The 57513-nt window shown below is 63.6% G+C and carries 51 protein-coding genes, 1 pseudogene and 1 riboswitch (1 of these 53 only partly in view); of the genes and pseudogenes, 19 read left to right on the top strand and 33 right to left on the bottom strand.

From position 1 onward, the window contains the following. Positions 1–478, top strand: the 3' portion of a protein-coding gene (locus tag L981_RS12085; protein WP_043615845.1) for a DMT family transporter. 461 nt of this gene lie to the left of the window's left edge; only the last 478 of its 939 coding nucleotides appear in the window; its start codon lies beyond the left edge, outside the window; its stop codon occupies positions 476–478. 737 nt (positions 479–1215) lie between these two features. Here the strand turns inward: L981_RS12085 and metF are convergent. From metF to L981_RS12060, 4 genes are all read right to left on the bottom strand, one after another. Further along, a complete protein-coding gene (gene metF / locus L981_RS12075; protein WP_043615839.1) occupies positions 1216–2163 on the bottom strand; it encodes a methylenetetrahydrofolate reductase [NAD(P)H] in 948 nt (315 codons plus the stop codon). Positions 2164–2165: 2 nt separating this feature from the next. After that, positions 2166–3185: a metalloregulator ArsR/SmtB family transcription factor gene (locus L981_RS12070; protein ID WP_043615837.1), complete on the bottom strand. Its 1020-nt coding sequence runs from the start codon at positions 3183–3185 to the stop codon at positions 2166–2168. A gap of 592 nt (positions 3186–3777) precedes the next feature. Continuing rightward, positions 3778–5427 (bottom strand): energy-dependent translational throttle protein EttA, encoded by a 1650-nt coding sequence (ettA, locus tag L981_RS12065; protein WP_043615834.1) that lies wholly within the window; start codon positions 5425–5427, stop codon positions 3778–3780. A gap of 207 nt (positions 5428–5634) precedes the next feature. Further along, positions 5635–6414: a ribonuclease T2 gene (locus L981_RS12060; protein WP_245281622.1), complete on the bottom strand. Its 780-nt coding sequence runs from the start codon at positions 6412–6414 to the stop codon at positions 5635–5637. A gap of 188 nt (positions 6415–6602) precedes the next feature. Between L981_RS12060 and L981_RS12055 the strand changes: the two genes are divergently transcribed. The 3 genes from L981_RS12055 to L981_RS12045 all read left to right on the top strand — a co-directional run bounded on the left by L981_RS12055 (position 6603) and on the right by L981_RS12045 (position 10215). Then, positions 6603–7538 (top strand): alpha/beta fold hydrolase, encoded by a 936-nt coding sequence (locus L981_RS12055; RefSeq protein ID WP_043615831.1) that lies wholly within the window; start codon positions 6603–6605, stop codon positions 7536–7538. A 20-nt stretch (positions 7539–7558) separates the two neighbouring features. Further along, positions 7559–8503 (top strand): EamA family transporter, encoded by a 945-nt coding sequence (locus tag L981_RS12050; RefSeq protein ID WP_043615974.1) that lies wholly within the window; start codon positions 7559–7561, stop codon positions 8501–8503. A 65-nt stretch (positions 8504–8568) separates the two neighbouring features. Continuing rightward, the gene (locus tag L981_RS12045; protein ID WP_043615828.1) at positions 8569–10215 is read left to right on the top strand and encodes a thiamine pyrophosphate-binding protein; all 1647 of its coding nucleotides are present in this window, start codon (positions 8569–8571) and stop codon (positions 10213–10215) included. A 126-nt stretch (positions 10216–10341) separates the two neighbouring features. Here L981_RS12045 and L981_RS12040 read toward each other — a convergent pair whose 3' ends face one another. The 3 genes from L981_RS12040 to L981_RS12030 all read right to left on the bottom strand — a co-directional run bounded on the left by L981_RS12040 (position 10342) and on the right by L981_RS12030 (position 12032). Further along, positions 10342–10692: a cupin domain-containing protein gene (locus L981_RS12040; RefSeq protein ID WP_043615823.1), complete on the bottom strand. Its 351-nt coding sequence runs from the start codon at positions 10690–10692 to the stop codon at positions 10342–10344. Between the two features lie 63 nt (positions 10693–10755). Further along, positions 10756–11094 carry a TIGR01244 family sulfur transferase gene (locus L981_RS12035; protein WP_043615821.1) on the bottom strand — a complete coding sequence of 113 codons (339 nt, stop codon included), beginning with the start codon at positions 11092–11094 and terminating at the stop codon, positions 10756–10758. Positions 11095–11186: 92 nt separating this feature from the next. Then, a complete protein-coding gene (locus L981_RS12030) occupies positions 11187–12032 on the bottom strand; it encodes a DUF4432 family protein (RefSeq protein WP_052201756.1) in 846 nt (281 codons plus the stop codon). Between the two features lie 164 nt (positions 12033–12196). On the opposite strand from L981_RS12030, the gene L981_RS12025 reads away from it, so the two are divergent. The 5 genes and pseudogenes from L981_RS12025 to L981_RS12005 all read left to right on the top strand — a co-directional run. Continuing rightward, a complete protein-coding gene (locus L981_RS12025; RefSeq protein ID WP_043615818.1) occupies positions 12197–13654 on the top strand; it encodes a L,D-transpeptidase in 1458 nt (485 codons plus the stop codon). 383 nt (positions 13655–14037) lie between these two features. Continuing rightward, on the top strand, positions 14038–15327 hold the full coding sequence (locus L981_RS12020; protein WP_043615815.1) for an FAD-binding oxidoreductase: 1290 nt from the start codon (positions 14038–14040) through the stop codon (positions 15325–15327). Positions 15328–15521: 194 nt separating this feature from the next. Continuing rightward, positions 15522–15887, top strand: coding sequence for a hypothetical protein (locus L981_RS12015; RefSeq protein ID WP_043615813.1), 366 nt, complete (start codon positions 15522–15524; stop codon positions 15885–15887). A gap of 150 nt (positions 15888–16037) precedes the next feature. Beyond that, the gene (locus L981_RS12010; RefSeq protein ID WP_043615810.1) at positions 16038–16568 is read left to right on the top strand and encodes a dihydrofolate reductase family protein; all 531 of its coding nucleotides are present in this window, start codon (positions 16038–16040) and stop codon (positions 16566–16568) included. Between the two features lie 27 nt (positions 16569–16595). Further along, positions 16596–16838: pseudogene (locus L981_RS12005) on the top strand (N-acetyltransferase family protein); the annotation flags it as partial. Between the two features lie 123 nt (positions 16839–16961). On the opposite strand, the gene L981_RS12000 reads toward L981_RS12005, so the two are convergent. Together L981_RS12000 and L981_RS11995 are read right to left on the bottom strand one after the other, a co-directional pair. Further along, on the bottom strand, positions 16962–18482 hold the full coding sequence (locus L981_RS12000) for a globin-coupled sensor protein (protein WP_052201755.1): 1521 nt from the start codon (positions 18480–18482) through the stop codon (positions 16962–16964). Between the two features lie 269 nt (positions 18483–18751). After that, complete coding sequence (locus L981_RS11995) at positions 18752–19471, bottom strand: ParA family protein (protein WP_043615969.1); 720 nt, start codon at positions 19469–19471, stop codon at positions 18752–18754. 315 nt (positions 19472–19786) lie between these two features. On the opposite strand from L981_RS11995, the gene L981_RS11990 reads away from it, so the two are divergent. Further along, positions 19787–20365 carry an SIS domain-containing protein gene (locus L981_RS11990; protein ID WP_082005990.1) on the top strand — a complete coding sequence of 193 codons (579 nt, stop codon included), beginning with the start codon at positions 19787–19789 and terminating at the stop codon, positions 20363–20365. A 40-nt stretch (positions 20366–20405) separates the two neighbouring features. On the opposite strand, the gene L981_RS11985 is transcribed toward L981_RS11990, so the two are convergent. The 6 genes from L981_RS11985 to L981_RS11960 all read right to left on the bottom strand — a co-directional run bounded on the left by L981_RS11985 (position 20406) and on the right by L981_RS11960 (position 28081). Further along, entirely contained in the window at positions 20406–21152 is a 747-nt protein-coding gene (locus L981_RS11985; protein ID WP_052201754.1) for a ParA family protein, read from the bottom strand. A gap of 238 nt (positions 21153–21390) precedes the next feature. Further along, positions 21391–22536, bottom strand: a complete 1146-nt coding sequence (locus tag L981_RS11980; RefSeq protein ID WP_043615804.1) for an iron-containing alcohol dehydrogenase — start codon at positions 22534–22536, stop codon at positions 21391–21393. Further along, complete coding sequence (locus L981_RS11975; RefSeq protein WP_043615800.1) at positions 22533–23918, bottom strand: aldehyde dehydrogenase family protein; 1386 nt, start codon at positions 23916–23918, stop codon at positions 22533–22535. Before L981_RS11975 ends, L981_RS11980 begins: the two co-directional genes overlap by 4 nt. A gap of 213 nt (positions 23919–24131) precedes the next feature. After that, positions 24132–25496, bottom strand: coding sequence for a glutamine synthetase family protein (locus tag L981_RS11970; RefSeq protein WP_043615797.1), 1365 nt, complete (start codon positions 25494–25496; stop codon positions 24132–24134). 149 nt (positions 25497–25645) lie between these two features. Beyond that, entirely contained in the window at positions 25646–27193 is a 1548-nt protein-coding gene (locus L981_RS11965; RefSeq protein ID WP_043615794.1) for an amino acid permease, read from the bottom strand. Between the two features lie 114 nt (positions 27194–27307). Further along, the gene (locus L981_RS11960) at positions 27308–28081 is read right to left on the bottom strand and encodes an N-formylglutamate amidohydrolase (protein WP_082005994.1); all 774 of its coding nucleotides are present in this window, start codon (positions 28079–28081) and stop codon (positions 27308–27310) included. Positions 28082–28256: 175 nt separating this feature from the next. Between L981_RS11960 and L981_RS11955 the strand changes: the two genes are divergently transcribed. The 7 genes from L981_RS11955 (at position 28257) to L981_RS11925 (ending at position 34674) form a co-directional block, all read left to right on the top strand. Beyond that, positions 28257–29135 (top strand): MurR/RpiR family transcriptional regulator, encoded by an 879-nt coding sequence (locus tag L981_RS11955; RefSeq protein ID WP_043615788.1) that lies wholly within the window; start codon positions 28257–28259, stop codon positions 29133–29135. Between the two features lie 204 nt (positions 29136–29339). Next, positions 29340–30446 carry an ABC transporter substrate-binding protein gene (locus tag L981_RS11950; RefSeq protein WP_043615786.1) on the top strand — a complete coding sequence of 369 codons (1107 nt, stop codon included), beginning with the start codon at positions 29340–29342 and terminating at the stop codon, positions 30444–30446. A 184-nt stretch (positions 30447–30630) separates the two neighbouring features. After that, on the top strand, positions 30631–31512 hold the full coding sequence (locus L981_RS11945; protein ID WP_043615783.1) for an ABC transporter permease subunit: 882 nt from the start codon (positions 30631–30633) through the stop codon (positions 31510–31512). Beyond that, positions 31509–32291 carry an iron ABC transporter permease gene (locus L981_RS11940; protein ID WP_043615781.1) on the top strand — a complete coding sequence of 261 codons (783 nt, stop codon included), beginning with the start codon at positions 31509–31511 and terminating at the stop codon, positions 32289–32291. The genes L981_RS11945 and L981_RS11940 overlap by 4 nt, the downstream gene beginning before the upstream one ends. A 10-nt stretch (positions 32292–32301) precedes the next feature. Beyond that, positions 32302–33363: an ABC transporter ATP-binding protein gene (locus L981_RS11935; protein WP_043615778.1), complete on the top strand. Its 1062-nt coding sequence runs from the start codon at positions 32302–32304 to the stop codon at positions 33361–33363. 96 nt (positions 33364–33459) lie between these two features. Further along, entirely contained in the window at positions 33460–33801 is a 342-nt protein-coding gene (locus L981_RS11930; protein WP_043615774.1) for a TfoX/Sxy family protein, read from the top strand. Between the two features lie 154 nt (positions 33802–33955). Next, positions 33956–34106, top strand: a riboswitch (FMN riboswitch). Between the two features lie 94 nt (positions 34107–34200). Continuing rightward, the gene (locus L981_RS11925; protein ID WP_043615772.1) at positions 34201–34674 is read left to right on the top strand and encodes a 6,7-dimethyl-8-ribityllumazine synthase; all 474 of its coding nucleotides are present in this window, start codon (positions 34201–34203) and stop codon (positions 34672–34674) included. 364 nt (positions 34675–35038) lie between these two features. Here the strand turns inward: L981_RS11925 and L981_RS11920 are convergent, their stop codons facing one another. The 18 genes from L981_RS11920 to L981_RS11835 form a co-directional block, all read right to left on the bottom strand. Then, the gene (locus L981_RS11920; RefSeq protein ID WP_043615769.1) at positions 35039–36322 is read right to left on the bottom strand and encodes a low temperature requirement protein A; all 1284 of its coding nucleotides are present in this window, start codon (positions 36320–36322) and stop codon (positions 35039–35041) included. A gap of 211 nt (positions 36323–36533) precedes the next feature. Further along, entirely contained in the window at positions 36534–36977 is a 444-nt protein-coding gene (locus L981_RS11915; protein ID WP_043615766.1) for an RpiB/LacA/LacB family sugar-phosphate isomerase, read from the bottom strand. 42 nt (positions 36978–37019) lie between these two features. After that, positions 37020–37787 (bottom strand): triose-phosphate isomerase, encoded by a 768-nt coding sequence (locus L981_RS11910; protein WP_043615764.1) that lies wholly within the window; start codon positions 37785–37787, stop codon positions 37020–37022. After that, complete coding sequence (locus L981_RS11905) at positions 37784–38563, bottom strand: DeoR/GlpR family DNA-binding transcription regulator (protein ID WP_043615761.1); 780 nt, start codon at positions 38561–38563, stop codon at positions 37784–37786. The genes L981_RS11910 and L981_RS11905 overlap by 4 nt, the downstream gene beginning before the upstream one ends. Positions 38564–38663: 100 nt before the next feature. Beyond that, on the bottom strand, positions 38664–39602 hold the full coding sequence (locus tag L981_RS11900; protein WP_043615759.1) for a sugar phosphate isomerase/epimerase: 939 nt from the start codon (positions 39600–39602) through the stop codon (positions 38664–38666). Between the two features lie 12 nt (positions 39603–39614). Further along, positions 39615–40466: a TIGR01459 family HAD-type hydrolase gene (locus L981_RS11895; protein ID WP_245281621.1), complete on the bottom strand. Its 852-nt coding sequence runs from the start codon at positions 40464–40466 to the stop codon at positions 39615–39617. Beyond that, complete coding sequence (locus tag L981_RS11890) at positions 40463–41749, bottom strand: FGGY-family carbohydrate kinase (protein ID WP_043615756.1); 1287 nt, start codon at positions 41747–41749, stop codon at positions 40463–40465. Before L981_RS11890 ends, L981_RS11895 begins: the two co-directional genes overlap by 4 nt. Further along, positions 41746–42798: a class II aldolase/adducin family protein gene (locus L981_RS11885; RefSeq protein WP_043615754.1), complete on the bottom strand. Its 1053-nt coding sequence runs from the start codon at positions 42796–42798 to the stop codon at positions 41746–41748. The genes L981_RS11890 and L981_RS11885 overlap by 4 nt, the downstream gene beginning before the upstream one ends. A gap of 10 nt (positions 42799–42808) precedes the next feature. Continuing rightward, complete coding sequence (locus tag L981_RS11880; protein WP_156134062.1) at positions 42809–44341, bottom strand: glycerol-3-phosphate dehydrogenase; 1533 nt, start codon at positions 44339–44341, stop codon at positions 42809–42811. Next, a complete protein-coding gene (locus tag L981_RS11875; RefSeq protein WP_043615749.1) occupies positions 44341–45378 on the bottom strand; it encodes a 2-hydroxyacid dehydrogenase in 1038 nt (345 codons plus the stop codon). The genes L981_RS11880 and L981_RS11875 overlap by 1 nt, the downstream gene beginning before the upstream one ends. After that, positions 45375–46952, bottom strand: coding sequence for an FGGY-family carbohydrate kinase (locus tag L981_RS11870; RefSeq protein WP_043615746.1), 1578 nt, complete (start codon positions 46950–46952; stop codon positions 45375–45377). Before L981_RS11870 ends, L981_RS11875 begins: the two co-directional genes overlap by 4 nt. After that, a complete protein-coding gene (locus tag L981_RS11865; protein ID WP_043615743.1) occupies positions 46952–48076 on the bottom strand; it encodes an ABC transporter ATP-binding protein in 1125 nt (374 codons plus the stop codon). The genes L981_RS11870 and L981_RS11865 overlap by 1 nt, the downstream gene beginning before the upstream one ends. Continuing rightward, positions 48073–49191, bottom strand: a complete 1119-nt coding sequence (locus L981_RS11860) for an ABC transporter ATP-binding protein (RefSeq protein ID WP_043615741.1) — start codon at positions 49189–49191, stop codon at positions 48073–48075. The genes L981_RS11865 and L981_RS11860 overlap by 4 nt, the downstream gene beginning before the upstream one ends. Positions 49192–49194: 3 nt before the next feature. Continuing rightward, on the bottom strand, positions 49195–50052 hold the full coding sequence (locus tag L981_RS11855) for a carbohydrate ABC transporter permease (RefSeq protein WP_034792198.1): 858 nt from the start codon (positions 50050–50052) through the stop codon (positions 49195–49197). Positions 50053–50063: 11 nt separating this feature from the next. After that, entirely contained in the window at positions 50064–50987 is a 924-nt protein-coding gene (locus L981_RS11850) for a carbohydrate ABC transporter permease (RefSeq protein ID WP_043615736.1), read from the bottom strand. Between the two features lie 186 nt (positions 50988–51173). Further along, the gene (locus L981_RS11845) at positions 51174–52616 is read right to left on the bottom strand and encodes an extracellular solute-binding protein (protein WP_043615733.1); all 1443 of its coding nucleotides are present in this window, start codon (positions 52614–52616) and stop codon (positions 51174–51176) included. A gap of 117 nt (positions 52617–52733) precedes the next feature. Then, positions 52734–53699, bottom strand: coding sequence for a sugar-binding transcriptional regulator (locus tag L981_RS11840; RefSeq protein ID WP_043615966.1), 966 nt, complete (start codon positions 53697–53699; stop codon positions 52734–52736). 273 nt (positions 53700–53972) lie between these two features. Continuing rightward, positions 53973–54716 carry a LuxR C-terminal-related transcriptional regulator gene (locus L981_RS11835; RefSeq protein ID WP_371258861.1) on the bottom strand — a complete coding sequence of 248 codons (744 nt, stop codon included), beginning with the start codon at positions 54714–54716 and terminating at the stop codon, positions 53973–53975. A 245-nt stretch (positions 54717–54961) separates the two neighbouring features. Between L981_RS11835 and L981_RS11830 the strand changes: the two genes are divergently transcribed. After that, on the top strand, positions 54962–56044 hold the full coding sequence (locus tag L981_RS11830) for an ABC transporter ATP-binding protein (RefSeq protein WP_043615727.1): 1083 nt from the start codon (positions 54962–54964) through the stop codon (positions 56042–56044). Positions 56045–56113: 69 nt separating this feature from the next. Continuing rightward, the gene (locus L981_RS11825; RefSeq protein WP_043615725.1) at positions 56114–57274 is read left to right on the top strand and encodes a spermidine/putrescine ABC transporter substrate-binding protein; all 1161 of its coding nucleotides are present in this window, start codon (positions 56114–56116) and stop codon (positions 57272–57274) included. The last annotated feature ends 239 nt before the right edge of the window (positions 57275–57513 follow it).

The following is a 57513-nucleotide window of genomic DNA, read 5'->3' as shown; positions in this document are numbered from 1 at the left end:
TGCCGGCCTGTTCGGCACCACCAGCAGCGTGCCGCTCTGGGCGCTGCTGCTGCCGGTGCTTGCCGCCATCAGCTACGGTTTTGCGGCGACCTACGGCAAACGCTTCCGCGATCTCGCCCCTCCCGTGACGGCCGCAGGCCAGTTGACCGCCTCGACGCTGATCGCGCTGCCCGTCGCCGCCTTTACCGACACGCCTTGGCTGCTGCCGATGCCACCCGTCGAGGTGATCCTGTCGATCCTCGGCCTGGCGCTGGTCTCGACCGCCTATGCCTACATCCTCTATTTCCGCATCATGCGTGCGGCCGGCGCCACCAATGCCTCGCTGGTCACGCTGCTGGTGCCGCCAAGCGCGATCCTGCTCGGCTACCTCTTCCTCGGCGAGACGCTGCAGGCGGCCGATTTTGCCGGCATGGTGCTGATCGCCCTTGGCCTCGCCGTGCTCGACGGTCGGATCCTGCGGTTCAGGCGGGTCGCCTGACATCTGATCGCGGCCGAATCCGAGAAAAGACCACACGCCTGGAGTGCTTCGCACCGCGTGAAAAGGATGTGGTTTGCGGGGAATCGACGGCCGAATTTCGTCCCGCTCCGAGCCACTCACGCACGGTTACAAACGTTTATATTAACCTTGCCGAAGCGATTGTGAAAAAAATGTGGCGGCCTGGAAACTTAAATAAAATCAGAACTATAGGCCTGTGAATAAGGCGGCGCCGGCTCACGCATTTCGCACTGCAGCACAAGTTTCCCTTTAACGTGTCGTGATTTCGCCCTATGTTTTAACGCGTTAACGCAGGGAGGGTCTTCCATGGGCCTTACACATTCGCTGAATGTCCTCATGATCAGTGCAGCGTTCGTATTCGTGGCCACGATGCTCTTCATCTGAGGAGCGGCCGCTGAGAGTCCAAACCGAATAGGGACTTAAATTTCCGGGAAACCATTTTGCAGCACCAAGCCAGTTAGACCGCCAGAGAGCTTAAGGTCTAGACGCTGCGACAAACGAGAAAGCGCCTGAAGATCGATCTTCGGGCGCTTTCCTTTTGGTGGATGCTGTAGCGAGCGGCGCGTTGCTGCGACCCGCAGCCAATCAAGCCCCTACGGGCATGGCCCCATATAAAGCGCCACGGCGATCTTTGAGGCCTGCCAGGACGCGAGGGCGCTTTCGCAGCCACCCGCAAGTTCACGGAGCGGCCTCGCCCGTCGCCAAAGTGCGGGCGACGGTCAGGCGGCCGCGCCGGCCGCCACCATCAGCGGTGCATCGATCGCGCCGGTTGCTTCCACGGCGACCCGTTCGAAACCGACGAGATCCAGCACGGCTGTCACCAGCGGCGTGCGGTTCATCGTATAGATATGGAAGTCGCGTACGCCGCGCCGGGCGAGATCGACGATCTGCTCGGCGGCGATGTGCGTCGCCTCCTTGAAGCGCTCGACCGGCTGGTCCTCGAGATGCACGAGCCGCGTGACGATCGCCTCCGGCACGGTGGCGCCACAGAGGCCGGCAAACTTCTGCACCTGCGCCAGATTGTTGATCGGCAGGATGCCCGGCACGATCGGAATGTTGACGCCGGCGCGCCGCACCCGTTCGAGGTAGCGCTCGAAATCGTTGTTGTCGAAGAAGAACTGGGTCAGCGCGCGGGTTGCGCCCGCATCGACCTTGCGTTTCAGCATGTCGATGTCAGCGGCCACGTCAGGGCTCTCCGGGTGCTTCTCCGGATAGGAGGAGACGGAAATCTCGATGTCGTCGCCACGCGCACGGATCGCCCGCACGAGGTCAGTGCTGCTGGCGTAACCCTCGGGATGCGGCTGGTAAGTGCTGCCGATGCCACCCTGCGGATCGCCACGCAGCGCCACGAAGTGGCGGACGCCGAAGCTGAGATATTCGTCGATCACCGCATCGACTTCCGCCTTCGGCGCGCCGACGCAGGTCAGGTGCGCCGCCGTATTGGCAAAGCCGCTTTCCGCGATCAACCGCCTGACCGTCGTCAGCGAACGCGCCTTGGTCGAGCCGCCGGCGCCGTAGGTGACGGTGATGAAGGCCGGGCCGAAGACCAAAAGGTCGTCTGCCGTCTGGAAGAGCTGCGCTTCCATTTCGTCGGTCTTGGGCGGGAAATATTCGAAGGAGAGCCGGAGATTGCCGCGTTCGGCCGGGTAAAGCGTCTGTGCCGTCATATTCATACTCCCCCCGCCTGGACACGCGGCCGCGGCGTTTCATTCTCGTTCACGGCCCGCCGATCACGCGCGAGCCAGATCGTCACCGTCAGTTTTCCATCGTTCGCCCCCTCAGGCGAAAGATCCGTGGTCTTTTCGAGCACAAGGCCGGCCTTCGCCAGCCAATCGGCCATCGCCTGGTGCGAGAAGCCGAGGCGCGCATGGGCGTGCTCGTCACGCAGATGCTCAAGCCCATGCGGCGCGAAGTCGATGATGACCAGCCGTCCGCCCGGCATCAGCATGCGCGCGGCTTCCGCGATCGCCGCTTCCGGCTCCTCAAGGAAATGCAGCACCTGGTGAATGGTGACGAGGTCGAAGGTCTGGCCGTCGAGCGGCAGGTTGAAGATGTCGCCATGGCGGATCGACGCCTTGGTGATGCCGGCGCGGTCGAGATTGGAGCGCGCCACCGCCAGCATGTCGCGGCTGGCATCGACGCCGATGCCGCGGCGATAGAGGCCCTCGAAGAGCTGCAGGATGCGACCCGTGCCGGTGCCGAGATCGAGCAGGCTTTCGACCGGCTCGTCGCCCACCATCTCGCGCAGCTTCGCCTCGACGTCGCGCTCGCTGACATGCAGGCGGCGAAGCTCGTCCCAACCGGCGGCGTTGCGGCTGAAATAGGCCTGCGCCTTTTCCGACCGCGCCTTCTTCAAGGTGGTGAGCCGGGCCGCGTCACGCGCAAGCACCGCGTCGTCGGCCGAAGCGGAAGCCAGCATCGCCCGCACGAGCCCGACCCGGGCACCGTCCTGACGGAGGCGGAAATAAGCCCACGCGCCCTCCTGGTAGCGGTCGATCAGCTCGACCTCCGCCAAGAGCTTCAGATGCCTGGAAATACGTGGCTGCGACTGGCCGAGAATTTCGGTAAGGTCGGTGACGGTCAGATCGCCGGCGGCGAGAAGCGCGACGAGACGCATGCGGGTCGGCTCACCCGCCGCCTTCAGCACGTCCACCAACGCATCCAGACCCAGTTCTCTCTGCAGAGCCATAGCGATCCCCATCAACACATAAAGATATGTTTATGTGATTTGCGGTGGTGACGCAAGCGGATTTGCGCGGAGAGGCCAAACAATGGCGCTGGCGGAACAGATGCTTGTGTATGGACGCCATGCGCCACAAGCGATGCTTCAGGCGGCACGTCAGGAGGCCTGCACGGGCCGTCTCAACAGTCTGCTTCACCATCCGAAGTAGCGCAACACCACGCACTCGTGACAGACTTGAGGCCCTTCCCAGTGGGAAGCCACGCTATCCGGGCCTCTGCCTGCCCCAGGCACGCCTCGCCCTGTTTGGTCACCCGCCTCGCCGCACCGCCACAAAAGTCCGCAAACGCCCTGCTCGCGTCCGACATAGGTCGGCAACTGGAGAGCGGTTCGCCAGGCCCCCGGAGCGTCCTGCAGGCGCGGCCGCGGTGACAACGAACCTTGTACGCAAACAGTCCTTGGCCGGCCTCGCCTCGCGATCGATGGTAAAGGAAAACGGGCGAAGCCTGCGCCTCGCCCGTTCCTTGAACAGTTGGTGCGGCGGCCGCTTTAACGGACGCCGCATGCCCCAGCGCCGCAACGTGGCGGCACCAATCGCGTGTTAGCGCGTCAGGCGCTTGTAGGTGACGCGCTTCGGGTTGACCGAATCCGGGCCGAGGCGACGGATCTTGTCCTTTTCGTAGTCTTCGAAGTTGCCTTCGAACCATTCGACCTGGCTGTCGCCTTCAAAGGCGAGGATGTGCGTTGCCAGGCGGTCGAGGAACATGCGGTCGTGGCTGATGATAACGGCGCAACCGGCGAAGTTTTCGAGCGCGATTTCGAGCGCTGCCAGCGTCTCGGTATCGAGGTCGTTGGTCGGTTCGTCGAGCAGCAGCACGTTGCCGCCGGCCTTCAGCATCTTGGCGAGGTGAACGCGGTTGCGCTGACCACCCGAGAGGTTGCCGACCTTCTGCTGCTGGTCGCCGCCCTTGAAGTTGAAGGTCGAGCAATAGGCGCGCGAGTTCATCTCGTGCTTGCCGAGCTTGATGACTTCGGCACCGCCGGAGATTTCTTCCCAGACGGTCTTGTTGCCGTCGAGCGCGTCGCGGCTCTGGTCGACGTAACCAAGGTGCACGGTGTCGCCGATGCGGATCGAGCCGCTGTCGGGCTGTTCCTGGCCGGTGATCATGCGGAAGAGCGTCGTCTTACCGGCGCCGTTCGGGCCGATGATGCCGACGATGCCGCCCGGCGGCAGCTTCAGCGACAGGCCGTCGATCAGCAGGCGATCGCCATAACCCTTGGTGACGCCTTCCATCTCGATGACCACCTGGCCGAGACGTTCGCCGACCGGGATGATGATCTGGGCATCGCCCGGACGCTGGTTTTCAGCCGCGTTGACCAGTTCGTCGTAGGAGCGGATACGCGCCTTGGACTTGGCCTGGCGAGCCTTGGGGCTGGACGCGATCCACTCCTGTTCGCGGGCGATCGCCTTCTGGCGGGAAGCCTCTTCGCGGCCTTCCTGCTGCATGCGCTTGGCCTTGGCGACGAGGTAGGCCGAGTAGTTGCCTTCGTAAGGAATGCTGCGGCCGCGGTCGAGTTCGAGGATCCAGCCGGTGACGTTGTCGAGGAAGTAGCGGTCGTGGGTGATCATCAGCACGGCGCCCGGATATTCGCGCAGGTGCTTTTCGAGCCAGGCGATCGTCTCGGCGTCGAGGTGGTTGGTCGGTTCGTCGAGGAGCAGCAGGTCCGGCTGCGAGAGCAAGAGCTTGCAGAGCGCGACGCGGCGCTTTTCACCGCCCGACAGGTTGGTGACTTCCGCGTCGCCCGGCGGGCATCGCAGCGCTTCCATGGCCATTTCGACCTGGCTTTCCAGATCCCAGAGGTTCTGGCTGTCGATGATATCCTGGAGCTTGGCGCCCTCTTCCGCCGTCTCGTCGGAATAGTTCATCATCAGTTCGTTGTAGCGGTCGACGATCGCCTTCTTCTTGGCAACGCCTTCCATGGCGTTTTCAAGCACCGTCTTCGTCGGGTCGAGCTGCGGCTCCTGCGGCAGGTAGCCGACGGTCGCACCTTCGGCCACCCAGGCCTCGCCGGTGAATTCCTTGTCGAGGCCGGCCATGATGCGCAGAACCGTCGACTTACCGGCGCCGTTCGGGCCGAGGATACCGATCTTGGCGTCCGGGTAGAACGACAGATGAACGTTCTCGAGAACCTTCTTCGCGCCGTAGGACTTATTAAGCCCGGCCATATGATAGATGAACTGACGTGCCATGAGGGAATGCTCCGCAGGGATAAGGAAATTTGCCCGCTATGTAGGCGAATTAGTGGAAGGGGGCAATGATCAAAGGCATCCGCCCCCGCCTATCCCAAAACGAACATCCCAATCGGCAAGCCCGGCATGCCGCACCGGGAGGCGCCACAGGCCGGCTCCGTGAAGGCCGCACCTTAAGCGCTGACATGCCCAGCCGGGCCAAACGCCCTACCCGCGACCGGCGGTATCGGCGATGCCCTTGGCGCACTTGAACTCGGTCGTGCCCGCCGCCTGGATCAGCGGCCCGAGGCTCGCCGCCTTCATGACGTCACCGGTGAGCCCGATCGTCAGCCCGGTGATGATGCTGCGGCCCTGAACCGTCTGGCAGCGCATGCGCACCCGGTCGCCGGCGCCAGCGCCAAAGCTCTGGTCGAAGGCCTGCTTGATCGTCGCCTCATCGAGCTCCGCGCCGACACGCTGGCGGAAAAGTGCGCCGACCGCCGAGCGGTTGAGCTCTTCCAGCATGCGCAGTTGCACCGAGAAGTAATCGTCGACCGAGCCGCTCTGGCAGGTGCCGCTTCGCAGCCATTGGTGCCGGTCGAGACCGGACTGCACGCCCGGCATGGCGATGAGCAGCCGCGCTGCCGTGTCGTCGGCCATGGCAAGCTTCGGCAACTCCAGCCAGCTGCCCTTGCGGTCGGTCGCCCGAACCTCGGCCGCCACCCCGCAATAGCTCTTGCGCAGCGGCCACAGGCCGTGCAGCGAGAGGTTGGTGGCATCGAAGCGTTCCGCCGTCTGGCTCTCGCACTCCTTGCGCTGGGGCCGCGTCTCGCAGAAACCGGGCTGCCAGCTGACCGCCAATACATATTGGGTTCGGCTCGCAGTCCCTTCGCCAGCCCCTTGATCCGCGCCTTCCTCACCGGCAGCAAAGCCGGCGGGCGCAAGCAGCAGCACCAATGCGGACACGATGCCCGCCACAGAACCCGACATCGCTTTAAAGAAACTCATCATGGCATCCTCCTGCGAAAACAAAACAGGAACAAATATCGCTCAGAACGGGAAAATTGCAACTCCTAATGCGCTTGCCGTCAAATCGCTTGTGACCTCATGCGCAACGATCAACAAGCGGCGATTGCCTTTGCCGTGCAAATCGATTTGAAATCGCTGAGGTCTGTCGATTGTTTCCGGGAGTAGAGATGTTCGGGCAGGTGAAGACGCATCAGAGCCCGACCGGTGCCAGCTTGAGCTGGCGCCACGTGCCGGCGACCGCCGATGCCCGCGGCATTCTTCTCTTGAGCCATGGCCTAAGTGAACATTCCGGTCGTTATGCTCGCTTTGCCGAAGCGATGGCAGCACACGGCTTCCACGTCTATGCGCACGACCATCGCGGCCACGGCGCAACGCGCGCGCCCGACGCGCCACTCGGCATGTTCTCCAACCGCGACGGCCTCGACAAGGTATTTGCCGATATTAGGGCTATTCGCGCGATCGCGACCGCCACCCATCCGGGTCTGCCGGTCATCCTCTTTGGCCATTCCATGGGCGGACTGATTGCGCTCAACGCCGCCGAGACCGATCCCGACCTCTATGATGCGCTCGCCGTCTGGAACTCCAATTTTCGCCCGGGCCTTGCCGGCCGCGGCGGGCAGGCGATCCTGAAGATCGAAAAGGCGCTCAAGGGATCTGACGTGCCGAGCCCGCTCCTGACCAAGCTCACCTTCGGCATGTGGGGCGGCGCGATCAAGGATCGCAAGACCGATCTCGACTGGCTGTCGCGCGACGATGCCGAGGTCGCAAAATATGCCGCCGACCCGCTGTGCGGCGCCGATGCCACCGTCTCGCTCTGGCTCGACCTCTTCCGGCTGTCCTTCGATGGCCCCCGGCCCGAGCGGCTGGCGCGGCTGAAGAAAGACCTGCCCATCCATCTCGTCGGCGGCAGCGCCGATCCGTCGACCGAGATGGGCAACGCCATCCGCTGGCTCGGCACGAAGATGAAGGCGGCGGGCCTCAGAGACGTTACCGTCACCGTCTATGACGGCATGCGCCACGAAACGCTGAACGAAATCGGCCGGGAAAAGGCGACGGCAGACTTTGCCGCCTGGTGCCTGCGCGCCGTCGCAGGGCGGCGCTGACCGGAATTATCATGGCCGACATGTCGCTTCCCAGGATCGCCGCCGACCACAACCGCATCTCCTTCGGGCTGACGCTGATGGTGATCTCGGTGTTGCTGTCGCCGCTGATCGACATCTTCGCAAAGCTCGCGATCGCCACCGTCCCGTCAGCCGAAATCACCGCCGTGCGCTTTATGCTGCAGGTCGTCTTCATCCTGCCGATCGTGCTTGTCCGTGGCAGCCTGTTCGATCTCACCTGGAAGAAGACCGGTCTGCACGCGTTGCGCGGCGGGCTCCTGGTGGTGACCATGCTCTCCTTCATCACCACGCTGAAGGTCATGGAGGTCGCCGATGCGATCGCGATCTTCTTCGTCGAGCCGATCATCCTGACGATCCTCGGCAGCATATTCCTGAAGGAGACCATCGGCTGGCGGCGCTACACCGCCTGCGGCGTCGGCTTCTTCGGCGCGCTGCTCGTCATTCAGCCGAGCATGCAGGAAGTCGGCTGGATTGCCCTGCTGCCTGTCGTTGCCGCCTTCGGCCTTGCCGTGTTCCTGCTCGTCACCCGCATGGTGGCGCAGAACGAGGACCCCTGGTCGATGCAGTTTCACGCCGGTGTCTGGGGCGCGCTCTTCTGTCTCGTGCTGCTCTATTTCGGCGAAGGCACCGGCTCCGGCATATTCGATCCGGTCTGGCCGGAAGGTTACACCTGGTATTACCTGCTTGGCGTCGGCGTCACCGCCACCATCTCAGGCGTACTCGGCGTCTATGCCTATCGCGCTGCGCCTGCCTCGGTGCTGGCGCCGCTGCAATATCTCGAAATCGTCTCTGCCACGATCTTCGGCTGGCTCGTCTTCGGAGACCTGCCCGACGCACTGAAGTGGCTCGGCATTGCCATCATCATCGGCTCCGGCCTCTACATCATCTGGCGCGAGCGCCGCGTGCACAAGGACACGAGCGTCGCTGCGGTGTCGCCAGCCATCTGACAACACAGCCATCTGAAAACAAAAGCCAATCTGAAAACAAAAGAAAGACCATCGGGAGGAATATCATGAAAACTGGAGGTCAGCTCATCGTCGACGCGCTCGTCGCCAACGGGGTGAAGCGCATCGCCTGCGTGCCGGGGGAAAGCTATCTCGCCGTGCTCGACGCGCTCTACGACACCGACATCGACGTGCTCGTCTGCCGCCAGGAAGGCGGGGCCGCGATGATGGCGGACGCCTGGGGGCGGCTGACCGGCGAGCCCGGCATCTGCATGGTGACCCGTGGCCCAGGTGCCACCAACGCTTCGGCCGGCCTCCATGTCGCCAAGCAGGATTCGATCCCGATGATCCTCTTCATCGGCCAGGTGCAGAGCGAAGCGCGCGAGCGCGAGGCCTTCCAGGAAATCGAATACCGCCGCGCCTTCACCGAGGTCGCCAAATGGGTGGGCGAGATCGACGATCCCGCCCGCATTCCGGAATTCGTCACCCGCGCCTTCGCCGTCGCCACGTCAGGCCGCCCCGGCCCTGTCGTGCTGACGCTGCCGGAGGACATGCTGACGCGCAGCGCAGAGGCGCCTGCCGCCAAGCCTTACCAGCCGGTCGAAGGTCATCCGGGCCCGGCACAGGTCAAGCGGCTCGGCGAAATGCTGAGCGCGGCCAAGCGGCCGATCGCCATTCTCGGCGGCACCCGCTGGACTTCGGAAAGCGTCGCCGAATTCCAGCGCTTCGCCGAGCGCTGGAAGCTGCCGGTCGGCTGCTCGTTCCGCCGCCAGATGCTGTTTGATCACCTGCACCCGAACTATGCCGGCGACGTCGGCATCGGCATCAACCCGGCACTGGCAAAGGAGGTCAAGGAAGCGGATCTCATCCTGCTTGTCGGCGGCCGTTTCTCGGAAATGCCGTCCTCCGGCTACACGCTGATGGACAGCCCCTACCCGCGCCAGACGCTGGTGCATGTGCATCCCGACAGTTCCGAGCTCGGCCGTGTCTACCGGCCGGAACTGGCGATCGCCGCCAGCCCGCGCGATTTCGTCGCCGCGCTTGAAGGCCTTGCACCGGCAAGCGAACCGAGCTGGTCGGAGCGCACCGAGATCATGCACGCCGCCTATCTCAAGTGGTCAACCCCGCCGGAAACCGGCCCGGGTGCCGTTCAGATGGGCCCGATCATGAACTGGATCGAGGCGAATGTGCCTGAGGATACGATCTTCACCAACGGCGCCGGCAACTACGCCACCTGGGTTCACCGTTTCCACCGCTTCCGCCGTTATGCCACGCAGGCGGCCCCCGCCTCCGGCTCGATGGGTTACGGCCTGCCGGCGGCGGTCGCCGCCAAGCAGCTGCATCCGGATCGCGAAGTCATCTGCTTTGCCGGCGACGGCTGCTTCCTGATGCACGGCCAGGAATTCGCCACCGCCGTGCGCTACCGCCTGCCGATCATCACCGTCGTCGTCAACAACGGCATCTACGGCACGATCCGCATGCACCAGGAGCGTGATTATCCCGGCCGCGTCAGCGCCACGGATCTCACCAACCCGGACTTTGCAGCCCTTGCCCGTGCCTATGGCGGCCATGGCGAGACGGTCGAGAAGACGGAAGAGTTCGCCGACGCGTTCCTCAGGGCGCGCGCCAGCGGCAAGCCGGCGATCATCGAGATCAAGCTCGATCCCGAAGCGATCACCCCGACGCGCACCTTAAGCGAGATCAGGGCCGGCTGAGCAGTCTTTGTTTGAAACGTTCAATCACGGCGCAGACGCGCCGTGGCTGGATTCCTGTGTTCGTCACCGGAATCCAGCAGCGCCACGTCTGCGAATCCCACCAAAGGCTGAGAACCGTACTTCCACCTACTCCAGCCACTCGGTCGAAAACGCACCGGCCTCGTGCAGGTCGGTCGTCTCCAGCCGTCCCGGCCCGAGGTTCTCGAACTTGTGCGGCACATTGGCCGGCGCCACGACGATCTGGCCGGCCTCGGCATCGATGATGCGGTCGCCGACGGTGAAGCGGGCGCGGCCGACGCGCACGATGAAGGTTTCGGGATAGGGATGGCGGTGCAGCTTCGGCCCGTAGCCGATCTCATCCGTTGAAACGAAGATCACCGAGAGGCCGGCGCCATAGGCGCCGCCCTCGAATTCGCCCTTCCAGGCGTCGGGCTCGTCTGCCCATTGCGCGCGCGTAACGAGATGCGCTTCGGCCATGCCGATCCTCCACTGTCAGATGGAACGATGTGGCCGAGCGCGAGAGTTTAGATTTTGCGTGGCTCAGCCGCGGATATGCTGGGTCTGCTGGTAGACGGCCGTCGAGCGCGCACCCGAGCGGCAATAGCCGAGCATCGGCCGCTGGAACTCGTCGAGCGCGTCGACCATGCTCTTCACGGCATCGGCGGTCACGCCCATCGGGCCGACTGGGATGTGCTTGGTTTCGATGCCCAGCTCTTCGGCGCGCGCGGCAATGGAATCAAAGGTCGGCTGGTCCGGCGCCTCGAAGTCCGGGCGGTGGCAGACGATGGACTTGAAGCCGAGCGCCTTGACCTGGTCGAGATCCTCGACCGTGATCTGGCCGGTGACCGAGTATTCGTCGTTGATCTGGCGGATGTCCATGGTCGTCTTCCTTGAGGCAATTTTCTCGGCCTCTGATGTAGGCGCAGCCTCCGCTCCCGTCAATCAAAAGCCGCAAGCGTCGGGACGGCCGATCAGACAACCGAGAAGGCGACGGCATAGCTCCGCGCCTCCCCCGGCGAAAGAGGAACCAGCTCGCCGGCCTCAGCCAGTTCCGGCCGCTTGGCGATCCGGTGCGACACCGGTTCGATGCTGATCACATCCGCCGTGCCGCGCTGGCAGCGCCACATCTGCAGGAAGGGCAGCGTATCGGCCCGGAACCGCACCTTCAGGTTTCGCCCGGCGAGACCGTCAAGGCCTGCAAGCGTGACCTCCGACCAGCCATCGGAACCGATGGCCGCCGGCAGGCAGAAATGCGCGCTCTCGCCCGTGCCGAAGCGCCAGGCGCTCGTACCGCCCGCAAGCGACGCGCTGACGATACGGGTCTCGTCGCCGAGCAGCCTGCCGCCGATATTGAGGTGATACATCATCATGGGCGGAAAGGCTGTGGCGCCTGAATTCACGACGCGATCCTCGAGCACCACTTCATGCCGCGCGGCATCGATCCGCCAGCGCCGCTCGACGCGAGCCTGCCCGCCACCCGCAAGCGCCACATCGATCGTCGCCGTGCACTCGGCCCCGTCGCCCGCCATCTCCGTGTGGCTGACCGCAGTCCCGGCCAGTGAGCCGTGCAGCGGATAGCGTACGCTCTCCGCGCCACCTTCGATCGCCTCGGGGTGGCGGATATGATCCGGACCGCAGGTAAAGAGAAAGCCGGCGAGCGCCCGGTCGATCCTCGGGTCGCCATCGGACGGGATCGCAGCACCCGGCGACAGGTCGACGCCGTCGACGACGAAGGCGGCGATGTCGAGCGCCGAAAGCCGGTCGAACAGCACATGATTCTCTCCGGCGTCCCTTGGTTCCTCAAGCGTCCTCAGCATGCTGCTGCTCCTCAAAAAGGTCGAGAATCACTGCAATCACAAAGAGATGATACCCGAGGATAGACACAATTCATCGGTTGAAGCCCGATGCCGGTCCGCCTAGATAGAATTTAACCGCTTGTTCATGATGAATTCATTTTTTTCACATTAACGTCGAAATCCAAATGTACCGCGCCAGATCTACACCAATGAAAACAGGTTTACCCGTGACGTCAGCGACCCGCACAGGCCTTTCGCTTCTCGCCGCAGTCGGCTTTTTTGCCGTGGATCTGACGGCCGCCTTCGCACAGGACTATCGCGGCTACAATCGCTATGGCGAAGACGTCATGCTGGTCACGCCCGACGGCGAAATCCTCGACTATGTGCCCCGCTCCGACGAAGTGCAGACGATGCGCGACAGCCGCGGCCGCACGCTTCTGATCGACAACTGGGGCAATGTGGTCGCAACCGTGGTGCCCAACAATCGTGGACGTCAACGCGACTACGGCGGCAACCGCCAGGGCGACTATGGCGGCTACCGCCGCCAGGGTGACGTGGATATCTATTCCAACCGGCGCTACCGGGAAACCGAGCGCGGCTACGGTTACTCCGAACCCGGCGAGGTCACCACCGGCTCGATCCCCGACTATCGCGACGTCGTTCCGCCGTCGACCGACGGCAACGAGCTGCCGAACAGCCTGCCCGGCCTGATCGACGGCACGCAGGAGGCCTCGATTGATCCAAACGTCAGCAGCCCGGCGGGCCCGTCGATGCCGCCGGCGATCTCGGTCAAGTCGAAGTCGCGCGCCGAGATCACGGCGTTGCAGGTCTTCCTCGACCGCGAAGGTTTTTCACCCGGCGTGATCGACGGCAAGATGGGCTCGAACGTCACCAAGGCGATCGAGGCCTGGCAGCAGTCGACAGGCGAAACGCTCGACCCCAACAACACCGAGGACATTCTCGAGCGGCTGCGCATGAGCGGCGGCATGCCGATCACCAGCTACACGATCACGGCCGCCGATGCCGCTGGCCCCTATGTCGCGTCGATCCCCGAGGATTACGCCCACAAGGCGCAGCTTCCGCACATGTCCTTCACCTCGACGACCGAAATGCTCGGCGAGAAATTCCACATGGACGAAGCCTATCTGCGCGAGCTGAACCCGGGCGTCGACTTCACCATTCCCGGCACGATCATCAAGGTGATCAACCCCGGCGCCAACAAGACCGGCAAGGTCGCCCGCATCCTCGCCGACAAGGCGCGCAAGCAGGTGCTCGCCTATGACGACGCCGGCAAGCTGATTGCCGCCTATCCGGCAACGATCGGCTCGTCCGACACGCCGTCTCCGTCAGGCACGGTCAATGTCGAGCGCATCGCGCTCAATCCGGGCTATACCTACAATCCGAAGATCAACTTCAAGCAGGGCAACAACGACAAGGTCCTGACCCTACAGCCCGGCCCGAACGGCCCTGTCGGCACGGTCTGGATCGCGCTGTCCAAGCCCACTTACGGCATTCACGGCACGCCGGAACCCTCAAAGATCGGCAAGACCCAGAGCCATGGATGCGTGCGCCTGACCAACTGGGACGCGACCGAACTTGCCAAGATGGTGAGCACCGGCGTCACGGTCGAGTTCGTCGACTGACGAACCGGCCGCCGCCCTCAGGCGGAGCGTTGTTTTTTTGGCATTTTTTGCACGTTTCCCCCAATTGGGTGAGTGACTTCGCGTCTGCAGCATAGATGATGGGGTTGCCTGGTTGACCATCCACGACAAGGCACTCTTGTTAAATGTCTTTGTGCCGACCCGTCGGCTAAATCGTTTCAGACCTATCCATTTACGAAGACCGCAGCTGCCGACGACCCAGCTGCGGTTCTTTTTCAAGCGCCGGCTGCAACGCCCCGCTCTCGCCCTCCCCGTCCATCATGACTTCATGAAACATTGTCATGAGAATTTTTCCGGCAATCGGCTATCACCGGATATCTCAATGACAATGGCCGATCTGCGGCCGCACTTGAAGGATGGCCTGAATGGCGACGGAGCGCACCCTGCCCAACCTCTGGCATGCGACGGCACCGGCCGCCCCTGAGACCAGGCCTCTCGGCCAGGACCTGACGACCGATGTGGCGATCATCGGCGGCGGCTTCACCGGCCTTTCCGCAGCACTGCACCTGGCCGAAAAAGGCGTGAAGGCAACGGTCATCGAAGCCAAGATGATCGGCTTCGGCGGCTCCGGCCGCAATGTCGGCCTCGTCAATGCCGGCATGTGGGTAAAGCCCGACGACCTGATCTCGACGCTCGGCCCCGAGGCCGGCAACCGGCTGCTGACCGAGCTCGGCGACGGGCCGTCGATGGTCTATGCGCTCGTCGAAAAACACGGGATCGTCTGCGAAGCCGTGCGCAACGGCACGCTGCACATGGCCGTCGGCAGCGAAGGTGTCACCGAGATCAAGGACCGCGAAGCGCAGTGGCAGAGACGCGGCGCTCCGGTCGAGGCGCTTTCGGCCGAGCGCGCCCATGCGCTGAGCGGCGCTGAAGGGTTTTCCGGTGCCCTGCTCGACCGCCGCGCCGGCACCATCCAGCCGCTCGCCTATGCCCGCGGGCTCGCCCGCGCTGCCCTTGCCGCCGGTGCCGAGATCTACACCGACACGCCATTGACGGGCGCCGAGCGTCAGGGCGACAGCTGGGTGCTGAAGGCCGGCAACAACGTGATCCGCGCCAAGCAGGTGATCCTCGCCACCAATGCCTATGGCGGCCTCTTCGCCGAAAGCCCCTGGCAGGCGCATACGCAGGAACTGACGATCCTGCCCTATTTCCAGTTCGCCACCAATCCGCTGCCGGACGCCATCGCCAAGCGCATCCTGCCGGAACGTCAGGGCACCTGGGACACCGGCCTCGTCATGACCTCCTTCCGCATGGACCAGCAGAACCGGCTGATCTTCGGTTCGATCGGCCGCCTCGACGCGATGGCCGAAGGTACGCATCGCGCCTTTGCCGCCCGCTCCGTGCGTAAGCTCTTTCCGTTCCTTGGCGATTTCCGCTTCGAGTACTGGTGGGACGGCCGCATTGGCATGACCACCAACAACCTGCCGGCCATGCACACACTCGCCGAGAACGTCGTCTCCGTCAGCGGCTACAACGGCCGCGGCATCGCACCGGGCACCGTCTTCGGCCGCGCACTTGCCAGCCACGTCAGTGGCGAAACCTCGGCGATCCCGCTCGCCGAAACCCCGGTCACGCCGGATACCTGGCGCGGCGTGAAGTCCGCCTTCTACCACGCAGGCGCCCAGGCCAAGCACTTCATCGACAGGCGGTTTTAAGGCGGGCACGGAACAGCCGTTCCGGCCCATGCTGACATATCTTGAACATTGAAACCCTGAGGTGTAGCGTCCGTCTCGGGTGCCCATCCGAACCCGCTGCCGGGTTGAAGGGACGCGGAACTTTTGTCGACGACCATGTTCATCAACGTCGAAGCGTAATCGGCAGACTTCGACCACGAACATCGGATCGTCTCATGCTGAACCCGCAGCTCAGGTTCTCGCCGTCCAACATCGCCACCCTGAAGAAGTCTCTTCGCGATCGTTACCCTCAGATCAGATCATCGCACCTGGACGAGGCAATCGCCGCTTCGTTCGGCTTCAAATCCTACGCGGCATTGCGCCCGGCACTGCTCCAGGTCGGAAACCACGCCCGGCTGATCGTCATTAGCGATCATATGCTGCTTCTGCTTCGGCTGGAGGAACTGGGATATCAGGACATCAAGGCGGAAACGCTGCGCCGCCACATGTGGGACATCAAGTTCCCCGATCGCTGGTACGATCAGCACCTTGAAAAGGCCGTGACGAAGCGAAGGCTGCCGACAGCGGCCAATTCGCAGTAGCGCCAGCGACCGCTGGTGGCGCACGGCAGTGCGCTTCGATCTCGAAGCACAAAAACCGCTTGCGATGTGAGATCAGTCGGCTTAGCCTCAACGTATCGCACATCGCAAGCAGACCCGTTTGAACGCGCCATTCAAGACAAGGAACTGGCCATGGCTAAGCTCGTGTTCGGAATGAACCAGTCGCTGGACGGCTACGTCGACCACATGGAGTTTGCGCCAAGCCTCACGCTCTTCCGCCACTTCATCAAGGAAGCCGAACAGCAGACGGGCAGCCTGTACGGACGGCGGATCTACGAGATCATGCGCTACTGGGACGACGAGCATCCCGAATGGGATGCGGACCGGCAGGCTTTCGCAGCCGCGTGGCGAAAGCAGCCGAAATGGGTCGCCTCACGCTCCTCGCCATCCGTCGGCCCCAATGCCCGGCTCATCGACGGTGACCTTGGCGACGCAGTGCGTAAGCTGAAGACCGAACACGACGGCGAGATCGAAGTGGCAGGCCCGGTCCTGGCGCACAGCCTCACCGAACTTGGCCTGATCGACGAATACCGGATCTACCTGCACCCGGTCGTGCTCGGTCACGGCAACCCCTATTTCGCCGGCCCGCGCCCACGACTTCGCCTGATCTCCCATGACCGGATCGGCGAGGATGTCGTGAGGCTCACCTACGTTCCCGCATAGTCTGGCGGCGCACTCGTAGCGAATTGATACATGACAGACGCAAAGGCAAGTGGCCGAGGCGTGGCCCGCCAGATGCGTGTGCACTCTCTCGCCCACGCTCGCGCAAGAGGCTTCCGGGCCATGCAGTTCAACGTCGTCGTCAACAGCAACGAACGCGCCGTGCGGCTGTGGCAGTCGCTCGGATTTGAGATCGTCGGCCGGGTTCCGAAGGCATTCCTTCACCCTTCGCTCGGCTACGTCGATGCCTTCGTGATATTTCGCAAGCTCTAGGCGAAGACACGCGGTCAATCCGCAAAGCTTGCAATGCCTTTCGGCAGGCCCACCAGTCCCGCAACGAAAAACGCCCCGGCTCATCCCTGAACCGGAGCGTCGTTTATCAAACGGACGGCGCGATTACGCCGCTGCGCGGTAACCCGAAGCGACGCTGACCTGCACCTGGCCGGACGTGCGGAAGGCGCGCAGGCGGGTGGCGATATGCTCGGCTTCGCCCGTCAGCGCCTGGCTGGCGGCGTTGGCCTGCTCGACCATCGCGGCATTCTGCTGGGTGATCTGGTCCATCTGGGTGATGGCGGTGTTGACCTCCTGCAGACCGGTTGCCTGTTCGGCGGTGCTGGCGCGGATGGCGCCGAAGACGGAGCTGACTTCGACCACCTGGGCGACGATCTGCTGCAGCGACTGCGCAACCTGGTTGACCGAGTTGACCCCGTCGTCCACCTGGCCGCGCGACTTGGCGATCAGGCCCTGGATGTCCTTGGCGGCCTCGGCGCAGCGCTGCGCCAGCGCACGCACTTCCGAGGCGACGACGGCAAAGCCCCTGCCCGCCTCGCCGGCGCGTGCGGCCTCGATGCCGGCGTTGAGCGCCAGGAGGTTGGTCTGGAAGGCGATCTCGTCGATGACGTCGACGATCCGGGCGATGCTGGCGGAAGACGTCTGGATCTCCTGCATCACCTCGATCGCGTGGCTGACGATCTCGCCGCTCTGTTCGGCATTGGCGCGTGCGGCAATCACGGTCGAATTCGCCTGGTTGGCGCCTTCGGCCGTCTGCTTGACGGTGCGCGTCACCTGCTCGACGGCCGCGGCCGTCTCTTCGAGGTTGGCTGCCTGGCGCTCCGTGCGCCGGGCGAGATCGTCGGCAGCCGCCGCGATTTCCTTGGCGCTGGTGTGGATCTGGCTGGCGCCGGCCTCGATGCCGCCGATCGCGCGCGCAAGCTCGCCGATCGCGTGGTTGAAGTTTTCGCCAAGCTCCTGATAGGCAACCGGCAGGTCCGCGCCGATGCGCGCCGTCAGGTCGCCATCGGCGATCTTCTTCAGCGCCGCGCCGAAGGTCTTGCTGATCAGCGCGCGTTCGGCGGCCAGCACTTCTTCCTGCACGGCGCGCTGCTTGGTGACGTCGGAGGCGTCCATGTAGACGGAGATCGACAGATCCATGTCGAGGAAGACGCCCTTGATCAGGCTCGACAGCATCGCGCCCATGTCCTCGGCAGAGGTCCCCTTGCGCGAGAACAGGCCGGCCTTCGGCCAGTGCGCCTTGACGATTTCGGTGATCAGATGCTCAGCGACCAGCGCATAGCCGCCGATATACCAGCGCGGCTCAAGCCCGATGCGGGCGTGCACCAGGCCGATGGTGCGAACCTTGGCGCTGTAATCCTCGTTGAAATTGGCATCGACGATATTGGCCCAGTGGCCGACCTGGGCGCCCTTGGCACGGTCGATATGAGCGTCGGAGGAGAAGAAGCGCTTGGTCTCGGGCGTCGTCTTGACCTTGACGTAGAACTTGTCGAGCGCGGGCTTCAGTTCCTTTTCCAGGATCGGCTTCAGCGCCTTCAGGCTCGTCTTGGCGGCGTCATCGAGCGCCATGAAATTCAGACGACCGGCAACGTCTTGCGTGCCGGCAGCGGCGTGTTCCGTTTTCATGCGCGAACTTCCCTGCATGCTCATTTCTGGATCATGGAGACAGGATCAAGGGCGCTGAAGCGTCTGAGATCATGGCCGCAATCATGGCGGCTGGTTACCCCGTAGCGGCGATCGCCGGGGCAAGCTGTATCCTGTGCCACTGATAGAAGCGCAGGGTAAAGGAAGCCTTACGCGAAACAGCTATTTCGCGAGGCCTGAAATACAACTCAACCGGAACTGACGAATATCAATTCCGGTTGATACGCAATAAACAGTGGGACGCCAGGGGATCAGGCGGCGTTGCGCGAGGCCCAGGACGGCATGCGCGCAGCCCAGGAGCGGCGCGTCTTGACCGGCATCAGCGCCTGCACTTCCTTGGCAAGGGCTGCGGCGTTTTCGCGCGCCTTGTCGAGATTGCTGACGCGGTTCGCATCCATGGTCTGCAGCGTACCGCCACAATCGAAGATCTCGCGATAGGCGGCGCGCTCGACGATCGGCGTATCGAGCACCGAGACGCCGCGCTCGGAAAGCATCGCCTTGATCGTCTGCAGCGCGCGCGTGGTTACCAGCGAATTGACGCGGGTGAGCACGACCGAATGGTTGATCCTGAGGCCCGAACGGTCCTGGATCTGGCGGATCAGCTCAAGGATCTGCGCCGCACCCTTAGCATCCATGGCACAGCCCTGCACCGGGATCAGCACCTGGTCGGAGATGGCAAGCGCAAGCGCTACGATCTGGTCCTTGGCGCCCGCGAGATCGATGACGATGTAATCCGCCTCGTCCTTCGCCTCGCGGATATGACATTCGAGCGAGCCGGGCGTGATGTGCGAAATGACGGTGAGATTGGCGATATGGCCGGAAGCCTCCGACCAGCTGGTGATCCAGCGCTGCGGATCCGCATCGAGGACGACCACCCGGTGCCCCTGCCGCGCCAGTTCCGTCGACAGGATCAGCGCCGCGGTCGTCTTGCCCGCGCCACCCTTTGCATTGGCGAAAGTGATGACCGCCATGATATTCCCCATTCTCTGCATGTTTCGCGCGAACCACGGAGCGCAGGGCTGGTGGTTCGCTTCTTAACGAAACCTTACAGAAGATGGTTAACGAAACGGTAACGCCGGCACGTCAAACCTGACAGTCGGGCCGTTCGAGCCCTGCCCGCAGCCGCGAAATTCAGCGGCCCCGCACAGGAGCGGTCGAGGTGATTGCGTCGGGTTGCAGGATGCCTTTTGCAAAGAAAGGTTGTAAGAAAACGCGGCGCGGTCCTTGTGGCCGCCCGTCCATTCCTCTGCGTGCGAAAGGCTATGTCTTTGAATATCAGACAACGTATGCGACAGGTTCTCGAAGCCGAGGCTTCGGCAATCCTTGCGGTCGCGATCGATGAGCATTTCGAAGAGGCTGCCCGCGTCATCCTGGAATGCCAGGGAAAAGTGCTGACGACCGGGATCGGCAAAGCCGGCCACATCGCCAACAAGTTCGCCGCAACCCTGTGTTCGACCGGCACGCCGGCCGTCTACCTGCATCCCGCGGAAGCGGCACACGGCGACCTTGGCGTGGTCGGCAAGAACGACGTGATGATCGCGTTTTCCACCAGCGGCAAGTCCCGGGAGGTGCTGGAGATCATCGAGCTTTCGAGCCACCTCGGGGTCACGAAGCATATCGGCATAACCTCGCACCCGGATTCTCTGTTGCGGGAGAGCTGCGACATCATCCTCAATATGGGAGACGTCGAAGAGGCCGGATGCCCGATCGGCATGACGCCGACCTCCAGCATCGCGGTCATGCTGGCGGTAAGCGACGCCATCGCGATGGCCGTCATGGAAGCCAGGGGCTTTACCCGAAGCGAGTACGGCGCGCGCCACCATGGCGGCTACCTGGGGCGGTTGGCCCGTCTCGACAACGTATGATGGGCGAAGCCGACGGGATGCAAAACCGGCGAGAGCGATGTCAGGCCCGCGCGGGAACCGGCTCCGCCGTCCTGCCGGCGCGATAGCACATCGACGAGAACGGCCCGTGCCGTACTTCCTCGCCTGCCGGGCTGAGCAGCGTCAGCACGTCACTGGCAAACGCCTGGGCGTTGGCCTGCGCCTTGGCAAGATTGCTGACCTTCGCGGGATCGAGCGAGGAGAGCGTATCACCCTGTTCGAAGAGTTCGCGGAAGGCGGTGCGCTCGACGAGCGGGGTATCGACGAGCCGGATGCGGTTCTCCGAAAGCAGCAGTTTGACCCGGCGCATCGCCCGCGTCGTGACGATCGGGTTGACGCGGGTCAGGAACACGGCATGGTTGATGTTGGCGCGCGCGTTGTTTTCGATGTAGCGGATCAGGTCCAGCACCTGGATGGCGCCGCGCGCATCCATGACGCAACCCTGTACCGGGATCAGCGTCAGGTCCGAAAGCCCGATCGCCAGCGCCACCAGTACGTCGGCCGCCCCGGAGAGATCGATGATCACGTGCTCGACCTGCCCGCGCAACCGCCGGAGATGATCGCTGAGCGTCGTGGTCGCGACACCGGAGAGAACGAAGGGATTGCCATCGTTGCGGCCGTGACGGAACCAGTCGGTCATGCAGGCGAGTGGGTCGCAATCAAGAACCGCAACGCGATCGCCGCGCCGTGCCAATTCGCAGGCAAGCAGCAAGGCTGCCGTAGTCTTGCCGGCTCCCCCCTTCGCATTCGCGAGGGAAACAATCGCCATCGGTCGACCCTAACTCAACGCAGGCCCGGATTTTCGCGGGGCCAATACATACGCACACCCTAATGCAAGCGTTCCAGACCGCGGTAAACAAAGCGTAAAGAAAACGCTCCGCGAGCCCGAAACGTGACAGTTCGATGACGATTAGGTGACAGATCGCCCGCAATGGCAAGTGGTATTTTGGGTTAACTAAACCGGGCGGCCGACGCCTTCGCCAGGCGGCAAAGGCGTCGGAAATCGTTCAGATGCACTCGCGGAAGAGCTTCTTCGCCGCGTCGAGCGTGAGCTCGACCGGGTTGCCGCCAGCCGTCGGGTCGACGATCGCCATTTCCGACATCTCGTCGATCCGGTCGGTGCCGACGCCGAGGGCCGACAGCTTGTCCGGAACGCCGAGTTCCTCGCGCAGCTTCAGCACGTAGTCGTAGAAACCGTCGAAGCCGCCGGAAATGCCGAGATAGGCGGCGGCGCGCACTATTCTGTCCTCGATCGCCGGGCGGTTGAAGCGCAGCACCGGCGGCATCACCACGGCATTGGTCATGCCGTGGTGGGTGTTGTAGATGGCTCCAACAGGATGCGACAGCGAGTGGATGGCGCCGAGCCCCTTCTGGAAGGCAACGGCGCCCATGGCGGCCGCACTCATCATGTTGGCGCGGGCCTCTATGTCGGCGCCGTCCTTGTAGGCGCGCGGCAGGTATTCCTTGACGAGCCGCATGCCTTCAAGCGCGATGCCGGCCGACATCGGGTGGTAGAAGGGCGAGGAATAGGCTTCCAGGCAATGGGCAAAGGCATCCATGCCGGTGCCGGCGGTGATCACCTTGGGCATGCCGACCGTCAGTTCCGGATCGCAGATCGTGACTGCCGGCAGGAACTTCGGATGGAAGATCACCTTCTTCACGTGGCTTGCCGAATTGGTGATGACGCTGGCGCGGCCGACTTCCGAGCCGGTGCCGGCGGTCGTCGGCACCGCGATAATCGGCGCAATGCCTTCGACGCTCGCGCGCGTCCACCAGTCGCCGATGTCTTCGAAGTCCCAGACCGGGCGGCTCTGCCCGGCCATGAAGGCGACGCACTTGCCGAGATCGAGGCCCGAGCCGCCGCCGAAGGCGACGACGCCATCATGGCCGCCGTCCTTGAAGGCCTTCACGCCGGCTGCAAGGTTGACGTCGTTCGGGTTCGGATCGACATCCGCAAAGATCGCCCGGCCGAGGCCGGCAGACTCGAGAATGTCGAGTGCGTTCTGCGTGATCGCCATCGGCGCGAGGCCCCGGTCGGTGATCAGCAGCGGCTTCTTCATGCCCACCGCCTTGCAATGGTCGGCAAGCTCCTTGATCCGGCCGGCCCCGAACTTGATGGACGTCGGATAGCTCCAGTTGGCGGTGATGGTCATGCGGTGACTTTCTTCAGATGGTAGGATTTCGGACGGGTAAGGTTCTGGAAGCCGATGACCGAGAGCGAGCCGCCGCGGCCGGTCTCTTTGACGCCGGTCCAGCAAAGCGCCGGGTCGAGATAATCGGCACGGTTCATGAACACGGTGCCGGTCTCGATGTCGGCGCCGATGCGTGCGGCGCGCTCGGCATCCTTCGTCCAGAGCGAGGCCGTCAGGCCGTACTGGCTGTCGTTCATCAGTTCGATCGCCTGGCTGTCGCTCTTCACCTTCATGATGCCGACCGCCGGGCCAAAGGTCTCCTCGCGCATGAAGGCCATGGAGTGGTCGACATTGACGAGGACCTGCGGCGCGAGATAGGCGCCGCCGTCATCGGCAGGGAAGAGTTTCGGGTCGACCAGCGCCTTGGCGCCCTTGGCAACAGCATCGGCGATCTGCTCGCGCACGGTGGCGGCAAAGCGCTTGTTGGCCATCGGCCCGAGCGTCGTTTCCGGGTTGAGCGGGTTGCCGAGCTTGTAATTGGAAACCCAGGCGACCGACTTCTCGACGAAGGCGTCATAAAGCTTTTCGTGCACATAGATGCGCTCGATGCCGCAGCAGCACTGGCCGGAATTGTAGGTGGCGCCGTCCATCAGCGTGTCGACGGCGGCGTCGAGATCCGCATCTTCCATGACGTAGCCCGGATCCTTGCCGCCGAGCTCGAGGCCAAGGCCGGTAAACGTGCCGGCGGCAGCCCGCTCGATCGACCGTCCGCCTTCGACCGAACCGGTGAAGTTGACGAAGTCGAAGCTCCTGGCCGCAATCAGCGCCGCGGTCGTCTCGTGGTCGAGGAAGATGTTCTGGAAGACATCGGCCGGCACGCCGGCCTCGACGAAGGCGCGCACCATGCGCTCGCCGACGAGGATCGTCTGGCTCGCGTGCTTGATGATCACCGTGTTGCCGGCCATCAGCGCCGGAGCGACCGTGTTGATCGCGGTCATGTAGGGGTAGTTCCACGGCGCCACGACGAAGACGACGCCATGCGGCTCGCGGGCGATGCGGCGCTCGAAGCGGTCGCTCTCCTCGATCACCAGCGGCTTCAGCGCATCGGCTGCGATCGTCGCGACATAGTTCGAGCGCTCGTTGAAGCCCTTGAACTCGCCGCCATAGCGCACCGGCCGGCCCATCTGCCAGGCAAGCTCCGGCACCACCTCGTCGACCATCTCGTTGAGGCGGGCGACACCGGCCAACACCAGATTGACGCGCTCGTCGAGCGGACGGCGCGCCCAGGCCTTCTGCGCCTGGCGGGCGCGCGAAACCACCTGCTTTGCCATTTCCAGCGGCATTGCCGGGCGTTCCGCGTAGACCTCGCCATTAACAGGCGAAATGCACTTGATCATGCTCATGATCGTCTTCCTGTTTGTTCCATTCGAATTGCTGAGGCAGCCCCTCATCCGGCCTGCCGGCCACCTTCTCCCCGCAAGCGGGGTGAAGGAAATATGCCGCACTGTTTCTCCCAGCCAAGCCCTATTCGCAGGGCAGGTCCCATCTCCCCGCGAGCGGGGAGAGGGTTAGTCCTCGGGTTAAACCCGAGGAGAGAGGCAAGCGCGGTGCCCTGCTTACGCTCTTTCAAAACCGCGCGCGACCTCCCAGTCGGTGACGCGGCGGTCGTATTCTTCCTGTTCCCAGCGCCCTGCCCGCGCGTAGTGCTCGATGACCTCGTCGCCGAAGGCGTCGCGCAGCATCTTCGATTCGCTGAGCGCTGCAGTCGCGTCGCGCAGCGTGCGCGGGATCTCGCGTACGTCCTTGCCGCCATAGGCGTCGCCGACGAAGGGCGCTTCCAATTCCATCTTGTTCTCGATACCGGAAATGCCGGCCGCGATCAAAGCGGCAAAGGCCAGATAGGGATTGAGATCGGAGCCGCCGACGCGGCATTCGATGCGGATCGCCTTGGTGTCTTCGCCGCAAAGGCGATAGCCGGCCGTGCGGTTGTCCTTACTCCAGACCGCCTTGGTCGGCGCAAACGTGCCGGCCATGAAACGCTTGTAGGAGTTGATGTAAGGCGCAAGGAAATATGTGATCTCGCTCGCATGGGTGAGAAGGCCTGCCACATAGTGGCGCATCATCTCCGACATGCCGTATTTGCCGCTCTCGTCGTAGAACTTCGACGACTTGCCGTCGGCACTCCAGAGCGACTGGTGGATATGCGAGGAGGAACCGGCAGCCTGATAGTTCCACTTGGCAAGGAAAGTGATCGCCTTGCCGCGCGACCAGGCGATTTCCTTGCAGCCGTTCTTGATGATCGCATGCCGGTCGGCCATCGTCAGCGCGTCGGCGTAGCGCACGTTGATTTCTTCCTGGCCGGCCGAGGCCTCGCCCTTGGAATTCTCGACCGGGATATCGGCGCCCTGCAGGCCGTTGCGGATCGCCCGCATCACGTCCTCTTCCTTGGTCGTCTGGAAGATGTGGTAGTCCTCATTGTAGCCGCTGACGAGCTGCAGGTCGCGATAGCCGGACTGGCGGGCATCGTCATAGGACTGGTCGAACAGGAAGAACTCGAGCTCACTCGCCATATAGGCCTTGAGGCCCATCTTCTCGAGCCGCGCCACCTGCTTCTTCAGGATCGCGCGCGGCGAATGCGGCACTTCCTCATGGGTGTGATGGTCGAGCATGTCGCAGAGCACGAGTGCTGTGCCTTCGAGCCACGGAATGCGACGAAGCGTCGAAAGGTCCGGCTTCATCGTATAGTCGCCATAGCCCTTTTCCCAGCTTGTCGCCTTGTAGCCGGGAACGGTCTCCATCTCCATGTCGGTCGCAAGCAGGTAGTTGCAGCTATGCGTTTCCTTCCAGGCGCCATCGACGAAGAACTGCGCATGGAAGCGCTTGCCCATCAGCCGGCCCTGCATGTCGACCTGGCAGGCGAGCACCGTATCGATGCGGCCGGCGGCGACGTCTTCCTTCAACTCGTCAAACGTATAGCTCATCAACTTCCATCCCATGTTTGGTCACGCGGCCGTTCCCTTGGTGACGATATTTTTGGGCCGCGTGAACGTGATCCGTTCAACCAACCGGAAAGGTTCCGGCAAAAGAAAAGGCGGAAGTCGCGGTCGCGCTCCCGCCTTGTTGTTGTCGCTTAGACCTGGCCGACAGCCTTTTCGGCGGCGGCGATCTCCGCCTGGCGGCGTGCCACTTCGTCGCCGATCGGCGGGCCACGGAAGCGGCGGCTTTCAAGGCCGAACCAGATCAGAGCCGTCAGCACCAGGAAGCCCACGGTGATGTAGAGCGCCCAGTCGTTCGGCGGCTGAACGCCGAGGATGAAGATCAGCACCATCGCGATGATCGACAGGACGGCGAACAGCTTGAACATGCTCTCGCCGAGGTTCCACGGGCCCATCTTGTCCCACTTCGAGGTTCCCCAGGCGAAGAGGCCGAGCGTGATCGGGATCGCGAAGGAGAAGAACAGGAAGATGACGGTGCACGAGACGACGATCGTGTAGACCGGGGTTTCGCCGATCGAGACGAGCGAGGAGCCCCAGACGAAGAGGACTGCGAGGATCGAACCGACCCAGATCGCCGCAACCGGCGTGCGGTAGGTCGGGCTCACCTTGGCGAGCGCCTTGGAGGCCGGCAGGCCGCCGTCACGCGAAAACGCAAAGATCATGCGCGACACCGAGGTCACCGTTGCCAGGCCGCACAGCCACTGGCTGACGAGGATGGCGAGGTAGAGGATGTCCTTGATGATGGGGTGGACCTGCGCTTCCATCGCCCAGAAGAAGACGTTCCAGCCCTGTTTGGCGGCGTCGTCCATGTTCGGGATCATGAGTACGAACGAGCACAGCATGATGTAGCCGAAGAGCGCCGACCAGAGCACCGACGAGACCATGCCGCGCGGCACCGAATGGGCGGCCTTGACGGTTTCTTCCGAAGTATGCGCCGAGGCGTCGTAGCCGGTGATCGTGTAGATCGGCAGCAGCAGGCCGAGCAGGAACACCCAGGTGCCCGAGGTTTCCGGCCAGACATTGCCGCCCGCTTCACCGGAATAGTTGGAGAAGGTGAAGAGACGGGTGATATCGTAGCTGTCGGCTGCGGCCAGGCAGACGACCGCAAGCAGGATCGCGGTTGCAAAGATCAGGTAGCCCGAGAAGTCCGTGAGCTTGGCTGTCAGCCCGATGCCCATATGGTTTACCAGTGCCTGCCCGCCGGTGATGATGGCAAGGAAGACGATGCGCGTCAGCGTCGTATCCGCAAGCCCGAAGTACGGCGTGCCGAAGGTGCCCATGAAGAAGTAGTAGGTGCCGACGTTGATCGCACCGAGAACGGTGACGAGGCCGAGCAGGTTGAACCAGGCGGTGAGCCAGCCGGTGAAGCGGTTGCCGAGGATCGAGCCCCAGTGATAGAGGCCGCCAGCCGTCGGGTAGGCCGAGCTGATCTGTGCCATGGCAACGGCAAAAACGAAGGAAATGAAGCAACCGAGCGGCCAGCCGATGCCGATCGCGGCGCCCCCCGCGCCTGCGGTCGCCTGGGCGAGCGAGTTGATGCCGCCCGAAAGAATGCAGATGATCGAGAACGACACCGCGAAGTTCGAGAACTGGCTCATGCGCCGCTCGAGCTCCTGGGCGTAGCCCATCGAGTGCAAGACACTCATGTCCTGCTTTTGGTCTGAATCACTGTAGTCTTGCATTTTTCTTCCCCTGATTTCTTCAGACCACACCGCCCCATTGCGGCAGGGTCCCATCAACCACCCTGCCCCGGCTGGCCGGAACAGGACCGCGGCAACGCCGCTCCCCAGGGTCTTTTATTGTGCCGAAAGTGCCGCCGAGCCCTTGCGCAGCAGCCCTTCCAGGTAATCGGCCATGACCCTTTGGCCGATGTCATTGCGAATGAGATCGTTGCGGATCTCGATCATCACATTCGGCAGTCCGTTGTGGACGCCGTATTCGATCAGGCTATGGGTAACGCCGTCGGCCGGGCCATAGGGCTCGTTGCGACGGATATCGTAGGCGACCTGCCCTTTCGTGGCGGTCGCAAGCATGTGGTCGGCGAGCCGGCTGTCGGCATCGTGCAGGACGCCCACTTCGACGGCGCGCGGCTTGCCGAAATAGACGGGCGTGAAACTGTGCATGGTCACGAGAACAGGCGGGCGTCCCGCGGCCTTGCGATCGGACACGAACCGCGCGACCGCATCGTGGAACGGCCGATAGATCTCGTCGACGCGCGCCTGGCGTTCGTCGGCCGACATCGTCCGATTTCCCGGTATCTCGTAGACCTCGCTGACGGCAGGCATCGCCGCGTCCGCTTCCGGCGGGCGGTTGCAGTCATAGGCAAGGCGGGAGAAGCGCTGGTAGATCAGCGAGCCGTCGAGCTTTGCCGCAAGCAGCTTGGCGACCGCAAGCGCGCCGGGGTCCCAGGCGATATGGCTTTCGAGCGCCTGCTCGCTGAGGCCGAGCGTGCCCAGCCGTTCGGGAACCAGGCGCGAGGCATGCTCGCAGACGAGCACGATATCGCCCTTGCCTGCGGCGTTTTCGATCGCAACCGGATCGCCATCTGCTTCGGTCAAAAGTCGCGTCAACACCGGCATCCCCTCTTGCCCCGTTAGACGTTCGTTAATGAAAAGAATTCTTCAGAGGATGACGCATGTCAATCAAAATCTGAAACGATCTCTTCAAAATTGCGATTGACTCCAATTGTGACAGCGATGTTTAATCTGTCACAAACCGGCTTAAGATCGGTTCAGGGGAGACAATTTGAGCAGCAAGGCGACGTCCACCACCGTGTCGGATGTGATCAACGCCCACTTCACCGTGCTGACCCGCGCGGAGAAGCAATTGGCGGAGACGCTTCTCGACAATTATCCCGTTTCGGGACTCGGTTCGATCACCACGGTTGCCGAGAACGCCGGCGTTTCGACCCCGACGGTCGCCCGCATGGTGCAGAAGCTTGGCTTCCGCGGTTTCCCGGATTTTCAGGCGCGGCTGCATCAGGAACTGGAAGCGACGATTTCCAATCCGATCGCCAAGCACGACCGCTGGGCCGCCAATGCGCCCGGCACCCACACGCTCAACCGCTTCGCCGACGCGATCACCAGCAATCTGCGCGAGACGCTGACCCAGATCGAGCCGCAGGAATTCGATGCGGCAGCGGCTCTCATCGCCGACCGCAAGCGCAGCATCTACCTGCTTGGCGGCCGCATCACCCGCTCGCTCGCCGACTATCTCTTCACCCACCTTCAGGTCATCCGCCCGGGTGTCATCGAGATCGCCTCCAATGCCAGCGCCTGGCCGCATTACGTGCTCGACATGCGCCAGGGCGACGTGCTGATTCTCTTCGACATTCGCCGCTACGAGCAGGAAATGGTGACGCTCGCCAAATCCGCCCGCGAGCGCGGCGTCGAGATCATCCTTTTTACCGATCGCTGGAGTTCGCCGGTCGCCAAGTCCGCCTCCAGGGTGTTTCGCTCGCAGATCGAGGTGCCGTCCGCCTGGGACAGCTCCGTCGTCATCCTGTTCTTGATCGAGGCTTTGATCGAGGCCGTACAGAGTTCGAACTGGGACGAGACCCGGGATCGAATGAAAACGCTCGAGGGTCTGTTCGATTCCACCCGCATCTTTCGCAAACCGGTCTAGGAGAATTCGCCGACACGTTCACAGGATTTCATGCAGTTATGCGACAGTGGCCCGCCGAAGCAAAAAAAGAAATGTTCTTACAACGACATACGCGGCGCGAACGGATAAACCCCTGTCACATTACTTTCATCGCATCTCTTTAACAGCTTCGCCGAAATCGACTGAAACCCCACGAATTTGACTAAACCCATAAGGAGAACACCAGTGATTTCAAAAACCCAACGCCTGCTTTCGCTCTCCACCGCCATTTTCCTGGCAACGACCGCAATCGCCGCTGCCGAGCCGAGCGCCGAGCTCATCGAAGCCGCCAAGAAGGAAGGCATGCTGACCACGATCGCCCTGCCCCACGACTGGTGCGGCTACGGCGACGTCATCGCCTCCTTCAAGGCCAAGTATCCGGAAATCCAGGTCAACGAACTGAACCCGGACGCTGGCTCGGCCGACGAAGTCGAAGCCGTCAAGGCCAACAAGGACAACAAGGGCCCGCAGGCTCCTGACGTTGTCGACGTCGGTCTCGCCTTCGGTCCGCAGATGAAGGCCGAAGGCCTGCTGCAGCCCTACAAGGTCTCCACCTGGGACGAGATCCCGGACAGCGTCAAGGACGCCGAAGGCTACTGGTACGGCGACTATTACGGCGTCATGTCCTTCCTGGTGAACAAGGACCTCGTGCAGAACGCACCGAAGGACTGGACCGATCTGCTGAAGCCGGAATATGCCGGTCAGGTTGCTCTTGCCGGTGACCCGCGCGCCTCGAACCAGGCGATCCTCGGCGTTCTCGCCGCTGGCCTCTCCAAGGGCGCAAAGTCCGGCAAGGAAGCCGGTGAAGCCGGTCTCGGCTACTTCGCCGAACTCAACAAGAACGGCAACTTCGTTCCTGTCATCGGCAAGTCCGGCACGCTCGCCCAGGGCTCGACCCCGATCGTCGTCGCCTGGGACTACAACGCTCTCGGCTGGGCAAAGACGCTCAACGGCAACCCGCCGACGGAAGTCGTCGTTCCGGCCAGCGGCGTTCTCGCCGGCGTCTACGTTCAGGGCATCTCGGCCTACGCGCCGCACCCGAACGCTGCCAAGCTGTGGATGGAGCACCTCTATTCCGACGAAGGTCAGCTCGGCTGGCTCAAGGGCTTCTGCCACCCGACCCGCTTCAATGCCATGGTCAAGGCCGGCAAGGTTCCGCAGGAACTGATCGACGCCCTGCCGCCGGCAGCCGCTTACGAGAAGGCCTACTTCCCGACGCTCGAAGAAGTCGACGCCAACAAGGCTGCCGTCACCGGCGGCTGGGATGCCGTCGTCGGCGCGAACGTCCAGTAAGCCTTTCCACAGACATGTCGCCCCGGCCGGTTTTCCGGCCGGGGCGCATAGGTTATTCGTAAGAAATTCAAGTTCTTGGAGCGGGATAAGGATACGTTTTGGCGGTTTTGCGCCAGCCTCCCGCCTCACTTGCAAGCATCTATAACGCCCGCGTCGATAACGCGGCTTCAGGGGCGCGAACGGAATGTCATCTGCTAAACCCGACGCCAGCCCGCCGGCGCGTCGCCTACCGCTTCACTGGCTGGGCATCCTGCCCTTTGCCGCCTTCGTGACGCTGTTCCTGCTTCTGCCAACGATGAAGATCGTGGTCGGCGCTTTTCAGACGCCCGATGGCGGCTTCACGCTCGCCAACATTCGCGGCCTGTTCACGCCGTCGATCCTCGGCGCCTACTGGATCTCCATCAAGATCAGCATCGCGTCGGCCCTTCTCGGCTGCCTGATCGGCTTTGCCATGGCGTCAGCCATCGTCTTCGGCGGCTTGCCGAAGGGGATCCGCGGGCCGCTTTTGACCTTTTCCGGCGTCGCCTCCAATTTCGCGGGCGTGCCGCTCGCCTTCGCCTTTCTCGCGACGCTCGGCCCGGTCGGCATCGTCACCGTCTTCCTGCGCTCGAATTTCGGTCTCGACCTCAGGATGCTTGGCTTCAACCTCCTCTCCTTCTGGGGGCTGACGGTCACCTATCTGTTCTTCCAGATCCCGCTGATGATCCTGATCATCACGCCGGCGCTCGACGGCCTGAAGCGCGAATGGCGCGAGGCCGCAGAAATCCTCGGCGCGACCGGCCTGCAATATTGGCGCATGGTCGCCTTCCCGATCCTGCTGCCATCGCTGCTCGGCACGCTGGCGCTGCTGTTTGCCAATGCCTTCGGCGCCGTTGCGACCGCGATCGCGCTCACCGGCTCGTCGCTGTCGATCGTCCCGATCCTGCTTTTCGCCCAGATCCGCGGCGACGTGCTCGGCAATCCTCATCTCGGCTACGCCCTTGCCTTCGGCATGATCGTCGTCACAGGCATCGCCAACGCGATCTATATCTGGCTGCGCAGCCGCAGCGAAAGGTGGCTGAAATGAAGAAGATCTGGGCGTGGGGAGCCCTCGTTTTCGGCCTCCTCTATTTCATCTTGCCGCTCATCGGCATGACCAATTTCTCGCTCAAGATGCGTCGCGGCGAGTATTCCTTCGACGCCTACGCCAAGGTCTTCGCCGACCCACGCTTCCAGGAGACCTTCACCTATTCGGTGATGCAGGCGCTGTTCACCATCCTCTTCGGCGTGCTGCTCGTCGTGCCGACGGCCTATTGGGTGCGGCTGAAGCTGCCGCGCCTGCGTCCCATCATCGAGTTCATCACGCTTCTGCCGCTGGTCATCCCGGCGATCGTCATCGTCTTCGGCTACATCCGGCTCTACAACACCTCGAGCTGGCTGCCGCTGACGGGCTCGCTGACCGGCACCAACATCCTGCTGATGTTCGGCTATGCGACGCTGGCACTTCCCTACATGTACCGCGCGGTCGACACCGGTCTTCGCACCATCGATGTCGCCACCTTGACCGAGGCGGCACAGAGCCTTGGCGCCGGCTGGGTGGCGATCCTTGCCAAGATCATCCTGCCGAACGTGCTCGTCGCCGTGCTTTCGGGCGCCTTCCTGACCTTTGCCATCGTCATCGGCGAGTTCACCATGGCCGCCCTGCTCAACCGCCCGGCTTTCGGCCCGTACATGCAGCTTCTCGGTGCCAACCGCGCCTATGAGCCGGCCGCACTCGCCGTCATCGCATTCGGCATCACCTGGGGCTGCCTCGGCCTCATCCAGCTCGTTTCGCGCTTCCAGAAAAGCGCGCCTCCAAAGGCCTGAGGACCGACCCATGAGTTTCCTGTCACTCACCAGCATCAAGAAGTCCTTCGGCCCGGTTCAGGTCGTGCATGATTTCAACATGAACATCGAAAAGGGCGAGTTCGTCTCGTTCCTCGGGCCATCGGGCTGCGGCAAGACGACGGTGCTGCGCATGATCGCCGGCTTCGAGACGCCGACCAGCGGCCAGATCGTCATCAACGGCCGCGACCAGAATTCGCTGAAGCCCAACCAGCGCAACATCGGCATGGTGTTCCAGGCCTATGCGCTGTTTCCCAACATGAACGTGCATGACAACGTCGCCTTCGGTCTGAAGATCGCAGGCACTGACAAGTCGGAGATCGACGCGAGGGTGAAGCAGATGCTCGGGCTGATCAAGCTCGAGCACCTGGCGGACCGCTTCCCCTACCAGCTCTCCGGCGGCCAGCAGCAGCGCGTTGCGCTTGCCCGCGCCATTGCGGTCAAGCCGCAGGTGCTGCTGCTCGACGAGCCGCTCTCGGCGCTCGACGCCAAGATCCGCGTGTCGCTGCGCGAGGAAATCCGGCAGATCCAGCAGCAGCTCGGCATCACCACCGTCTTCGTCACCCACGACCAGGAAGAGGCGCTGTCGATCTCCGATCGCATCGTGGTCATGAATGCCGGCCGTGCCGACCAGATCGGCACCCCCTTCGAGATCTACAACACGCCGGCGACCCGCTTCGTCGCGTCCTTCGTCGGCACGCTCAGCATCATCGAAGGCAAGGTTGCGGACCCGGCCGCAGGCTCGGTCACCATCGGCAACCAGCAGGTGGCGCTGAAGGACCCGATTGCCGGCATGAAGGGCGGCGACAGCATTTCGCTGGCGCTGCGTCCCGAAGCAGGCTCGATCGCCGAAGGTGCCAAGGGCGACACGTCGCTAGCCGGCGAGGTCGTCTCGACGAGCTTCCTCGGCTCGGTCATCCGTACGCGCCTTCGCGTCGGCGGCGACGTCATCTCCTTCGACATGTTCAACAATCCGGGCGTCGCCCCGCCGGTTTCCGGCGACAACGTCACGCTGCGCTTTGCCGCCAAGGACTTGTTGGTCATTCGCGAATAGAAAGCCCAAGCAAACCGCTCCTGACGCTGGCGCCTATGGCGCCAGCGGTCATTCCACGCCTCATTGTACTAAGCCGGAAACCGCGAGATTGCGATCATGGCCAAGGCCGAGCCGAGTGCCTTCGTCAGGCATATCCAGGATGAGCTCTCCGACATCGGACCCGTCCAGATAGACCGCTTCTTCGGCGGTTGGGCCTATCTCGTTGCCGACAAGCGCTTTGCCGTCAACATCAAGGATCGCCTTTACTTTCGGGTCGATCGGGCGCTGAAAGATGCGCTCGTTGCCGAGGGCTGCCAGCCCTTCAGCTACGCGAAGGGCGGAAAGACGGTGGTCGTGCATCGCTTCTACGAAGCGCCGCAGGATTGTCTCGACGACCGGGATGCACTGCTCCATTGGGCCAATCGCGCGCTTGCCGCCGAAGACGACGATCTGCGCTGATCATCGCGCATCCGCTCTCGACCACCGGCCGAGACGGCTCAACTTCGGGGAACGAATTTGCCGTCGCTCCGTCGTACAAGCAAAAATCTGTCGTGATTTCCGGCATTTTCGTCGCACCGTGCGTTTGACCGCGCGCGGTCGCCCTATATAGTCGCGTTGTTCTCAGGGCGGGGCGAAATTCCCCACCGGCGGTAGCGGTCGCAAGGCCGAAGCCCGCGAGCGCCTTGGAGCTTACGCTCCAGGGGTCAGCAGATCCGGTCAGATTCCGGAGCCGACGGTCACAGTCCGGATGGAAGAGAGCAAGCAGCAACGTGGGTTCCCGCGAAGGGACCTCGCGCGCATGCATGTTCGCCCGACGGGATCATTGGAAAAACGCCAAACCCTGAAAGGCTTGAGACCATGACCATTCTTTCCCACCCCACAGCCAAGATCGCGATCGTTCGTGCCCGTTGGCATGCCGATATCGTCGACCGCTGCGTCGATGCCTTTGTTGCGCAATGGACGAAGCTCGGCGGCTCGGCGGCCGATGTCGAGATCTTCGACGTGCCGGGCGCACTCGAAATCCCGCTGCATGCACAGACGCTGGCCAAAACCGGCCGCTATGCCGCGATCCTCGGCACCGCCTTCGTCGTCGACGGCGGCATCTACCGCCACGATTTCGTCGCCGGCACGGTGCTCGACGGCATGATGCGCGTGCAGCTCGACACCAACGTGCCGGTGCTTTCCGCCGTGCTGACGCCGCATAATTTCCAGGAAAGCGAACCGCTGATCGCCTTCTTCCGCGAGCACTTCGTGACCAAGGGTACGGAGGCGGCCAACGCCTGCGCCCAGATCCTCGACGCCCGCGCCAAGCTGGCGCTGCTCAACGCCTGATCGGCTGCGGGCTCCGACATCAGCCGGTCTGACGGCGTCGCAATGGCGGCTGCCCCTCATCCGCCCGGTGAGGGCTTGCCCCTCATCCGGCTGCCGCCACCTTCTCCCCGCACGCGGGGAGAAGGACACGCGCGGCGCTCGTGTCGCCCTTCACCTTCGAGGACGAGGTCCGCCTGGACTGAGAAGCACGGGCTGGCGAGAGAACTCGTCCCCTCTCCCCGCCTGCGGGGAGAGGGCTAGGGTGAGGGGCAATCGACAATCGCCGACTTAAACCAATCATCAGCACACCCATTGAATCAACATCTGAACCAGCTGAATCAAGCCGGCAATCTCCGTCGATAACCCGCTGTTTCGACTCGCAAAATCAATGCGCCGCCTCGCCCTTGTGCAGGCTGCGCTCCAGAGCCGCCATGCGGTGGCGGTGCCCCGCCACCTCGTAGCCGACGATGGTGACGACCGGTGCCAGCATCAGGATGATCAGGCACTTGGCCATGTCGAGCCCGGCGATCGCCGCGACCACTGACGCAGCAAGCACCACTGCCGTGCCCGCGAGCAGCCAGAGATGCAGGCGGTCCACCTGCTGCATGAGATAGGCGTACATCGCGTAGAGCAGCCCGATGTAGCACGCGACAGGCACCGCCACCGTCAGCACCGTTGCGACCGAACCGATATGCGCCTTGTGCTCGATGTAATAGGCCGCCACATGCAGGCCGGCACCGGTGGCGACGATCGATGCGAAGATTGGCATGTGGCCGTAGCCCCAGACGAAGGCCCGCTTGAGACGGTAGTGGTGTAGGATCTCCGCACTCGGCAGCAGGAAATAGATCCACCACATGCCGAAGGTGAGCCCCGTGCCGGCGAGGCAGACGAGTGCGACGTTGAGGTCCCAGCCCTGCCCCTCGACCACGGCCGAGATCGAGGCGACCGTGCCGACGACCCCTTCCCCAAGGGCGATGATGGCAAGAAGCCCGTAGCGCTCGGCGATGTGGTGCGCGTGCCAGGGCGTGCCGCCGTCGCGCGTCTCGGCGAAATAGGGGCCGAGCATCTCGATCGCCGTGAGCCCGACGACCATGGCGAAGGTCACCAGCAGCGAGAAGTCGACGAAGATCAGCACGATCCAGCCGATCTGGGCGACGCTGATCGCTTTCACATAGGTGAGGCAGGCATTGCGCCGTGCCGGGTCCTGACGGCTCGCGCGCAGCCACTGGAAGAGCATCGCCACCCGCATGACGACGTAGCCGAGCACCATGATGCCATTGTCGAGATGCGCGCCCTTGTCGATCGACTCGAACATCGGCGGCAGGCCGATCGCAAGGATCAGCACGCCGACCATCTGCACCATGGTAACGGCGCGGAAAATCCAGTCGTCCGTGTCATAGGCGGAGGCAAACCAGCTGAAATTGATCCAGGCCCAGCAGATGGAAAAGGTCGCAAGTGCAAAACCGAAGAGGCCGGCAAAGATGTGCCCCTCGGCAAGGAAATGGGCAAGCTGCGAAGCAGCCAGGCTGAAGGCAATGACGAAGGTCAGGTCGAACAGCAGCTCGAGCGTCGTCGCGGTCCGGTGATGTTCATGCGTGTCGCGGCCGCTCATGCGCGCCACGTGGTGGTGCGCGCTTTGATGCGGCTCAGTCAAGGTGGTTTCACTCATGCGGCAGCGTCCCTCATTTGACGATCCGCAAGAATATTCAAATATTTGCAGAAGCCTCGTCAAGACGAAGCACAAGACCGGACATGAAAACGCCCGGCATCGCTGCCGGGCGTGTCGTCACGATGCCTGAGGGAGGATCAACGGCATCGCGAGATTGGGTAGGCCTTGAACCGGGAACCGGATGCAGACGGCAAGCCGTCCGCCCTTTTCCTCAACCGGCCCGCGCCGCATCCAGGCGGTTGATCGCCTCGACATTGCCGGCCGAAGAGCCGTTCGGGTCGAACTCGGAGGCGAGCCAGGTGTCGACGATCGACTTTGCCAGCTCCGGTCCGATGACGCGGGCGCCCATGGTGATGATCTGGGCGTTGTTCGACTTTGCCGCCCGCTCGGCCGAATAGGTGTCGTGCGTCAGCGCCGCGCGGATGCCCGGCACCTTGTTGGCGGAGATGCACACGCCGATGCCGGTGCCGCAGAACAGGATGCCGCGGTCATGCTTGCCCTCGACAACCTGCTGCGCCAGGTTCTGCGCGAGGTCCGCATAGAAGCCGGACTGGCTGAGGTCGACGACTTCCACGTCGCTGCGGCCGCTCAGATGGGCGGCAATGACATCCAGCAGGGGCTTGCCGGCGCTGTCGGCTCCAATTGCAATCTTCATGATTGTTCCTTTCGTTCTTCTTGAGCTGCAACGGCCGGAGGCTCAGATCGCCTTGGCGACGCGCTGCAGAATGTCGAGATAGCCATTCACGTCCCAGGCGGAGCGGCCGATGAAGAGGCCGTCGATATGCGCCTGGGTGATCAGTTCTTCGCAATTGCCGGGGTTGACGCTGCCGCCGTAGAGCACCGGCACGCGCCTGCCGAGTGTCGCTTCCGCCACCTCTGCGATGCGCTTGTGGCGCTCGTCGGCATAGTCAGCCGTCGCCGGAATACCGTTGACGCCGATCGCCCAGACCGGCTCGTAGGCCAGCAGGATCGTCGCCGTCTTCGCCGCGCCTTCGAGAAGTGCCAGCGCGCCCTCGACCTGGCGCTTCAGCACCTGATCCGCCTCGCCCGCTTCGCGCTCGGAAAGTGTCTCGCCGATGCAGATCAGCGGCACCAGGCCATGGCGCACGGCGGCTGCGGTCTTCAGGCCGACAGTGCGGTCGGTCTCGCCGAAATGCTCGCGCCGCTCGCTGTGGCCGAGCTCGACCACGTCGAGGTTGCAGTCTTTCAGCATCAGCGGCGACACCTCGCCGGTCCAGGCACCGGCATCGTCCCAATGCATGTTCTGCGCACCAACCTTGACGCTGGTGCCGGAAAGCCGCGCCTTGACCTCGCGCACCGCCGTGAACGGCGGGATGACGAAGCGCTGGATGCGCTCGTCCCGTGATGCGTCGGCCGCAGCAAGACCCTCGGCAAAGACCATCGCCTCGGCGAGCGTCTTGTTCATCTTCCAGCTGGTGCCGACCCAAAGGCCCGACTTCTTCATGCTTTCTCCTTGCGATTTTCGACCCTGACCAGCCGGATGCCCGCCTCTTCGAGCGGGGCTGCGTGTTCGGCCGAAACTTCCGAGCCGGTCAGCACCGCGTCGAAGGCATTAAGCCCGGTCAGGAAATGGAGCGCCGAGCGCCCGAATTTGTCGTGGTCCACCAGCAGGTATTTGCGCTTGGCCGCCTTCACCATCAGGCGCTTGGCCTGCACCACCTCCTGGTCCTGGTGGAAAGCCGTGGTGCCCTCGATCGCAGAGCTCGAAAGAAAGGCGACATCGACACGCAGCGAGCGCAGCGCCTCGTCGGTGACGATGCCGAAGAAGCCGTTGAACTTCTTGCTGTACTGGCCGCCGAGCGCGATCACATTGATCCCGGGGGCGCCCGAGAGGCTGGTGATGACGCCGAGATTGTTGGTGATGACCGTCAGCGGCCGGATATCGCGGATGCAGTCGGCGATCGCGCCGGTCGTCGAGCTGTCGTCGATCAGAATGCTCTGCCCCGGTTCGATCAGGCTCGCCGCATGTTCGGCGATGCGCCGCTTCTCCGAAATCGCGATCTTCTCGCGGTAGCGGAAATCGCTTTCGAATTGCGGGCTCGACTGGATCGAGGCGCCGCCATGCACCTTGCGCAGCAGGCCCGCCTGTTCGAGGTCATCGAGGTCGCGATGCACCGTCATCTTGCTGACGCCAAAGCGTAAGGACAGGTCTTCGACGGACGCCGTTCCGGCCTCCATCAGCACATCCATGATCGCCTGTCGCCTGTCTTCCGGCTTCATCGTCTCGGTCCCGATCGCGCGCAGCCTTGGCCGCGCTCACCGTGAGAAGATAACACCTATTTGTGATATTTCAATTTATACAACGTGATTTTGTGATCTTTCAGTGTGATTTTTCTGTGCGTTTGAATCCCGTGTCGATGTGCGGCTCCCAGAATTCGACCGACTCCCGGATCATCTCGACGACGTTGTGGTCCGTCGGCTCGCGCTCACGGAAGGAAAGCTCCAGGCAGATCTCGTTGTCGGTGCCGCCACCGGCCTTGACCGCGCCGATCAGCTTCTCCGGCGTGATCCGGCCGTCGCGGTTATAGGCGGCGGTAAACGGCCAGTGGCCGGCCTTGTTCATCGAGGACTGCTTGATGTGGATGATCGGGGAACGCTCCGGGAATGCACCGGCCCAGGCATAGGGATCGATGTCGTTGGGGTTGTCGGAGGTGACGTCGCCATGGTCGATATCGACCATCATCTTCATCGGGATCGGCAGCTGCGCTTCTGCGAGCCGCCGGTCGAGCGTCCGGCATTCCGCGATCGTGTGGCCGAACTCGCGACCGACCGACATCGGCTCCCAGAAGACGTAGTCGAGCCCCGCCGCCTTGCCGTGCTCGGCCACCTCGCGCCAGCAGTCGATGGCAATCCGCATCATCTCCTCGCGCCGCGCCGGGTCGTCATAGTCCTTGAGCGTGAAGATCGCGAACTGCGTGCCCATGCCGGAGGCGCCGAGTTCGGCGGAGATATCGGCAAAGGTCTTGAACCAGTCGACATAGTAGCGCCTGACATCCGGGTCAGGATGGCCGAAATGGTTGAGGCGGCCATAGGGGCCGGTCATGCCCGAGGTGATCTTCACGCCGGTACGGTCGAGCGCGCGACGAAACTGCCTGAGGGTCTTGGCGATCGTTGCCGCCGGCCAGCCCGGATTGACGAATTCGTGGGTGAGCTGCACGTAGCCGATGCGGATCTTCTCGGCGATCGTGTCGATCAGGTCATCGGGCTCGGCGAAGCGGTTGACCAGCGGATTGGTGTTGAGCGACAGCGTGAAGGCCACGATCGGCTCCCCCTACCAGATGAATTTCGGAAGAATGAAATCGGGGCTGGCGCCGTGTTCAGCAAACAGCCGACGGCGCTCCTCGTCCGAGGCGTTCTCAAGGATCCCCGTCGTCACCAGCACCGAGTGAAGGCCGGCATTCGCGGCACCGGCGATATCGTGCTCGATACTGTCCCCGATCGCACAGACCCGTGTCGGTTCGGGCTGCCCGAGGAAATCGAGCGCGAGCGCATAGATGTCGGCGAAGGGCTTGCCGATCCAGCGCACGCTGCCACCAAGCTCCTCGTAGAGCTCGGCGATGCGGCCGGCGGCAAAGGCGTTCCCGGCCTTCGTCAACATGATCTTGTCGGGATTGGTGCAGAGGCAGGGAATGCCGCGTTTTGCCGCCGGGGCCAGCATCGCCTCATAGTGGGAGAGCGGATAGACGTCTCCCTCGCTTCCCGCCAGAAGCACGATGTCGGCGTCCGCGCCGTTTTCCGTACGTTGGAGATCAAGCCCGGCAATCGGCGACTGGTCGTCGTCGCGGCTGACCAGCAGGCACTTGCGCGTACCGCTGCTCGCGCCCTCGGTCTCCCGCTTGAGGATCTGCCAGGCGACCTCGCCCGAGGTCAGGAACCAGTCCCAGCTTCCCGAAACGAAACCGAGATCGGCAAGGCGGCGATCGTTTTCCGCCGAGCGCTTGCCGGAATTGGAGAGAATGATGATGCGCTTTCCCGCATCCTTCAGCTTGACCAGCGTTTCGGCCGCTCCCGGATAGGGCCCGCGGCCATCGCGCAGCACCCCGAACTGATCGATCAGGAAGGCGTCGTAGCGATCGGCAATCTTGCCAAGTCCCTCGATAGCAGTCGCTTGGGCAAACGTCACAGCACACCAGCCTTTCTCGCGCCGGCCAGCGCCAGCCGCGCCGTGCCGGCGGCCGCCTCCTCGGAAGACGCGGACAAGAATGGCACGCCGAGCTTGCGCGCCCGGATCGCGCTCCAGACCGCGTTCTTGGCGCCACCGCCGACACTGCGAAGCGATCGGAGCGTCGGCCCGCCAAGCGCTGTCAGCCGCTGATAGGCGAGGCTCTCGACGCCGGCGATGCCCTCGAAGATCGCCTTGAGGAAGGTCGCGTCATCGGCCGGCCGCGGGCTCATGCGCGGGGCGAAATCCGGATCGGCGATGGGAAAGCGCTCTCCGGGCTTCACCAGCGGATAATAATCGAGCCCGGTGTCGACGGCCGGATCGATCCCGGCCGAAAGTGCAGCGATCCGGTCGGCTGAGAAATGTTCCGCCAGCACCACCCCGCCCGTATTGGAAGCCCCGCCGGCGAGCCACATCTCGCCGATGCGGTGACTGTAGAGCCCGTATTCCGGCGCAAATAGCGGACGGTCGGAAAGCATCTTCACCGTCAGCGTCGTGCCGAGCGCGCTGACGCCGTCGCCCGGCTGGTCGGCGCCGGTGGCGAGGAACGAGGCGCATCCGTCCGTGGTGCCGGCAACGACCACCACATCATCCGAAAGCCCGAAGGCATCGGCCGCTTCCGGCGCAATCGTCGCGATCGGCGCTCCGGCCGGCAGCACGTCGGGCAGCAGATCGACGCGGGCGCCGGTCCTTTCCATCCAGTCCGGCCAGGACCGCGACACGGGATCGTAGCCGGTCTTCAGCGCATTGTTTTCGTCGGAGACATCGTAGAGCCCGGTGAAATGGCCGGCCAGCCAATCGGCCTGATGGATCACCCGGAAGACACCCGGCACAGTCTGGAAAGCAAGAAGCTTGGCAAGGCCGGATGTGGCGCCATGGGCGGCACTTTCGCGCGGCGCATGGGCCGCGACCGCGTCGAGCAGCGCGCGGTCGACAACCGGATCGTTGTACATCATCGGCGTCGCCAGCGGCGCGCCTCTCTCATCGACCGGCAACATCGTGCCCGACGTGCCGTCGATCGAAACTGCAACGACCTTCCGCCTGTCGATACAGCCAAGCGCTTCCTCAAGCGCCGCCTGCACCGCTTTCCACCAACCCACGGGATCGCGGTGATCGGTGGAGAAAGCCGAGAGCTTCGCCGCACCTGATGCGACGACGGTCCCGTCCACCGCCATGGCGACCGCACGGGCGCCCGAAGTGCCAAGGTCGATGCCGATGACGAGCTTGTCCGATTGGCCACTCATTGCAGCACCTGCCCGGCGCGATTGAGCTGCTGGCGGTATTTCTCGGCATCCCAGCCGAGAAGTTCGGCGTTTTCTGCCTCCGTCAGGTAGCGCAGCCGCGCGTCCGCCGGGATGCGGGTCGTCACGTCCGCAAGGCATCGCGCCATGGCGAAGGCGCCGGCGGAGATCTCCTTCTGCACCAGCACGCCCTTGCCCGGGAAGAGCAGCAACGGCGGCAGGCTGTCGCCGGTCGCACGCAGCTTCGTCTCGATCGAAAGCGCGGTCTCACCGGGCGCGGCGACCACGACGCCCTTACCAAGGAAGATAACATGATCGGGGTAGAGGCTGCCGCCGGCGGCAAGCCGGCAACTGTCGAGATCGGCGGCGACCGAATGCAGGGCAACGTCCTCCGGCAAACGGTAATCGCTGTCGACCGCAAGCCGCGAAAGTGCCGCCACATCGGCGGCGGGAGCGATCCTGCGTGCGCCGGTCAGCCGACGGGTAATATCCGTGAGCAGGATCGCGGCATCGACCACGGTTTCAGCAGCGACCACCAGGCCGTGATTGCCGAGCACCAGCACCGACGTGTTGTCCTGCATCCGTTCGGCAATCGCCCGCGCCAGCGGCAGGCCCGGGCGAGCATAGGGCACGAAAACATGGGGGTAGCCGGCAAGTCGCTCGGCAGCGATTGCCGCACCGTTGGTCTGCACCGCCGTCGCGATCGTCTCGACGCAGTGCACATGCACCACCACCTTTTGCGGCATCAGCGCATGCACCGTCGTTTCGATCGAGGGGCGCAGGCCCGAGGGATTGCGCTCGGCGATCACGAAATCCTGCGCCTTTTCTGTCGCCGGGTCGTTCGCATCCAGTGCTTCGAGCAGGGGCTCGAGCGCGACCGGCACCATGACGTCGCGCTGGCGGGCATGCGCCAGCCACAGACCAGACGCCTTGATCCAGAGCGTGCCGCCCTCCTTGATCGAGGTGTTGCCGCCCGCCCCCTGCACCAGCAGCGGGTCCGCCCCGACGCGGGCCGAAAGATCAAGAAGCGCTTCGAATTCCAGACTTCGCATCCGATCTCCTTCAGGCTGCCTGCTGCTGGCGTGTCAGCCAATGGGTAAAGTCCTGCCGCTCGTCCGGCGTCATGTGCAGGCCATGCTTGGTGCGCCGGTCGAGAATGTCGTCCGCCGTCAACGCCCATTCGTTTTCGATGAGGAACCGCGCCTCGCGCTCGCGAAAGAGCGGGCCGAAAGCCGGGCCGAGATCTTCGAGTGATGCAGCGCCGGCAAGCAGATCATGCGTCCGCGTGCCGTAGAGCCGCGCATAATGCTTGGCGAGGTCGGCCGGAAGCCAGCGATAACGAGCCTTGAGTTCGCCCAGGAACAAATCGAAATCGGCGTCCGCCATGTCGCCGCCGGGCAGATGCGCGCGCGCAGTCCAGGCGGGCCCCATCTTCGGAAAGAACGGCTTCAACCGCTCCAGCGCATGTTCGGAGAGCTTTCGGAACGTGGTGATCTTGCCGCCGAAGACCGAAAGCAGCGGCGGCTGCCCGTCGGCAGCGTCGACCTCGAAAATGTAGTCTCGAGTCACGGCCGAGGGGTTTTCGGCATTGTCGTCGTAGAGCGGTCGGACGCCCGAGAAGCTGTAGACGATATCGTCAGACGTCAGCTGCTGCTTGAAATAGCGGTTCACCGATTTCAGGAGATAGGCGATCTCCCTGTCGTCGGCGGCCACGTCCTCGGGTCGGCCTTCATAAGGGATATCCGTCGTGCCGATCAGCGCCAGGTCGTTCTGGTAGGGGTTGATGAAGATCACCCGCTTGTCCGGGTTCTGCACGAGATAGGCCTGCCGCCCCTCCCAGAATTTCGGCACGACGATATGGCTGCCCTTGACCAGGCGCACGCTGCGGGTGGAGTTTAAGCCCCCGATCCGGCCGATGACGTCGTTGACCCAGGGACCGGCGGTGTTGACGACGCATCGCGCCCGCGCCTCGGTCTTTGCGCCTGTGCGCGTGTCGGTCAGTTCGACCGACCACAGCCCGTCGCGGCGGCGGATCGCGCTGCAGGCGGTGCGCGTCAGCACCCGTGCCCCGCGATCCCGGGCGTCGAGCGCGTTCAGAACCACCAGCCGGGCGTCGTCCACCCAACAGTCGGAATATTCGAACGCCTTGCGATAGGCGCGCTTGATCGGCGCGCCCTCGGGCGCGGTCGCAAGGTCGAGGCTTCGGGTTCCCGGCAGGCGCTTGCGGCCGCCGAGATGGTCGTAGAGGAAAAGCCCCAACCGCACGAGCCAGGCGGGACGGTCCTCAGGGTTATGCGGCAGCACGAAACGCATCGGCCAGATGATGTGCGGCGCGGATTGCAGCAGCACCTCGCGCTCGATCAGCGCCTCGCGCACCAGGCGGAACTCGTAATATTCGAGGTAGCGCAGGCCGCCATGCACCAGCTTGCCGGAGCGCGAGCTGGTGCCCTGGGACAGATCGTCCTTCTCGCACAACAGCACCGAGAGCCCGCGCCCAGCCGCGTCGCGTGCAATGCCCGCACCGTTGACGCCGCCGCCGACGACGAACAGATCGTATATTCCGGTCTCGGAACTCAACGTCGTTCCTCCTGTCATCAGCACGGATTGACCGGCGGCAGACCGGCGATGTAGCGGCGGACTTCCTCGGCCGCCATTTCGGCGGCAAAGGTCACGGTGCGCACCGAAGCGCCGGCAATATGCGGCGTCAGCGTCACGTTCGGCAGTTGCAGCAGCGGCCAGTCCTCCGGCACCGGCTCGATCGCGAAGGTCTCCAGCATCGCCGCCGACAGGTGGCGGCTCACCAGGTTCTCGTAAAGCGCGTCATAGTCGCAGAGCGGTCCGCGTGCCGTGTTCACGAAGATTGCACCGGGCTTCATCTTGGCGAAGGTCTCGGCGTTCATCATGTTGCGCGTCTCCTCTGTGACCCGCGGATGCAGCGTCACGACGTCGGAGCGGGAAAGCAGCGTGTCGAGCGAGACTTGCTCGACGCCGGCGTTGAGATCATCGGCCGAGAGCTGCACATAGGGATCATGCACCAGCACCCTGGTGCCAAAGGCCCGCAACAGCCGCACCACCTTGGTGCCGATATTGCCGTAGCCGATGACGCCGACCGTCATTTCGCAGAGTTCGCGGCCGGTGCGGTCGGCGCGGTAGAGATCGCCGCGCCATTCGCCCTTGCGCAACGCCTCATGGCCGGTGCGGATCAGCCGTGTCTCGGCAAGGATCGCGCCGAGCGTGAATTCGGCTACGGCGTTGGCGTTGCGCCCGGGCGTATTGACGACGCGAACACCGGCGTCGCGGGCCGCCCCCATGTCGATGTTGACAGGGCCGCCGCGCGACACCGCGACGAGCTTGAGGCCGGGCAGCGCTTGCAGCATGCCCCGCGACAGCGGCGCCAGCTGCGTCACCAAGATCTCGGCGTCGCCGACGAATGCGACGATCTCCTCGGGTTTGCCGAGATACTCCTTCAGCCCGTCCATGCCCTCGACGGCGTAACCGTGCTCCATCGGCACATCCGGCCACGGCAGTTCGAGCGTGCGGATGTCATGGCCGTTGCCGGTCGCTTCCACGATCTTGTCGCGAAACACGTCCGGCAACATGAACCGGTCGCCGATAATCGCTATCTTCTTCATTTCGGTCTTTCCTGTTTTCTTCCCGCGGCCGCACCTTGGGAGAGTGCGTGCCAGACGGGCCTGAGCGCTGTGCGCGACTGCTGGTAGGTGGGGAAGAGTTCGTCATAGCGGCGGGCAAGCGCCGGGTCGGCGGCTTCGGCCGGCCGTTGATAGGGCGTGACCCAATCGCCCAGGCAATCGGCCATCGAGGGATAGATGCCGAGCGAGACGGCGGCGATCATCGCCGCACCCGCAGCCCCGGCCTCCTCGCGTTCGCTCGTCTGCACGCTGGCACCGAGAGCAGCGCCCAGAATGCGGCGAAGCGAACCGCTGCGGGCAGCGCCACCCGTCAGGCGAATACGCCCGGGCAGCGGCCCCATCTCGGCGTAACAATCGCGCGCTGCCATGGCGAGCCCGTCAAGGACCGCCTTCAACATCTCGGGAAAGCCGTGGTTGATCGAGAGCCCGACGAAGGAGGCACGCGCCGTCGCGTCGACGAAAGGTCCGCGCTCGCCGGCCTCCGAAATATAGGGCTGGAAGATCAGCGGCGTGTCCTTGGCGTCCGCGAGCCAGCCATCGACATAAGCGAGCAGCTCGCTCTTCGATTTCTCCACCCCCATGCCCTTCAGCAGGCCCGAGGCCAGCGAGAGGATCCAGTCGATATTGAGCGTCGCCGCCATGTTGGACTGCATCTGCGCGTAGGCGCCGGGGATCGGCATGCACATGGTGTAGCCGGTCAAGTCCCGATTCAGCCGCACATCGTCGGCGCCGTTGGCAAGCCGCATATGCATGCCGGTCGAGCCGATGATCGAGCAGCCGGTATCCGTTCCCGGATCGTAGAGCCCTGCGCCAAGCGCGGTGCAGACGACATCGACGTAACCGAGCACGATGGGCGTGCCCTCGGTGAGGCCGGTAATGCCTGCTGCTTCCGCCGAAAGTGCGTGATGGGTCGCAGCACCGTCGACGATCTCCGGCAGCACATGTTTCAGCTTTTCGAGCCCGAGAAAGCGGATGACATCGTCGTTGTAGCTGCGGGTGCGAAAATTGCCGAAGCTGAAATTCGCCTCGGACGGATCGGTCGCACGCTTGCCGGTCAGCTTGAAATAGAGCCAGTCCTTGCAGTGGAACGTGGTGGCGACGCCCTTGAGCATCTCGGGCGCATGGTCGCTCATCCAGCGAAGCTGCGGCCCCTGCTGGCAGGCGGCAAGGCCCGAGCCGGTGCTTTCGAAGCGGGCGATATCGCCACTGTCGGCGCGCAGCCGCTCGACGGTTTCGCCGGCGCGCGCATCGAGCCAGAGCCAGCCCTTGCCGACGGGCGCGCCCGCTCTGTCGATCATCCAGGTGCCGTCGCCCTGACCGGTCACCGCGATCGCGGCGACACGGCCAGGGAGGTTTTCGATCTTCTCGGAGAGCTGCTTCAGCGTCGTTGCCGCGTCGGCCCAAGTGCGGTCGAGATCCTGCACGCTGCCGGCGCGGCCGACGGCCTCATAGGCGTTCGGCAGCGCTGCCGTGGCGATCTGCCGGCCACGCAGATCGAAGGCCACCGACTTGATGACCGAGGTGCCCGCATCGATACCGATGAGGATGTCCCGCATCAGGCGAGCTCCTGTCCATGGCTGATCGCCCGCCCGCTCTCGCCGTCGAAGACGTGCAGGCTCGACGGGTCGAGGTGGATGCCGATCGGCTGGCCGACATCGAGCTCCGTGCGGTCGTGCTCGACGAGCACCATGGTGCCACCGGCAAAGTCCGCGGCGATATGGGTCTGGTCGCCGAGCCACTGGTTGACGGCGACGCGGCCGGTCACGCCATCGGCACTGCGGCGCACCGAGTAGGGCCTGATGCCGAGCACCACCTTCTGCCGCTTGATCAGCTCGTCGCGCACCGCATGCGAAAAATCCGAAGCTGGATATTCGAGCCGCACGCCGTCCTTGAGGCCAAAGGCCATCTTGTTTTCGGAGCCGGTGACACTGGCTTCAAAGACGTTCATCGGCGGCTCGCCGACGAAGGTGCCGGTGAAGAGATTGGCCGGCCGCTCCTTGATCTTCTGCGGCGTGTCGAACTGCTGCAGCACACCGCCTTCCATGACGGCGATGCGGTCGGCAAGCGCGTTGGCCTCGGTCTGGTCGTGGGTAACGAGGATCGCCGTCAGCCCGCGTTCCTTGATGAAATGCTTGATGCGGCCGCGAAGCAGCGCGCGAAGCTGCGGCTCCAGCTGGCCCATCGGCTCGTCGAGCAGATGCAGGTTGGCATCGCGGATCAGCGCCCGCCCGAGCGAGGCGCGCTGCTGCTGGCCGCCGGAAATCGAGCTCGGATAGCGTCCGAGAATATCCTCGATCTCGAGCAGTTTGGCGATGCCCGCCACCTTCTCGTCGACGACGCCCTGCGAGAGCTTCGAGGCCTTCAGCGCAAAGGCAATGTTCTCGCGCACCGTCAGCGGCGGATAGAGCGAATAGCCCTCGAATGCCATGGCGACGTTGCGGCGCACCGGCGGCAGCGTCTGGACCTCTTTGCCTGCAAGCGAGATCGTTCCGCGCGACACCGCTTCGAAGCCGGCGATCATGCGCAGCGTCGAGGTCTTGCCGCAGCCGGAGGAGCCGAGCAGCGCGATGATCTCGCCCTTCCTCACATCCATGTTCAGCTTCTTCACGGCATGCACGCCGTAATCGACGGGGCCGTAGAACTTGTCGACGTCCTTGATCAGAAGGGCGGTGTCGGTCATGCCGCTTCTCCATTGCGCTTGGCTGCAAGGTCGGCGCGCGGCAAAAGAGCGCCGCTCGCCTTGTCGAAGAGGAAAGCCTGCATGCCATTGACGGCAATATGGGCGGGTCCTGCGGTTGGACCAGGCGTGCCGGCCGGCCGCGACACCAGGATTTCGCGGCCACGGGCGGTCAGCGCCAGCGTCACCGTCTTTTCGTTGAGCGGCGTTTCCGCTTCCACCGTCACAGGGATGGCACCCGGTGCTGCCGCATCGACGAAGCTGATCGCCTCGGGACGCAGGCCAAGCACGCACTGGCGGCCGACGACATCGGCACCGTAATCCCCAAGCCGCACCCGGACGTTCGAAAGCTCGACGAAGACGTCTCCGCCGCTGCGCTGCGGCGTGACATCGAGCAGGTTGATGGTGGGGTCGCCGAAGAGCCGGGCGATCTCGATATCGGCGGGCGCGTTGTAGATCTCCTGCGGCGTGCCGATCTGACGGATACGGCCAGCGGCCATCACTGCGATCCGGTCGCCGAGCGCCATCGCCTCCTTGTAGTCCTGGGTGACGTAGACGACCGTCGCGCCTTCCGCAGCCAGGAGCCGCGGCAGTTCCAGCCGCATCTCGAAGCGCAGCTTGGCATCGACGTTGCGCAGGGGATCGTCGAGCAAAAGCAGCGGCGGCGAGCCGACGAGCGCACGGGCAAGCGCCGTGCGCTGCTTCTGGCCGTTGGACAGCGCCTTCGGGTGATGCGTCAGCACGTGGTCGATCTTTAAGAGCTTCGCGACCTTCTGCACGCCGGCCGCGATCTTCTCCTTCGACGATCGCGTCGCCGTCAGCGGGCTGGCGATATTGTCGAAGGCGCTCATGTGCGGGAAGAGCGCGAAGTTCTGGAAGGCCATGCCGACGCCGCGATGTTCGGCATCGACATCGGTCATGTCCTCGCCGCCGATCAGCACCCTGCCCTCGTCCGGCTCGATGACGCCGGCGACCAACCGGAGCAGCACGGTCTTGCCGGCGCCGGAGGGGCCGAAGAGCACCAGCCGCTCGCCATCGGCAACATCGAGCGTGAGGTCGTCGAGAACCGTGTGGCTCTTGTAGCGCTTGACGATATTCTTCAGTTGCAGCGTGGTCATGAGTTACCCTTTCACCGCGCCGAGCGACAGGCCTTCGACGAGGTAGCGCTGGGCGTAGAGTGCAAGTGCGAGCGTCGGCGTGACCGAAAGCACGATGGCCGCGGCGATCTGCCCGTATTGGATGCCCGATGAAGTGACGAAGGCAAGCGCGCCCACCGTCACCGGCTGCTTGTCGGCGGACGCCAGCACCAGCGCGAAGACGAAATTGTTCCAGGCGAAGATGAAGGCAAGCAGGCCCGCCGCGGCGATGCCCGGTCCGGCAAGCGGCAGCGCGATCTTGCGGAAGGTCGCAAACCAGGAGTGGCCGGCGATGCGATAGGCATATTCGACGTCGGCCGAGATGTCCTCGAAGTAGCCGCGCACGATCCAGAGGATGAGCGGCAGGCAGATAAGCTGGTAGACCCAGATAAGTCCGAAGTAGGTGTTCGAAAGCCCGAGCCACTGGAAATACTGGGTCAGCGGCAAGAGCACCAGGAGCGGCGGCGCGAAGCGGAAGGAAAGCAGCGTGAAGGCGATGTCTTCCGAGCCTTTGAACTTGTGACGGGCAAAGGCGTAGGCCGCGGGCACGCCGAGCACGAGCGCCACGGCAACGGAGGCGACCGACAGGAAGATCGAGTTGCCGAGATTGCGCATGAAGGCGATGTCGAGCGTGCCAGCCGCCGTCTGCAGCTTGCCGGTGATCAGCGCTGCGTAGTTCGACAAGGTCGGCGAGAACACGACGGACGGCGGGATCGCGAGAATCGTCTCGTTCGTCTGGAACGACATCAGGAAGATCCAGAAGATCGGGAACATGAAGAAGACGACGACGAGCGTGAGGGCGAGACCGCGTAAGGTCCGTTCGAGCGGAGACATGGTTTCCATTGGTCCCTCCTTTACGCTTCGCCGCGTGCGCGTTCGCGCAGCCGCAGCCAGTTCTTGATGAAGACATTGGACAGCGTGTAGGTGATCGCCCACAGGATGATCAGCAGCGCTGCCGAGCGGCCGACATTGGTCGACTGGAAGAAGTTGAGATAGGCCTCGACCTGGAAGACGGTGAGCGTATTGCCGGGCCCGCCCTGGGTCATCGCGTAGATGATGTCGAACTGCTGGATACTGTCGAGCAACCGGAACAGCGTCGCCGTCAGGATATAGGGTGTGAGCATCGGAAGCGTGATGCGGAAGAAGACGAAGCTGCGCGGCACGCCGTCAAGGGCGGCGGCCTCGAAAGGCTGCGTCGGCAGCGAGCGCAGGCCCGCAAGCAGCAGGATCATGATGAAGGGCGTATAGACCCAGATATCGACGAGCACGACGGTGAGCAGCGCTGTGTCCGGCGAGGACGCCCAGCGGAAATCATGCAGTCCGATCAGGCTTGCGAGATAGCTGAGGATACCGAAGCTCGGATTGGTCATCAGCTTCCACATCAAGGCGGCGAGCGCCGGCGCGATCATCAGCGGCAACAGCAGCATGATCGAGATGAAATTGTTGACGGTCGAGCGCCGCTGCAACAAGAGCGCGATGCCAAGACCGAGCAGCAGCTCCAGCGTCACGGTGAGGCCGGCATAGAGCAGCGATACCTTGAGCGTGTTCCAGAAGGCCGGATCGGTGAAGAAGTTGAGGTAGTTTTCGCCCCAGTTGAACTGGCGCGCCCAGGGCTGGCTGAGCCGGTAGCGCTGGAAGGAATAGATGACCGCCGTAAAGAACGGGATGAGGATGCCGATACAGACCAAGAGCGCCGGCAGGCTCAGCACATAGGGAAGCATCTTCCTGCTGATCCTGAAACCGGAGGCTGGTCTCTTGAGGGTTTCTGTTGAAGCCATGTCGAGCTCCGTTCCTGAAGTCTTTAAAGAGCACGCGGCACGCGGCAGCCTTCAGGCGCCGCGCCAGTTCCTCGGCATCTCAGGTTGATTTCGGCGCGACCTCAAACCGGTCGCAACAGGCCGACTGATGCCGGCATCTCGGGATCCCCGGCGCGTCGTAGCGCCGGGGATCGCTTGGGAGGCCTATCAGCCGAGACCCGCCTCTTGGAGCTGGCGGTTGATGCTTTCGACGAGCTGGTCGAGACCTTCATCGACGGGCACCTGCTTGGCGACCATCTTCTGCAGCGTCGATGCCCATTCGGTGGTGACGTCGAAGAACAGCGGCTGCGGCGTGAACTTGATGGAGGCACCGGCGGCCGAGGCGTCGAACATTTCGACGTAACCCGGATACTTGCCGTTCAGCTTCTCGCGGAACATCTCGTCCTTCCAGATCGACTGGCGAACCGGATCGACGAAGTCCATCTTGGTGGCGCCGAACAGCGCATGCTCCGGACCGGAAGCCCATTGCAGGAAGTACCAGGTGGCGTCCTTGTCCTTGGAGAAGTTGGACATGGCAAGCGACCAGATCCAGATGTTCGGCGTCGAGGCGGTCGCTTCCGGGTTGGCGGCAAAGGCGGCGTAACCGAGCTTGCCGGCCATCTTGTTGTCGCCGCCGTTCATGAAGTAGCCGAGGCAATCGGCGTCGAAGATCATCGCCGAGGCGCCGGCGCCAAGATCGGTGCCGACCTGATACCAGGTGTAGGTCGACCAGTCCTTCGGGCCGCTTTCCTGGATCATCTGCACGAACTTGGCGTGATAGGCCTTGGATTCCGCCGTGCCCATGGCCGCCGACAGCTTGCCATCGGCCGAGACGTTCAGGTCCTTCTGGTTGAAGTTGGCGTAACCCGACAGGAAGCCCGGATGGATCGTCGCCCAGGAGCGCGAACCGCGAACGCCGATGCCATAGATGCCGCCGATATCCTTCTGCAGCTTGGCCGCAACCGTGATCATGTCGTCGAGGTTCTTCGGCAGCTCGACGCCGGCCTTGTCGAACATCTCGCGGTTATAGGTGATGTTGTTCTGCTCGAACGCCCACGGAATGCACCACTGCTTGGCGTCTTCCGAACCGAGCGCCCCGCCCGGCTGGCCGTTCCAGGCGCAGGAGTTCTTCACGCCGGCGAGGAAATCGTCCCAGTTGTAGTTGGGGTTGGTCTTGGCCGGGTCCTTGATCCATTCGTTGAGGTCGGCGATCCAGCCGGCCGGACCGTAGGTCCAGGTCATGTAGGCGCCGGTCATGAAGGCATCGTATTCGGCCGAGCCCGACGACAGCGCCGCCGTCACCTTGTCGAAATAGACGTCTTCCGGGAATACGTCATAGGTCACGTCGATGCCCGTCAGGTCCTTGAAGGCCTGCAGGTTGGCGATCATCGCATCGGCGTAAGGGTGCTTGTTCAAAAGCAGCTTCAGCTTCTTGCCGGAGTGTGCTTTCCAGTCGAAATCGGCGGCGAGCGCCTGCGTCGACATCATGTTGAACAACGTGCCGGCCGTGCCGGCTGCCAGGCCTGCAGCCCCCAATCCCTTGAGCATGCCGCGGCGGTCCACCTCCCCACGCAGGAATGCGCTGATGAGGTCCTTCTCCTTCTCGTACATTCGTCTTCTCCTCCGTTGCGGGTATGATTGCGACTGCCGGCTACCCCACCGGTATTCCTCCCTTTAAGACCGTGGGCAGATCCTCCCTGCCCTCATGGCCTCGAATGTGTCAGCGCCTCATGCGCCGTCGGCGGCTAGCGCCCTCGCAGTCCTCTCGTCGGTAATGAGACCGCTCAAATGCCCGCTGGCGAGCACCGCCCGGATGGCGGGAACCTTGATCTTGCCGCCGGCAACAGCGACCGTGCGGCGGTTCTTCAGGTCCTCGCGGCTGAGCGTAAACGTGCGGTCGGAAAGCGTTGTTTCGACCGGCTTGCCGTCGCGGTCGAAGAAGTGGCCGAGCAGTTCGCCCATCGCCCCGCCCTTCTGGATGTCCTCGATTTCGCTCGTCTCGATCATGCCGGTCGAAACCAGCGACGCCTCGCGCTCGACGGTGCCGATGCCTACCATCAGGAGATCGGCGGTCTTGGCGAGATCGAAGACCTCGCGCACGCCGCGCTGGCTGAAGAGCACGTCGCGATCCTCGATCGTGTTGGCGAAGAACGGCACCGGCATGACATAGGCCTCGGCCCCGGTACGCTCGGCGAGGCGGTGGATCACGTCGTGCGGGTTGGCGGAGAACTTGCGGGTCAGCCCGCCGAGCAGTGAGACGAAGCGGGTGTTGCCGCTTCCGATCCGCGGCAAATATTCGACACAAGCGGCGAGTGTGCGGCCGTGGCCGACGCCGACCAGCGCGGTCTCGCCGCGCTCGATCTCGCGCTTCAGAAACTGCGCGCCGGAAATGCCGAGCGCCTTCAAGGGCAGTTCGTCAGAGTCAAAGTCCGGCACGACCTCGCAATAGTCGAGGCCAAAGCGGGCCGAAAGCGCCTGCTCGAGTTCGACGCATTCGGAAACTTCACCGTCGATATAGACCTTCACCAGCCCTTCCTGGTTGGCCTTCATGATCAGCCGGTGGGCTTTCAGCGAGGTCAGCCCCAGACGCTTGGCGACCTCCGCCTGGGTCAGGCCACCGGCATAGTGCAGCCACGCCGCCCGCGTCGCCATGCTGGTCTCGTCGTCCCGAATGCCTGTCCCGCCGATCGTCATCGTTTCCACCCGGTTCTTGTTGCGCTGCATGATAATTTTTGCATCGCGTGATATTTTTATCCGTTAATGAAAGAAATTTCATGGCGTGAAAAAAATGTCAATAGCGCCTGACAAATGAGCGATCACGTTTGTGCAGACGCGGTTGAGCGGTCACGGCTGCACGCAATGGCAGCGGCCCTCGGCAGGCAATGGAGATCGGGCGTTCTTGGGAACTGGGAAAGGCACCGCACGACGGACGATCGACCCACCGTCAGCGGTGCACGGGCCGCCGGATTATTGGCCGAGGTTTCGGAGGTAGAGCGACAGCAATTGCGTCTGCGAGGAAATGCCGAGCTTGCGGTAGACGTTGCGGCGGTGGACCTTCACCGTGCCGGTCGAGATGCCGAGCCTGAGGCCGATCGATTCTGACGAATGACCCTGCAGCACCAGCTCGATGATCGAGGCTTCGCGGTCCGTCAGATTGAGGTGCTGCCAGACGCCGTCGGCCGGCGGGTGCGTCGCCTTTCGCTTGCTGCGCCCGGTTTTAGCGAGCGCCGCATCGAAGCGGCGGCCGAGATCGGCCCAATGATGGCGCACCAGGCCGGAGACCAGCGGCTCCACCTTTTTCAGAAGCGCGAACTCAGCAGTGCTGAAAGTCCCCGTCGCCTCGCGCCGCATCAGCGAAAGCACGACGGTGATCTGCTCGTCGACCGGCACGAAGAAGCCAACCTCTTCGGCAAGCCCCGTCTGTACGTAGTAAGTGCGGTAGTATTCCGAGGAGAAGAACCGGTCGGGCGCCAGCTCCCGCATCCGCCAGACGCCGGGCTCACTCTTGATCGCCGCGTGGTAGAAGGGGTCGAGCAGATACGGCCCCGCCTGGTAGAGGCTGACGAAGAGCACGTGATCCCTGGCGTTGAACGTGCTGTAGAGATCGATCGGCCGTTCCTTGCCGCGATAGGCAAAGACAACCACGTAGTCGAAGGTCATCAGCTTTGACATCAACCGCCGATAGGTGGAGCCGACGGTCTCGTCGTCCATTGCCGCACCCGCCACCAGCGGCGCCATGACCTGAAAAAGTCCTTCGAGATCGACGCTCAAACCGCCCTCCCGGCCGGTGTTTCCTGCTCTGGGGTATACTCCTCACACAGAGCAATCCGCGTTGAAATACCTCTCTCGAGGTATATACCGGCTAGGCATGTGGTGACTAGGCTGCGTGTCAATGACGGTGGAGTGCCGGGATACGAGATCCTGGCGACATCCGAAAACAACCGCAGGGAACAGACGTGACATCCGCTTCGACGAACGACATCGAGTTCCGTTCGGTCGCCAAACGTTATGGCGCCGTGACGGCCGTTTCCGACATCAATCTGGAAGTGCCGCGCGGCGCCTTCATGGCGCTTCTCGGGCCGTCAGGCTGCGGCAAGACCACGTGCCTGCGCATGATCGGCGGCTTCGAGCAGCCGAGCGAAGGCACGGTCTTCATCAGCGGCGAACCGATGAACGGCGTTGCCGCCTACCGCCGCCCGGTCAACATGGTGTTCCAGCACTATGCGCTGTTTCCCCATCTCGACGTCGAAGCCAACGTCTCCTATGGCCTGAGGCAGATGCGGCCGCGCATCGCCGCTTCGGAGATTTCGCGCCGCGCCCAGGAGGCGCTGGAGATGGTGCGGCTCGGCGGCTTCGGCAAACGCCGCATCCACGAAATGTCCGGCGGCCAGCAGCAGCGCGTCGCGCTCGCCCGCGCCATCGTCAACAAGCCGAAGGTGCTTCTGCTCGACGAACCCTTGGCGGCCCTCGACAAGAAGCTGCGCACCGCCATGCAGATCGAGCTGCAGACGCTGCAGCGCGAACTCGGCATCACCTTCGTGCTCGTCACGCACGACCAGGAGGAAGCGCTGTCGATGAGCGATTTCGTCTGCGTCATGAATGCCGGCCGCATCGTCCAGGTCGGCCCGCCGCAGGAAATCTACGACCGGCCCGCAAGCCTCTTCGTCGCCGATTTCGTCGGCAAGACCAACCGCATTGATGCCACCGTCGACGGCGCCTCATCGCTCGTCCTTGCCAATGGCGCCCGCTTCGCCGCCCCTGCCGTCAACGGCACCAAGGGCGCGGCAACGGTGGCGCTGCGGCCCGAGGCGATCCGCCTGACGCGCAACGGTGCCGTCAGCACGTCTGCGCTGGCAGGCACGGTCACGCACCGGATCTTCCTGGGCTCAGCGGTCGAATATTCCGTCGCGGTCGATGGGCTCGGCGATTTCCTGGTCACGGCCGACCGCCGCGCGCTCGGTGACAGTGAACTGGTCGAGCCCGGCGAAAAGGTCGGCCTCGCCTTCGATCCGAACGCGCTTCACGTCTTTCCAGCCTGACATCGCCCGGCTTCCGAAGCCGGTTCTGCCGCCTACGCATGAACGTCAAACGATAAAGGGAACAGCGTCATGAGCAAATGGTACAGAGAAAATGCCCCTATCACCGCCGATCAGCTCGCCGACGAACTGATGCGCCTGAAGCGCGGCTCGGTCACCCGCCGCCACTTCCTCGGCGTCACCGGCCTCGGCCTTGCGACCGCCGTGCTCGCCCGCCAGCCGGGCCTCTTCAATTCCACCGCCTTTGCCGGCGATCTCGGCACGCAGATGTCGATCGCCACCTGGCCGAACTACCATGACCCGGCGACCTTCGAGGCCTTCCAGGCGGCGACCGGCGTTGCCGTCGAGGTCAACGTCTTCGGCTCCAACGAAGAGATGCTGGCGAAGCTCCAGGCCGGCGGCACCGGCTGGGATCTCTTCGTTCCCACCAACTACACGATCTCGACCTATGTGAAGCTCGGGCTGATCGACGAACTCGATATGTCCAAGCTGCCGAACTACGACGCTGCGACCGAGACGGCGCGCTTTACCAACGAAGGCATCGTCGACGGCAAGACCTATGCCGTGCCGAAGAACTGGGGTACGACCGGCATCGCGGTGAATTCGGCGAAGATCAAGAAACCGGTGACCAGCTGGAAGGACTTCTTCGAGATCGCCATGACCGAGGGCGACGGCCGCGCCATGGTGCATGATTATCAGCTCACCACCATCGGCAACGCGCTGGTGTCGCTCGGCTATTCCTTCAACTCGATCAAGCCGGAAGAACTCGCCAAGGCCGAGGAACTGCTGATCAAGGTCAAGCCGCATCTCTATGCCATCAACAGCGACTACCAGCCGTCGATGCGCGCGACCGATGCCTGGATGACCATGTGCTGGACCAATGACGGCGCACAGCTCAACCGCGACATGCCGGAAATCCTGTTCACGCTCGGCAAGGACGGCGGCGAGATCTGGTCGGACTTCTACGCGATCCCGAAGAGTGCGGCCAACAAGGCGGCCGGCTATGCGCTGCTCAACTACCTGATGGCGCCGGAAAACGCCATGAAGGAGCACATCGCCAACGGTGCGCCGACCACAGACAGCCGCGTCCTGAAGCTGCTGCCTGTCGACGTGACATCCAACAAGATCGTCTACCCGGACGAGGCCTCGCTGACGCCGCTCGAATTCGGCGCCGCCGTGACCCTCACCGACCCCGGCCGCGCCGAACTGATGGCACGCTTCAAGTCGGCTTGATGGGAACGTGACTGCACAATGCTGAGAGACGCGCCCTTTGGTGGAACGCCTCTCATCTAGGCGAAGAAAAAGTGCCCCTCATCCGCCTGCCGGCACCTTCTCCCCGTTTGGACGGGGAGAAGGGACAAGCGGCGAGCTCCCTGCTTCCTCGCTTCTGTCGGGAGAGAGGGATCGAGCGGGCGCCACAGCTCCCCTTCGCCCCGCCTGCGGGGAGAAGGTGCCGGCAGGCGGATGAGGGG

Origin of the sequence: Ensifer sp. ZNC0028, assembly GCF_000799055.1 — a bacterium.
Classification (GTDB): Bacteria; Pseudomonadota; Alphaproteobacteria; order Rhizobiales; family Rhizobiaceae; genus Ensifer.
This window is presented reverse-complemented; position numbering and strand designations above follow the sequence as displayed.

Bases quoted from the DNA above. Each gene is read 5' to 3' on its own strand.
- L981_RS11885 (WP_043615754.1), bottom strand. From the start codon at position 42,798: ATGCGAAGTCTGGAATTCGAAGCGCTTCTTGATCTTTCGGCCCGCGTC.
- L981_RS12030 (WP_052201756.1), bottom strand. From the start codon at position 12,032: ATGCTGAGGACGCTTGAGGAACCAAGGGACGCCGGAGAGAATCATGTG.
- L981_RS11995 (WP_043615969.1), bottom strand. From the start codon at position 19,471: ATGGCGGTCATCACTTTCGCCAATGCAAAGGGTGGCGCGGGCAAGACG.
- L981_RS11855 (WP_034792198.1), bottom strand. From the start codon at position 50,052: ATGGAAACCATGTCTCCGCTCGAACGGACCTTACGCGGTCTCGCCCTC.
- L981_RS11890 (WP_043615756.1), bottom strand. From the start codon at position 41,749: ATGAGTGGCCAATCGGACAAGCTCGTCATCGGCATCGACCTTGGCACT.
- L981_RS11840 (WP_043615966.1), bottom strand. From the start codon at position 53,699: ATGACGATCGGCGGGACAGGCATTCGGGACGACGAGACCAGCATGGCG.
- L981_RS11835 (WP_371258861.1), bottom strand. From the start codon at position 54,716: ATGGACGACGAGACCGTCGGCTCCACCTATCGGCGGTTGATGTCAAAG.
- L981_RS12055 (WP_043615831.1), top strand. From the start codon at position 6,603: ATGTTCGGGCAGGTGAAGACGCATCAGAGCCCGACCGGTGCCAGCTTG.
- L981_RS11930 (WP_043615774.1), top strand. From the start codon at position 33,460: ATGGCCAAGGCCGAGCCGAGTGCCTTCGTCAGGCATATCCAGGATGAG.
- ettA (WP_043615834.1), bottom strand. From the start codon at position 5,427: ATGGCACGTCAGTTCATCTATCATATGGCCGGGCTTAATAAGTCCTAC.
- L981_RS12000 (WP_052201755.1), bottom strand. From the start codon at position 18,482: ATGAAAACGGAACACGCCGCTGCCGGCACGCAAGACGTTGCCGGTCGT.
- L981_RS11860 (WP_043615741.1), bottom strand. From the start codon at position 49,191: ATGACCACGCTGCAACTGAAGAATATCGTCAAGCGCTACAAGAGCCAC.
- L981_RS11845 (WP_043615733.1), bottom strand. From the start codon at position 52,616: ATGTACGAGAAGGAGAAGGACCTCATCAGCGCATTCCTGCGTGGGGAG.
- L981_RS11920 (WP_043615769.1), bottom strand. From the start codon at position 36,322: ATGAGTGAAACCACCTTGACTGAGCCGCATCAAAGCGCGCACCACCAC.
- L981_RS11990 (WP_082005990.1), top strand. From the start codon at position 19,787: ATGCGACAGGTTCTCGAAGCCGAGGCTTCGGCAATCCTTGCGGTCGCG.
- L981_RS12050 (WP_043615974.1), top strand. From the start codon at position 7,559: ATGTCGCTTCCCAGGATCGCCGCCGACCACAACCGCATCTCCTTCGGG.
- L981_RS11915 (WP_043615766.1), bottom strand. From the start codon at position 36,977: ATGAAGATTGCAATTGGAGCCGACAGCGCCGGCAAGCCCCTGCTGGAT.
- L981_RS11965 (WP_043615794.1), bottom strand. From the start codon at position 27,193: ATGCAAGACTACAGTGATTCAGACCAAAAGCAGGACATGAGTGTCTTG.
- L981_RS11850 (WP_043615736.1), bottom strand. From the start codon at position 50,987: ATGGCTTCAACAGAAACCCTCAAGAGACCAGCCTCCGGTTTCAGGATC.
- L981_RS12035 (WP_043615821.1), bottom strand. From the start codon at position 11,094: ATGGACATCCGCCAGATCAACGACGAATACTCGGTCACCGGCCAGATC.
- L981_RS11825 (WP_043615725.1), top strand. From the start codon at position 56,114: ATGAGCAAATGGTACAGAGAAAATGCCCCTATCACCGCCGATCAGCTC.
- L981_RS11905 (WP_043615761.1), bottom strand. From the start codon at position 38,563: ATGAAGCCGGAAGACAGGCGACAGGCGATCATGGATGTGCTGATGGAG.
- L981_RS12060 (WP_245281622.1), bottom strand. From the start codon at position 6,414: ATGAGTTTCTTTAAAGCGATGTCGGGTTCTGTGGCGGGCATCGTGTCC.
- L981_RS11875 (WP_043615749.1), bottom strand. From the start codon at position 45,378: ATGAAGAAGATAGCGATTATCGGCGACCGGTTCATGTTGCCGGACGTG.
- L981_RS11880 (WP_156134062.1), bottom strand. From the start codon at position 44,341: ATGACAGGAGGAACGACGTTGAGTTCCGAGACCGGAATATACGATCTG.
- L981_RS11985 (WP_052201754.1), bottom strand. From the start codon at position 21,152: ATGGCGATTGTTTCCCTCGCGAATGCGAAGGGGGGAGCCGGCAAGACT.
- L981_RS11940 (WP_043615781.1), top strand. From the start codon at position 31,509: ATGAAGAAGATCTGGGCGTGGGGAGCCCTCGTTTTCGGCCTCCTCTAT.
- L981_RS12020 (WP_043615815.1), top strand. From the start codon at position 14,038: ATGGCGACGGAGCGCACCCTGCCCAACCTCTGGCATGCGACGGCACCG.
- metF (WP_043615839.1), bottom strand. From the start codon at position 2,163: ATGACGGCACAGACGCTTTACCCGGCCGAACGCGGCAATCTCCGGCTC.
- L981_RS11935 (WP_043615778.1), top strand. From the start codon at position 32,302: ATGAGTTTCCTGTCACTCACCAGCATCAAGAAGTCCTTCGGCCCGGTT.
- L981_RS12045 (WP_043615828.1), top strand. From the start codon at position 8,569: ATGAAAACTGGAGGTCAGCTCATCGTCGACGCGCTCGTCGCCAACGGG.
- L981_RS11970 (WP_043615797.1), bottom strand. From the start codon at position 25,496: ATGAGCTATACGTTTGACGAGTTGAAGGAAGACGTCGCCGCCGGCCGC.
- L981_RS11975 (WP_043615800.1), bottom strand. From the start codon at position 23,918: ATGAGCATGATCAAGTGCATTTCGCCTGTTAATGGCGAGGTCTACGCG.
- L981_RS11910 (WP_043615764.1), bottom strand. From the start codon at position 37,787: ATGAAGAAGTCGGGCCTTTGGGTCGGCACCAGCTGGAAGATGAACAAG.
- L981_RS12025 (WP_043615818.1), top strand. From the start codon at position 12,197: ATGTACCGCGCCAGATCTACACCAATGAAAACAGGTTTACCCGTGACG.
- L981_RS11945 (WP_043615783.1), top strand. From the start codon at position 30,631: ATGTCATCTGCTAAACCCGACGCCAGCCCGCCGGCGCGTCGCCTACCG.
- L981_RS11865 (WP_043615743.1), bottom strand. From the start codon at position 48,076: ATGACCGACACCGCCCTTCTGATCAAGGACGTCGACAAGTTCTACGGC.
- L981_RS11980 (WP_043615804.1), bottom strand. From the start codon at position 22,536: ATGACCATCACCGCCAACTGGAGCTATCCGACGTCCATCAAGTTCGGG.
- L981_RS12010 (WP_043615810.1), top strand. From the start codon at position 16,038: ATGGCTAAGCTCGTGTTCGGAATGAACCAGTCGCTGGACGGCTACGTC.
- L981_RS11925 (WP_043615772.1), top strand. From the start codon at position 34,201: ATGACCATTCTTTCCCACCCCACAGCCAAGATCGCGATCGTTCGTGCC.
- L981_RS11870 (WP_043615746.1), bottom strand. From the start codon at position 46,952: ATGCGGGACATCCTCATCGGTATCGATGCGGGCACCTCGGTCATCAAG.
- L981_RS12070 (WP_043615837.1), bottom strand. From the start codon at position 3,185: ATGGCTCTGCAGAGAGAACTGGGTCTGGATGCGTTGGTGGACGTGCTG.
- L981_RS12040 (WP_043615823.1), bottom strand. From the start codon at position 10,692: ATGGCCGAAGCGCATCTCGTTACGCGCGCGCAATGGGCAGACGAGCCC.
- L981_RS12015 (WP_043615813.1), top strand. From the start codon at position 15,522: ATGCTGAACCCGCAGCTCAGGTTCTCGCCGTCCAACATCGCCACCCTG.